At 67.4% G+C, this 57,671-nt stretch carries 48 protein-coding genes (1 of these 48 running past the window's edge); 28 read left to right on the top strand and 20 right to left on the bottom strand.

Going from position 1 to position 57,671, the window contains the following annotated elements:
• Nucleotides 1-852, top strand: partial view of a DUF5926 family protein gene (locus tag ACWCPQ_RS11935; RefSeq protein WP_449897473.1) — the 3' portion only. 69 nt of this gene lie to the left of the window's left edge; only the last 852 of its 921 coding nucleotides appear in the window; its start codon lies beyond the left edge, outside the window; its stop codon occupies nucleotides 850-852.
• 273 nt (nucleotides 853-1,125) lie between these two features.
• Here ACWCPQ_RS11935 and ACWCPQ_RS11930 read toward each other — a convergent pair whose 3' ends face one another.
• The 5 genes from ACWCPQ_RS11930 to ACWCPQ_RS11910 all read right to left on the bottom strand — a co-directional run bounded on the left by ACWCPQ_RS11930 (nucleotide 1,126) and on the right by ACWCPQ_RS11910 (nucleotide 6,733).
• Nucleotides 1,126-1,677 carry a ferritin gene (locus ACWCPQ_RS11930; protein ID WP_449897471.1) on the bottom strand — a complete coding sequence of 184 codons (552 nt, stop codon included), beginning with the start codon at nucleotides 1,675-1,677 and terminating at the stop codon, nucleotides 1,126-1,128.
• Between the two features lie 92 nt (nucleotides 1,678-1,769).
• Nucleotides 1,770-2,324: a ferritin gene (locus ACWCPQ_RS11925; RefSeq protein WP_449897469.1), complete on the bottom strand. Its 555-nt coding sequence runs from the start codon at nucleotides 2,322-2,324 to the stop codon at nucleotides 1,770-1,772.
• Nucleotides 2,325-2,932: 608 nt separating this feature from the next.
• Nucleotides 2,933-4,303, bottom strand: coding sequence for an LCP family glycopolymer transferase (locus ACWCPQ_RS11920; RefSeq protein ID WP_449897867.1), 1,371 nt, complete (start codon nucleotides 4,301-4,303; stop codon nucleotides 2,933-2,935).
• Between the two features lie 106 nt (nucleotides 4,304-4,409).
• The gene (locus tag ACWCPQ_RS11915) at nucleotides 4,410-5,186 is read right to left on the bottom strand and encodes a CPBP family intramembrane glutamic endopeptidase (protein ID WP_449897466.1); all 777 of its coding nucleotides are present in this window, start codon (nucleotides 5,184-5,186) and stop codon (nucleotides 4,410-4,412) included.
• A gap of 776 nt (nucleotides 5,187-5,962) precedes the next feature.
• Entirely contained in the window at nucleotides 5,963-6,733 is a 771-nt protein-coding gene (locus ACWCPQ_RS11910) for a DUF2470 domain-containing protein (RefSeq protein ID WP_449897463.1), read from the bottom strand.
• Between the two features lie 173 nt (nucleotides 6,734-6,906).
• Between ACWCPQ_RS11910 and ACWCPQ_RS11905 the strand changes: the two genes are divergently transcribed.
• The 3 genes from ACWCPQ_RS11905 to ACWCPQ_RS11895 all read left to right on the top strand — a co-directional run bounded on the left by ACWCPQ_RS11905 (nucleotide 6,907) and on the right by ACWCPQ_RS11895 (nucleotide 9,183).
• Nucleotides 6,907-7,320, top strand: a complete 414-nt coding sequence (locus tag ACWCPQ_RS11905) for a hypothetical protein (protein ID WP_449897460.1) — start codon at nucleotides 6,907-6,909, stop codon at nucleotides 7,318-7,320.
• Between the two features lie 143 nt (nucleotides 7,321-7,463).
• On the top strand, nucleotides 7,464-8,381 hold the full coding sequence (gene pheA, locus ACWCPQ_RS11900) for a prephenate dehydratase (protein ID WP_449897459.1): 918 nt from the start codon (nucleotides 7,464-7,466) through the stop codon (nucleotides 8,379-8,381).
• Between the two features lie 139 nt (nucleotides 8,382-8,520).
• Nucleotides 8,521-9,183 carry a histidine phosphatase family protein gene (locus tag ACWCPQ_RS11895; protein WP_449897457.1) on the top strand — a complete coding sequence of 221 codons (663 nt, stop codon included), beginning with the start codon at nucleotides 8,521-8,523 and terminating at the stop codon, nucleotides 9,181-9,183.
• A gap of 6 nt (nucleotides 9,184-9,189) precedes the next feature.
• Here the strand turns inward: ACWCPQ_RS11895 and ACWCPQ_RS11890 are convergent, their stop codons facing one another.
• The 5 genes from ACWCPQ_RS11890 to ACWCPQ_RS11870 all read right to left on the bottom strand — a co-directional run bounded on the left by ACWCPQ_RS11890 (nucleotide 9,190) and on the right by ACWCPQ_RS11870 (nucleotide 13,415).
• Nucleotides 9,190-10,020, bottom strand: a complete 831-nt coding sequence (locus ACWCPQ_RS11890; protein WP_449897454.1) for an ESX secretion-associated protein EspG — start codon at nucleotides 10,018-10,020, stop codon at nucleotides 9,190-9,192.
• The gene (locus ACWCPQ_RS11885; protein WP_449897451.1) at nucleotides 10,017-11,183 is read right to left on the bottom strand and encodes a PPE domain-containing protein; all 1,167 of its coding nucleotides are present in this window, start codon (nucleotides 11,181-11,183) and stop codon (nucleotides 10,017-10,019) included. The genes ACWCPQ_RS11890 and ACWCPQ_RS11885 overlap by 4 nt, the downstream gene beginning before the upstream one ends.
• A gap of 108 nt (nucleotides 11,184-11,291) precedes the next feature.
• Nucleotides 11,292-11,624, bottom strand: coding sequence for a PE family protein (locus ACWCPQ_RS11880; RefSeq protein ID WP_449897449.1), 333 nt, complete (start codon nucleotides 11,622-11,624; stop codon nucleotides 11,292-11,294).
• 169 nt (nucleotides 11,625-11,793) lie between these two features.
• A complete protein-coding gene (locus ACWCPQ_RS11875; RefSeq protein WP_449897447.1) occupies nucleotides 11,794-12,144 on the bottom strand; it encodes a metallopeptidase family protein in 351 nt (116 codons plus the stop codon).
• A gap of 14 nt (nucleotides 12,145-12,158) precedes the next feature.
• Nucleotides 12,159-13,415 (bottom strand): septum formation family protein, encoded by a 1,257-nt coding sequence (locus ACWCPQ_RS11870; RefSeq protein ID WP_449897445.1) that lies wholly within the window; start codon nucleotides 13,413-13,415, stop codon nucleotides 12,159-12,161.
• A 147-nt stretch (nucleotides 13,416-13,562) separates the two neighbouring features.
• Between ACWCPQ_RS11870 and serS the strand changes: the two genes are divergently transcribed.
• The 4 genes from serS (at nucleotide 13,563) to ACWCPQ_RS11850 (ending at nucleotide 19,279) form a co-directional block, all read left to right on the top strand.
• The gene (gene serS, locus ACWCPQ_RS11865) at nucleotides 13,563-14,825 is read left to right on the top strand and encodes a serine--tRNA ligase (protein ID WP_449897443.1); all 1,263 of its coding nucleotides are present in this window, start codon (nucleotides 13,563-13,565) and stop codon (nucleotides 14,823-14,825) included.
• Nucleotides 14,826-14,984: 159 nt separating this feature from the next.
• Nucleotides 14,985-16,760, top strand: coding sequence for a putative bifunctional diguanylate cyclase/phosphodiesterase (locus ACWCPQ_RS11860; protein WP_449897440.1), 1,776 nt, complete (start codon nucleotides 14,985-14,987; stop codon nucleotides 16,758-16,760).
• Nucleotides 16,761-16,920: 160 nt separating this feature from the next.
• The gene (locus ACWCPQ_RS11855; RefSeq protein ID WP_449897865.1) at nucleotides 16,921-18,240 is read left to right on the top strand and encodes an MFS transporter; all 1,320 of its coding nucleotides are present in this window, start codon (nucleotides 16,921-16,923) and stop codon (nucleotides 18,238-18,240) included.
• Between the two features lie 67 nt (nucleotides 18,241-18,307).
• A complete protein-coding gene (locus ACWCPQ_RS11850; RefSeq protein WP_449897438.1) occupies nucleotides 18,308-19,279 on the top strand; it encodes a DMT family transporter in 972 nt (323 codons plus the stop codon).
• Nucleotides 19,280-19,339: 60 nt separating this feature from the next.
• On the opposite strand, the gene ACWCPQ_RS11845 is transcribed toward ACWCPQ_RS11850, so the two are convergent.
• From ACWCPQ_RS11845 to ACWCPQ_RS11830, 4 genes are all read right to left on the bottom strand, one after another.
• Nucleotides 19,340-21,628: a heavy metal translocating P-type ATPase gene (locus ACWCPQ_RS11845; RefSeq protein ID WP_449897436.1), complete on the bottom strand. Its 2,289-nt coding sequence runs from the start codon at nucleotides 21,626-21,628 to the stop codon at nucleotides 19,340-19,342.
• Between the two features lie 22 nt (nucleotides 21,629-21,650).
• On the bottom strand, nucleotides 21,651-22,589 hold the full coding sequence (locus ACWCPQ_RS11840) for a hypothetical protein (RefSeq protein ID WP_449897434.1): 939 nt from the start codon (nucleotides 22,587-22,589) through the stop codon (nucleotides 21,651-21,653).
• Nucleotides 22,590-23,309: 720 nt separating this feature from the next.
• Entirely contained in the window at nucleotides 23,310-24,050 is a 741-nt protein-coding gene (locus tag ACWCPQ_RS11835) for a lysophospholipid acyltransferase family protein (RefSeq protein ID WP_449897432.1), read from the bottom strand.
• A gap of 135 nt (nucleotides 24,051-24,185) precedes the next feature.
• A complete protein-coding gene (locus ACWCPQ_RS11830; protein WP_449897430.1) occupies nucleotides 24,186-24,956 on the bottom strand; it encodes a lysophospholipid acyltransferase family protein in 771 nt (256 codons plus the stop codon).
• A gap of 140 nt (nucleotides 24,957-25,096) precedes the next feature.
• Here ACWCPQ_RS11830 and ACWCPQ_RS11825 point away from each other — a divergent pair, with 140 nt between their 5' ends.
• The 7 genes from ACWCPQ_RS11825 (at nucleotide 25,097) to ACWCPQ_RS11795 (ending at nucleotide 31,456) form a co-directional block, all read left to right on the top strand.
• Nucleotides 25,097-26,029 (top strand): hypothetical protein, encoded by a 933-nt coding sequence (locus tag ACWCPQ_RS11825; protein ID WP_449897428.1) that lies wholly within the window; start codon nucleotides 25,097-25,099, stop codon nucleotides 26,027-26,029.
• Nucleotides 26,030-26,073: 44 nt separating this feature from the next.
• Nucleotides 26,074-27,651, top strand: a complete 1,578-nt coding sequence (locus ACWCPQ_RS11820) for a Rieske 2Fe-2S domain-containing protein (RefSeq protein ID WP_449897427.1) — start codon at nucleotides 26,074-26,076, stop codon at nucleotides 27,649-27,651.
• 301 nt (nucleotides 27,652-27,952) lie between these two features.
• The gene (locus ACWCPQ_RS11815) at nucleotides 27,953-28,030 is read left to right on the top strand and encodes a hypothetical protein (protein ID WP_449897863.1); all 78 of its coding nucleotides are present in this window, start codon (nucleotides 27,953-27,955) and stop codon (nucleotides 28,028-28,030) included.
• Between the two features lie 361 nt (nucleotides 28,031-28,391).
• Nucleotides 28,392-29,273 (top strand): helix-turn-helix domain-containing protein, encoded by an 882-nt coding sequence (locus ACWCPQ_RS11810; protein WP_449897425.1) that lies wholly within the window; start codon nucleotides 28,392-28,394, stop codon nucleotides 29,271-29,273.
• Nucleotides 29,273-29,464, top strand: a complete 192-nt coding sequence (locus ACWCPQ_RS11805) for a DUF397 domain-containing protein (protein WP_449897423.1) — start codon at nucleotides 29,273-29,275, stop codon at nucleotides 29,462-29,464. The genes ACWCPQ_RS11810 and ACWCPQ_RS11805 overlap by 1 nt, the downstream gene beginning before the upstream one ends.
• Before the next feature lie 53 nt (nucleotides 29,465-29,517).
• The gene (gene hemC, locus ACWCPQ_RS11800; RefSeq protein WP_449897421.1) at nucleotides 29,518-30,444 is read left to right on the top strand and encodes a hydroxymethylbilane synthase; all 927 of its coding nucleotides are present in this window, start codon (nucleotides 29,518-29,520) and stop codon (nucleotides 30,442-30,444) included.
• Between the two features lie 184 nt (nucleotides 30,445-30,628).
• The gene (locus ACWCPQ_RS11795) at nucleotides 30,629-31,456 is read left to right on the top strand and encodes a hypothetical protein (RefSeq protein ID WP_449897419.1); all 828 of its coding nucleotides are present in this window, start codon (nucleotides 30,629-30,631) and stop codon (nucleotides 31,454-31,456) included.
• A gap of 24 nt (nucleotides 31,457-31,480) precedes the next feature.
• On the opposite strand, the gene ACWCPQ_RS11790 is transcribed toward ACWCPQ_RS11795, so the two are convergent.
• The 5 genes from ACWCPQ_RS11790 to ACWCPQ_RS11770 form a co-directional block, all read right to left on the bottom strand.
• Complete coding sequence (locus tag ACWCPQ_RS11790; protein ID WP_449897417.1) at nucleotides 31,481-32,182, bottom strand: hypothetical protein; 702 nt, start codon at nucleotides 32,180-32,182, stop codon at nucleotides 31,481-31,483.
• The gene (locus tag ACWCPQ_RS11785) at nucleotides 32,179-33,855 is read right to left on the bottom strand and encodes an ABC transporter family substrate-binding protein (RefSeq protein WP_449897415.1); all 1,677 of its coding nucleotides are present in this window, start codon (nucleotides 33,853-33,855) and stop codon (nucleotides 32,179-32,181) included. The genes ACWCPQ_RS11790 and ACWCPQ_RS11785 overlap by 4 nt, the downstream gene beginning before the upstream one ends.
• Nucleotides 33,856-33,898: 43 nt before the next feature.
• Nucleotides 33,899-35,806: an ABC transporter ATP-binding protein gene (locus ACWCPQ_RS11780; RefSeq protein ID WP_449897414.1), complete on the bottom strand. Its 1,908-nt coding sequence runs from the start codon at nucleotides 35,804-35,806 to the stop codon at nucleotides 33,899-33,901.
• Nucleotides 35,803-36,774, bottom strand: coding sequence for an ABC transporter permease (locus ACWCPQ_RS11775; RefSeq protein ID WP_449897861.1), 972 nt, complete (start codon nucleotides 36,772-36,774; stop codon nucleotides 35,803-35,805). Before ACWCPQ_RS11775 ends, ACWCPQ_RS11780 begins: the two co-directional genes overlap by 4 nt.
• Before the next feature lie 100 nt (nucleotides 36,775-36,874).
• On the bottom strand, nucleotides 36,875-37,852 hold the full coding sequence (locus ACWCPQ_RS11770; protein WP_449897412.1) for an ABC transporter permease: 978 nt from the start codon (nucleotides 37,850-37,852) through the stop codon (nucleotides 36,875-36,877).
• A gap of 131 nt (nucleotides 37,853-37,983) precedes the next feature.
• Between ACWCPQ_RS11770 and ACWCPQ_RS11765 the strand changes: the two genes are divergently transcribed.
• Nucleotides 37,984-38,829 (top strand): HAD family hydrolase, encoded by an 846-nt coding sequence (locus tag ACWCPQ_RS11765; RefSeq protein WP_449897410.1) that lies wholly within the window; start codon nucleotides 37,984-37,986, stop codon nucleotides 38,827-38,829.
• Between the two features lie 109 nt (nucleotides 38,830-38,938).
• Here the strand turns inward: ACWCPQ_RS11765 and ACWCPQ_RS11760 are convergent, their stop codons facing one another.
• Nucleotides 38,939-41,032 (bottom strand): N-acetylmuramoyl-L-alanine amidase, encoded by a 2,094-nt coding sequence (locus ACWCPQ_RS11760; RefSeq protein ID WP_449897408.1) that lies wholly within the window; start codon nucleotides 41,030-41,032, stop codon nucleotides 38,939-38,941.
• 409 nt (nucleotides 41,033-41,441) lie between these two features.
• Here ACWCPQ_RS11760 and ACWCPQ_RS11755 point away from each other — a divergent pair, with 409 nt between their 5' ends.
• From ACWCPQ_RS11755 to ACWCPQ_RS11700, 12 genes are all read left to right on the top strand, one after another.
• The gene (locus ACWCPQ_RS11755) at nucleotides 41,442-42,911 is read left to right on the top strand and encodes a SpoIID/LytB domain-containing protein (protein ID WP_449897406.1); all 1,470 of its coding nucleotides are present in this window, start codon (nucleotides 41,442-41,444) and stop codon (nucleotides 42,909-42,911) included.
• 94 nt (nucleotides 42,912-43,005) lie between these two features.
• Nucleotides 43,006-43,785 (top strand): MerR family transcriptional regulator, encoded by a 780-nt coding sequence (locus ACWCPQ_RS11750; RefSeq protein WP_449897404.1) that lies wholly within the window; start codon nucleotides 43,006-43,008, stop codon nucleotides 43,783-43,785.
• Between the two features lie 135 nt (nucleotides 43,786-43,920).
• Nucleotides 43,921-44,586, top strand: coding sequence for a hypothetical protein (locus tag ACWCPQ_RS11745; protein WP_449897402.1), 666 nt, complete (start codon nucleotides 43,921-43,923; stop codon nucleotides 44,584-44,586).
• Nucleotides 44,587-44,749: 163 nt separating this feature from the next.
• Entirely contained in the window at nucleotides 44,750-45,979 is a 1,230-nt protein-coding gene (glf, locus tag ACWCPQ_RS11740) for a UDP-galactopyranose mutase (protein ID WP_449897401.1), read from the top strand.
• Nucleotides 45,976-47,910: a glycosyltransferase gene (locus ACWCPQ_RS11735; protein ID WP_449897399.1), complete on the top strand. Its 1,935-nt coding sequence runs from the start codon at nucleotides 45,976-45,978 to the stop codon at nucleotides 47,908-47,910. Before glf ends, ACWCPQ_RS11735 begins: the two co-directional genes overlap by 4 nt.
• 5 nt (nucleotides 47,911-47,915) lie before the next feature.
• A complete protein-coding gene (locus ACWCPQ_RS11730; protein ID WP_449897859.1) occupies nucleotides 47,916-48,491 on the top strand; it encodes a phosphatase PAP2 family protein in 576 nt (191 codons plus the stop codon).
• A complete protein-coding gene (locus ACWCPQ_RS11725) occupies nucleotides 48,484-49,410 on the top strand; it encodes a decaprenyl-phosphate phosphoribosyltransferase (protein WP_449897398.1) in 927 nt (308 codons plus the stop codon). The genes ACWCPQ_RS11730 and ACWCPQ_RS11725 overlap by 8 nt, the downstream gene beginning before the upstream one ends.
• A complete protein-coding gene (zomB, locus tag ACWCPQ_RS11720) occupies nucleotides 49,388-51,346 on the top strand; it encodes a flagellar motor control protein ZomB (protein WP_449897396.1) in 1,959 nt (652 codons plus the stop codon). The genes ACWCPQ_RS11725 and zomB overlap by 23 nt, the downstream gene beginning before the upstream one ends.
• A 172-nt stretch (nucleotides 51,347-51,518) precedes the next feature.
• On the top strand, nucleotides 51,519-52,601 hold the full coding sequence (locus tag ACWCPQ_RS11715; RefSeq protein WP_449897394.1) for an alpha/beta hydrolase: 1,083 nt from the start codon (nucleotides 51,519-51,521) through the stop codon (nucleotides 52,599-52,601).
• A gap of 304 nt (nucleotides 52,602-52,905) precedes the next feature.
• Nucleotides 52,906-53,955 (top strand): alpha/beta hydrolase, encoded by a 1,050-nt coding sequence (locus tag ACWCPQ_RS11710; protein ID WP_449897392.1) that lies wholly within the window; start codon nucleotides 52,906-52,908, stop codon nucleotides 53,953-53,955.
• A 442-nt stretch (nucleotides 53,956-54,397) separates the two neighbouring features.
• Entirely contained in the window at nucleotides 54,398-55,420 is a 1,023-nt protein-coding gene (locus ACWCPQ_RS11705; protein WP_449897390.1) for an alpha/beta hydrolase, read from the top strand.
• Nucleotides 55,421-55,678: 258 nt separating this feature from the next.
• Nucleotides 55,679-57,529: an alpha/beta hydrolase-fold protein gene (locus ACWCPQ_RS11700; RefSeq protein ID WP_449897388.1), complete on the top strand. Its 1,851-nt coding sequence runs from the start codon at nucleotides 55,679-55,681 to the stop codon at nucleotides 57,527-57,529.
• Nucleotides 57,530-57,671: the final 142 nt, after the last annotated feature.

Genomic DNA, 57,671 nt, shown 5'->3' with positions numbered 1-57,671 from the left:
GCGGCGTTGCAGGAGGCCGAGCATGCCGTCGCCCGGCCCTTCCAGGGCCTGGCGGCCGAATGCGATCTGGTCGCGCTGCGCGAGTTCGTGCCGTCGGCGACCGTCGAACTGAAGCTGGCCGACGGCGTGGCCGCCGAGCGGACCGTGGTGCTGGCAACCGTTCTGCCCGGCGCCGTTTCCGCGTTGGTGCGGGCCGGGGATTCGCCCACCGGATACGTCGGTGTGCAGGTGCAGGCGCCGAGCGCGGATCCGGCCGCGGATATCGCCGCGTCCATCCTGTGGACCCAATCGGCCGAGCCGGGTGATTCGCTGGCCGTGGCGCACGCCGCGCCCGGCAGCCCCACGCTGACCGATGTCCTGGCGGCCGACGCACCGCTCGAGTTGACCGTGCACCAGGATTTCGATTGGTGGGTTCCCGAAGGGGTGCAGCCGGATCCGCAGATCGCGGCGACCATCGAACAGGCGAAGCAGGCGATCATGCCGTCGGATCGGCTGGACCTCGGACCGGACGCCATCGGGGCCGCGTGGTGGGTCGATGCCGGAGACAAGGCGCATCTGCGCTGGGTCCGCCCGGAGTCCGAAGACGATCTGATGCTGGCGCTGGCTCGGCTACACGCCGCCGGCGGGCTGAATCTCGGTGAGGGATCGCGTTTCGCGGGTTCCTTCCGCACGCACGGGTTGCTCGTCCCGGTGTTCGATCTCGACCCGGAACGGCATGTCAGCGAATGGCGTTCTCCGGCAGCGGAGTTCGGGACCAGGCTGGCCGAAGCGCTGGCGGTGGACACTCCGTTGACGCCGGAGCAGCGGCGCTCTCGGGACGGTCTCCGGTCACGGCAGGTCACGCTCCGCTGAATAAACCGGAATATTTTTAGAAAAACTCTTTTTTCCGACGGCGATCTCGGCTAGGTTTCAGAGGTCGCCGTTTCTGGAACCCCCCGGCGACACACACGTCAGCCGACACAACGACCCGGCGCCGGCTGACGTAACGGAGCATCGGCCGCCCGACCTCGGCGCAGTGGGCCGGGACGGCCGATGCTCCAATCAATCATCACCCGGGGCCGCCGTCGTCCCGCCCGGTTCCGTGCTCACGGAACTCATCGGCGGACAGACGCGGGCCGTTACCTCTCAGACACTGCCTCCGGCGGCCGACGGCGCACCCGAAACCTTCGTCGGGTCGGTGCTGATCTCCCGGGCGATGAACTCTTCGAGATCGAACAGGTTCGACCCCGCGCGGTCGGCGACGGTCAGCAGAGTCGTCATCTTCGCGACTTCCTCCACCTGCTCCTTGAGGAACCACTGCATGAACTGCTCGCCCAGATAGTCGCCCTCTTCGCGGGCGGTGCTGGCGAGCTGGACGATCTGATCGGTGACCGTCTTCTCCTGATCGAGAGCCATGGCGATCGGCTCCCGGGCATTCTCGAACTGCGACTTCGCCGCATCGATGCCGGAGATATCGACACTGATGTCCCGATCCAGGAAGTACTGGACGATCATCATCGCGTGGTTACGTTCCTCCACGGCCTGCGAGTAGAAGAGCTTCGCGAGACGCGGCAGATCCGCATTGTCGTACCACACCGCGATGGCGATGTACTGGTGCTCGGCATTGAACTCGTGCCGAATTTGATCGTGCAGCAATCCGTGGAATTTGCTGCGAGGGCTCTCCGGATGATTGGACATGCCTTGACATTAACGCCGAAAAGTGGCGCTGTCATGCAAGTGCATCCTTAATGAGGATAGTGTTGCCTTATCGAATAGAGGATAGTGTTGCCTTATCGATTGCGGCCCGTTCCAGCCATTTTCGGGACGGAGTGGTTCACTTCGGGTACCGCCGAACGCAGTTCCCGGGCCACGAACTCCTCGACGTCGAACAGGTTTCCGGCCGAACGATCCACCACCGCCAACAGGGTGGACATACCGGCCACATCCTGCTGCTGGCATTCGAGCAGCCAGCTCACGAATTGCTCCCCGAGCGGATCACTCCATTCCCGGGCCAACCGCGCGAGTTCGGTCACCTGATCGGTCAGCGTCTCCTCCCTGGCCAGCAGGAAAGCTATTGCCGTACGCGGTGATTCGAAAGTCTGCCGGACTTCCTCCAGGCCTCCGATGGTGATATCCAGATCCCGATCGATCAGATACTGCACAATTCGCAACGCATGCCCGCGATGCTGTTCCGACCGCAGATAACAATGACCGGCCAATTGCGGTAACCGTTGAATATCGAAGTACACCGCGGCGGCCAGATACTGCTGCGAGGCGGTGAGTCCGTGCCGGACCTGCGCGCGCAGCTGGGCGATGAAGGGCTGAGCCAGATCGCTGTCGTGCATGTGATCGACGTTACTGTATTTTCTGCGTCGCCTCCGGCGCCGCGGGGTCGGGGCCCTCGTGACCCCGGTTCTTCACTCCTACGCTCAGTCGCATCGCTCCTTCGCTTCGTCGCTCCAGAACCGGGGCGGGCCCCGACGGCGGTGTGGACCATCAGTAGGAGTCGGGAGTCGGGAGTCGGGAGACGTGGACAAGGGTGACTCGTCGAGCCGACGCGGATCGAGCGACCTCGCTGGCTCGTGTGTTGCCCACCTGTGGAATAAATCCGCTCGTGCCCGGCCGCAGGGTTCCCTCGCCATATCGCTCCGGAGGCCAAAGGTGGGGCGCATCCATGGGGCAGGCCCTTAGATTCGTACTCCGGCCCCTCGGAATCAGCACGATTGCGATGTAGCCCGTACGCCGGCGCACTGTCTTACGACGGGTCAGGACACCAGCGCTGCGGGGCCACACCCATCCTCACTGTCTTACGAGACACCTCGAAGGGTTGAGGCCCGTCTCGCCGTTCAGCCCTCGAAAGCGCATGAGCCGAAGGCTCGAGTCTCGAGGGCTGAACGACGGGACCGAGGGGGCCTCGACCCGCGCCGCCGCAGGCGGCGCCAAAAGACACAGCTCATTCCCCGGTGAGGTCTGCCGGGATCGGATCACCGTTGGCCAGGGCCTCGAAGAAACGGTCGGCATCGGGGTCGGCCCACAGCAGGACGTTTCCGCTGTCGGTATCGGTGAAACCACCCACCGGAACCGTGGTGGCGAGGGTGTCGCCGCGTAGCGCCCAGGCCAGGCGGGCCAGATCCCAGATATGGTCGCCCTTGTCGACGGTCAGCGAACCAGCGGTATCGCTGAGCATCGGCCACAGGGCGAACGGGTTGGCGAGCGTGCCGGCACTGGTCGCTTTTTCGAGCAGGGCCGAGAGGAACAGGCGCTGGTTGTTCATCCGGTCGATATCGGCCAGGGCGGTGGCGCGGCTTCGTACGAAACCGAGGGCCTGCGGGCCGTTCAGCTCCTGACAGCCGGCCGGGAGGTTGATACCGGCCAGGGGGTCGTCGATGGCCTGCGGTACGCATACATCGATTCCGCCCAGCGCGTCGACGACGCCGGCGAAACCGGCGAAACCGATCTCGCCGTAATGGTCGATGCGCAGGCCGGTCGCGGTCTCCACCGTCTGGATGAGCAGTGGGGCGCCGCCGAACGCGAAGGCGGCGTTCAATTTGTCCTGGCCGTAGCCCGGGATATCGACATAGGAATCCCGCGGCAGACTCACCAGGGTGGTACGCCCCGACGGTGGGATGTGCACCAGGATGATCGTGTCGGTCCGCGGGTCACCCACTTCACCGCCGGTGGCCAGACCGCTTGTCTGCTCGTCGGAGAGCCCGGCCCGGCTGTCCGATCCGACCAGCAGCCAGTTTGTGCCGGCGGTATTACCGACCCTGTCCTCGTAGTCGGCGAGCGCATCGATCCGGGTGAGTGAGCCGTCGAGCTTCACGACCGCATACACCAGCAGGATCACCAAGGCCAGCAGGATCACGAGAAGCCATCGGCCGATATGACGTTTGCGGCGGGGGCGCCGGGGCGGGGGAGCCGCGGGACGGCGCCCCGGCGGGTTCCCCGTGGGCGGCGGTCGGCGGCGGCCGCCACCGTCGAACGGGACAGGACGCTGGGTGGGGGCGTACTCGCCTTCGCGTAGCGGCGCCGGACGCCGGGTCGGGGCCTGGGTGGGCGGAAGCGGTTTCCCGCCGCGACCGGGCGGGCGGACGGGCGGAGCGTTCCGGCCCTGCGGCGGCTGCGACCAGGCGCGCGGCGGTTCGTACCGCTCGGTGGGCCGCCCGGGCTGCCCCGGGCCGGGGTTACGGCGCATGACCTGCGGAGGTTCGACCGGTGGACGGCCGCCCTGCTGCGGCGGAGGTGGGGGACGGCGTGCGCCGGATCGTCCGGGCCCCCCGCTGTGCGGCGGCACCCGGCGCATACGTGGGTCGTCGCCGTTCATCATCATCAGACTCTACTTATCGATCGGGGCCTGCTCTGTTATCACCGAGTTGCGGCCGCTCGACCGCAGGTGAGCAGGCTCGCACCGGTATAGGGTGCTTACCCCGCTAGGGCAGCCAGGACACCCGGCCGTGTAGTAGCCCATATCCGAGATAGGCCACGATATCGATCACAGCGTGCGCGACGATCAGCGGCCACAGCCGCCCGGTGCGCTGCCAATACCGGCCGAACACCAACCCCATCACCACATTGCCGAGCCCGCCGCCCAAGCCCTGATACAGGTGATAGCTTCCCCGCAACAGAGCCGACGCGGCCAGCGCGGAATTGTCCGACCAACCCAGTGCGCGCAACCGTGTCAGCAGAAATGCCACCACCACGATCTCCTCGGCCGCCGAATTCGCACAGGCCGACAGCACGAGGGCGGGAATGCGCCACCAGTGGTCACTGAGTGCATCGGGCACGATTGTCACATTCACGCCGAGTGCCTGGGCGATGAGATACAACCCGAGCCCCGGCAACCCGATCACCGCGGCCAGCGCCAGACCGTGCAGCCCGTCGGGTCGGAACCGGGCCCGGGCCAGGCCGATCGCGCGCGGACCGATACCGCTGCGCCACAGCAGATAGAGCGCCAGCCCCGCCCACGCGGCGAGCCGCAGCACACCGAGCAGCTGGAACAGTAGATCGATGAGGGACTGGGCGGCACGCGAAGAGTTGAGCGCGACTGTCTGCTCGCCGACCCCGCCGGGCGCCAGCGCACTCTCCAATAGCGACAGGGCCGCATTCATACCGCTCAGACCGAAGGTCACACCGAGGACGACCAGGATTTCCAACCGGATCCACCGCTGCTCCCGGGTCCGATCGTCGACCGAGCTGCTCTCACGCATGCTGTGTATATTGCCCCGCCTTCGGCGGCCCCTCGTGACCCCGGCTGTGTTTATCTGCCCCGCCTGCGGCGGGGCTGGCGGGGCCCTCGTGACCCCGGTTCTTCACTCCTGCGCTCCTCCGCTTCGCTCCCCCGCTCCGTCGCTCCAGAACCGGGGCGGGCCCCGCCTTTGTGGTGGGCCTCGCGTTCGGCGTCGTGGCGGGTCCGGCTCGGGTGGCTCGGGTGCTCGATTCCGGTTGCTGTGTTCCTTCGTTCTGTTGCTCCAGGACTGGGGTAGGCGCTGCCTTTGTGGTTGGCTCAGCCTCGGTGAGGCGGTCGGGGTCTTCATGGCCTCGGGTCACCGCTTCGTTGTTCCGGCTCCGGGCGGGCCCGACGATGGATGTGGACCATCGGAGTGGAGGACCGAAGGCGATCGTGTGCAGGCCGAGGAGGTGGTCCCGGGTGTGCTGTGGCCGGTCCGGTGGGTTTCCGACATCGCTTCTGCTCGCTGGTCGCTGAGTACGAGCGGGTACTGCGCGAGGTCGGTCGGTGTGCTCCTTCGCTCTGTTGCCCGGAATCGGAGCGGATATCGATTTCCGGGTTCGACTGTCGGAGCGCGTAGCGGACGGGTCGGGCGAACGTGCCCGGGTCGATCGGCAGGTTCACGGCCCGCCGCCGGTCGCCGACATTCGGGCGATGGTCGCGTGCGCTCGCCGGCGTGCATCGATGTTCCGGAACCGGGTGCATCTGCCGCGGTGTGGACCTGCCCGCCGGGACGGAGCGATCCCGGGTAGCTCGCTATCCGCGACGCAGGCCGTTGAGGAACGGGCAGCCGGCCAGGGTGCGGACCGCGCGTCCCAGAGCTTCGACGTTTTCTGCGGGGGTCGCGAACGGGAGCCGGAAGTCGTGGTCGCCGTCGATGCCCTCGATCCGCAGGGTCAGTCCGTAGCGGTCGATGGCGAGGGGGTGGATGCGGCCGTGGCGCAGTTTCGCCGGCAGATGCCGGGCGAGTTGGGCCACCACATCGGCGTGATCGGCGTCGAGGTGTTGCAGCCACGCCGACTCCATATCGCAGAACGGGTCGGGCGCGGCCGAGCGCAACTCGTCCACGCAGACCGATTCGGCGCCGGCGGAGTCGGCCACCACGGCCGAGTTCAGGACCAGGCGCAGCAGGGTGGTGGTGTGGCCGATATCGAGGAGGCCGGGGTGCGGATGTTCCTCGGCGACCGCGGTGACCAGGGTGCGCTGGGCGCGTGCGGGGACGCCGCGGATCCAGCCACGTAACCAGACCAGTGAACGGACTGGTTCGCGTAGGGGCAGCGGCGCGTGATCGGTGAGTTCGAGGACGGCAGGTGCGCCCGCGATGGCGGTGCCGGCGGCGTACACGGCCGCGCTGTCGTTGGGTACCGCTAGCACCACGTCCCCGCACTGGCGCAGGAAGTGCACCGACACCGGGGTGGGATCCGCGCCGGGTAGGGCGAGCACGGCCTGCTCGGCGTGTGCGCAGGCGCTGCGGACTCGTTCGGCGGTGGACGGGGCGGTGGACGGGGCGGGGGCGGTCGGCGCCATCGGTACCTCCATTGCGGGCGAGCCCGACTTCACAAGCGATAATTAGGTTAACCTAAGCTAAGTTATAGTCGGTGGCGGCGCAAGAGCATCGACGCCACCGGCTGCCGTACTCGTCCCGGCGCGAGGTCGTGGGTGGGCGTCGGCCGGAACGGACCTGCGCTTACGATCGAGAAGTGGTAGCTGGTGAAACTCGGCCGGTGCTCGTCGAACTGACCGTCCCGAAGCGGGTGACCGAACGCGGACTGGTCGACGGGCTGGTGGTGCAGACCGGGACGTTCAACGGCAAGCGCATGGTCGCGCCGACCCTGCCCGACGAGCAGGTCGCCGATCTGCTGGCAGAGGTCGCACACAGTCCGGACGGTTTCGCCGCATGCAGCGACAGCGGCGCCCACGCGCTCGCGATCCTCGCGGGTACCGCCGCGGCGCTCTGCGGCGAGGATATTCGCAGTGCCCTGAGCAGCCCCGATACCGCTTTTCTGAACGGTCTCTCCAGTGGCGCGATCGAGGCGGTCCGCGAGATGCTGCTCGGTATCGAAAGCGATGAGCCCGCCGAGCTGGAGCGGGACCTGCGCGCGGCGTTGGGCTGATCCGGGCGGCGGGCCGCCCGGCCCGTCCGCAACGGCCGGAAATCCGCACGGCGGCACGGTCCCGGGCTGCCCGGGTACTTGCTCCGGATCGCCGGGATCCGGTGATCGGCGGGACCGGCCTGCGCACCAGTAGTCTCGTAGACGTGCCGCGTATCGCCTATTTCGGTCCGTCCGGAACTTTCACCGAGATGGCCCTCGCCGAATTCGAGAACTCGGGGTCCTTCGACGCACCGGTCGAGCGGATCGCCGCGCCCAGCCAATCCGCCGCCCTGGACCTGGTCCGGTCCGGCGAGGTGGTAGCGGCAGTGGTGCCGATCGAGAGTTCGGTGGAGGGCTCGATCTCGGCGACCCTGGATTCGCTGGCGATCGGCCCGCGGTTGCAGATCATCGCGGAGGTCGAACTGGAGGTGAGTTTCACCATCGTCGCGCGGCCGGGTACCGCGATCGACGCGGTGCGAACCCTCGCGGCCTACCCGGTAGCGCTCGCGCAGGTCCGGCAGTGGGTGCGGGGCACCTGGGGGGAGGTGGCCCTGCACACCTCGAATTCCAATGCCGCCGCCGCCGAGGACGTAGCGGCCGGGCTGGCCGACGCCGGCGTCTCCACCACGCTCGCCGGGGAGCGGCTCGGACTGATCTCGCTCGCCACCGGCGTCGCCGACCACGATCAGGCGGTCACCCGGTTCGTGCTGGTCACCAACCCCCGGGTGGCACCGGCCCCCACCGGCACCGACCGCACCTCGATAGTGCTCGAGGAACTGCCGAACCTGCCCGGTTCGCTGATGCGCGCCTTCGCCGAATTCGCTACTCGCGGTATCGATCTGACCCGGATCGAATCCCGGCCGACCCGGACGGGCATGGGCACCTACCGCTTCTACCTGGACTGTGTCGGCCATATCGAGGACGCCGCGGTGGCGGAGGCGCTGAAGGCACTGCATCGCACCGCCCGGATCCGGTTCCTCGGATCCTGGCCGGCCACCTCGGCGACCGGCACCCCGCCGCCGTCGGACGAAGATGCCGCCCTCTGGTTGACGCAGCTACGCAAAGGGGTGGCCGACCTGTGATGCGATACAGCGACACCGCACTACCTCCGCCGTCGCCGCGGGCCGCGGGCAACAGCTGTGCAGTAGGCGTCGCGAAGGGATACCCGCGCCCTCGTCGCGGTCTCCGCGGGGCGCATGAACCAGCTCTGAAGGAGGCGCCGTGAGTGCGAGACTGATCCTGGTGCGACACGGGGAGACCGAAGGCAACGTCGCCAAGATCCTGGATACGAAGCTCCCCGGGCTTCCCCTGACCGAACGCGGTGCGGCCCAGGCGAAGGCATTCGGTTCGGCCCTGCTCGCTCCGCCGCGTGCGCTGTTCCATTCGCAGGCACTGCGTGCCCGGCAGACAGCCGGTTATATCGAGGCCGCCACCGGCGTGCCCGCCTCGGCACGCGACGGCGTGCACGAGGTGCAACTCGGTGATCTGGACGGGCGCAGTAGCCAAGAGGCCCATGACCGGTTCCAGGCGGTCTATCGGTCATGGCACGAGGGCAGGCTCGACGAGCGTGTCGACGGCGGGGAATCGGCACGTGAGGTGCTGGACCGTTTCGTTCCGGTCGTCACCGATCTACGGACCGAGTTCCTCGACGGTGGCGGCAGCGGAGATGTTCTGGTCGTCACCCACGGTGCCGCCATGCGGTTGATCGGTAGGTTCCTGGCCGGGGTGGCGCCACCGTTCAGCACCAACAACCATCTGGACAACACCGAGACGATCGAGCTCGTCCCACTGCCCGGCGGCGGCTGGGAATGTGCCCGCTGGGGCCGCTTCGTCCCGCCGTTCGGCGTGCAGGCCGAGCCCGGTGCCGACGATCCGATGGGCTGACTGCGGTCAGGCGAGTTTCGGGTTCCGGGGGAATGCGGCGCGTTCGGGCAGCGATCGGATCAGGTCCTGCAGTGCGAGCCGGAGTCGGGCCTCGGTCCCGCTGCTGAACGAAGTCCATTTGGTGCCGTCGTCGGCCCGGCTGGCCGTCGCGATGAAACGGCCCGCACGGGTATCGAATACGGCGATATGGTTTTCCGCGATATCGCGGCTGGCATCGCCGTAGACGACTCCCGCGATTTCCGCGTGTGAATCGCAGTGTGCCATGGCCGTAGCGATCGCCTGCGCGTCCCGTGGCGGGTTGCCGACTTCGCCGAGCCGGGCCGCGGTGGCCGCCGGGTCGCCGGCATCGTCGAAGATCGGGACCAGTTGTTCGGTGGGCGCGTTCATTCCGGTGAGTTCCAGGGCCTCGGCCCGGCCGAGTGCCATGATGACCGGACCCGGCAGATCATCGCCTGCTTCGTCGATCACATAGGACTCCGGCCCCCGGAGGGCGACGGTGACGAGATCGTCGCCCTTCGCCAGACACATGCGGCTCACCTGCCCCGCGACGATCAGCCGCAGCGCGACCACCCAGTGCGGCCGGTACAGGCCGCGCAGGCGATCCTCGAGTTCGGGATGAATTCGCTCGCCCTCCAGCAGATCCCGGTCGGTGAGCGACCGGGCCGCAGCCTCCATCGCGGCGTCGTGGTCGACCTGATTGTCGTAGCGACCCCGCGCGTCGAGCACCACGGGCACCTCATCGATTTCCAGCGCCTCCAAGAGGTACTGCATTTCGTCGAGGGACAGCGTGACCGCCGCGAGTGTCGACGGTCCGCGCCCTGCACCGAGCACCGTCACTTGTCCGCTCGTGGCGGTTCGCCACCGATCACGCCGTCGGCGATGAAGCGACCGTCGGCGAAATGGTCACCGCGCAGGTATTCGGCACCGTCGTGGTCCTGGTCGTCTTCGCCGGCCGCGCGTGAGTTACCCAGCAGCGGACTGGAGGACGAGCCGGTACCGGCCGGGCGAACCGGGGCGGTCTCGCCGCGGGTGACCGCGACGCTCTCGGTGGCCGGGGCTGCGGCGTTCGCGGCCGGGGCACCCCAGCCCTCGGGCACCTTCAGGCCGCCGTTGTTCAGGCCGAGTGCCGAACCGCTGGGCATTCCGCCCGCGCGGGTCGCCGCCGCAGTGGTGGCAGCTACGGCTCCGGTCACCATCGAAGGGGCCAAGGGTGCTACGGCTCCGGTCACCGGCGCGGCGGGACCGGTGGCCGCGACGAGGGCGTTGGCGCCCAGGTTGCCGACGGTGGTGACACCGGTACCCGCCACCGACCCGGCCACATTCGCCGCCTGCGTCGCGGCGCTGGCCAATCCCGGATTCTGGGCCAGCGCGGTACCGGCCGCGGCCAGCATCTTCACCGGATCGCCGTTGGCTTCCTTCATGGCATCCTCCGCGGAGGACGAATCCACCCGGCCGGCGCCGTTGGCTATCGGTGGCGGCGTGAAGAATTCACCGGGGGTGAGCACCGTGGCGGTGACGGCAGCCTCGTAGGTCTCCATGGTGAGCGCGGCCCGCAGATCCAGTGCGGCCTTGGCGGCCTCGGCCACCTCGGAGGTGCCGTTCAGCACACCGCCGGTGGAATGTGCCGCCGCCCGAGCGGCATTCACCGCCACGATCTCCGGAATACTCGGCATGGCGATCGAGGCGACGGTATACGCGGTGGCCTGCGAGGCGGCCTTGGTGCCGAGGGCGGCGGCCATGGTGCTCTGCTGCTCGGCCCACCCGGTGAACCCGACCAGCCGGGCCAGGGCACCGATACCGTTGATGCTCTGCATACCCACGCCGAGCTCCGCCATCACCCGGACCACGGTCGCGGTGGCGTCCACCCACGCGCCGGTGAGCCCACCCCACGCGCCGGCGGCCGCGCTCATCGGAATGGCGTGCGAGCCCGCGTTCAGTGCGATCGAATTCCCCTCGGCGAGTCTGGGCAGCCAGAACACCCCGGTGATACCTGCGGTCATGCTTGTTTCTCCCCTTGTGAACTATCGATGGTGAATCGGCGGTATCGCCGCAGCTGCGTGGTCACCGTGTTCTGCTCCTCGGCGCCGGTATGCGTCGCGACCGGATGGCTAGGCGGCGATCGACCCGAACGCCGCGCCGGTGAGCGTGAGAACACCCGCCGAGGCCGCATCCTGGACCAGGTACTGGGCCAGCTGGGTGCGCAGGATGGCGGCGGTGTGGTGCAGCTCGAGGACGGCCTGGCCGAGCGAGGTCTGATGGGTGGCGGCGGCCTTGTTCATATGCATCGCGCCGTGGATCGAGGCCTCGTCGGCGCCGGACGGCGCGACATAGGTGGCCGGTACCGTGGCCGCGGCCACTCCCGAAAGCCTGTCGGCGAGCAGATCCAGCTCGACCGCGGCGGCGAGGATGAGCTCCGGTGTGACGTCTACGTTGCCGATCATGTCCTCGACTCCTTCTTGTGGCGGCTCTTGGGCGGAACCACGAGAATTCCCCCTACGAGTTAGGACGCGATACCCCCGCTGACGGTTCCATCGAATCCAGAACTTCTTCCGGTCGGCCCAGCCCCCGCCCTTGCATCCCCTGCCGGCTTGTTGCTGGACAGGTCTGAGCTTAACCCCATCCCAGCTGATGGAGACGCTCTTCGTCAATCCCGAAATAGTGTGCGATTTCGTGGATCACGGTGATCCGCACTTCGTCGACCACCTCGGCCTCGTCGGCGCACACTTCGAGCAGGGCGTCCCGGTACACGGTGATGGTGTCGGGCAGCGACCCGCCGTAGTGGCTGTCGCGTTCGGTCAGCGCGATCCCGTGATAGAGCCCCAGCAGGTGGGGTTCGTCGGGATTACGCGGTTCGATCAGGATCACCACATTGTCGATGGCGCGGGTCAATTCGGCCGGGATCTGGTCCAGCGCATCACCGACCAGCTCCTCGAATCGGGTCTCGGACATGTGGACCGGCATCGACGGGCTCCGGCCTAACGGGGCGCGGGCCGCGGTTCCGGCTGCGGGGGCAGCGGGGCGGCACCGGGCAGCGGTTTGGGGGTCGACCGCCCGGAATTGGGCGGCGGCACCGGCTCCTGGCCGTTGATGAGCAATTTGCCCCGGGCCGGACCCACGATCGGTGCGAAACCCTCCTGGTCGGCACCTTTTCCGACCATGCAATCGAGTTTGCGGCTTCCGGCCAGCCAACTGCGTACATCGATGAAATCGAAGAACACCGTGAGTGTCTTGTCCCGCAGGACATGCGGGCCGCCGAGATAGTCGTTGGTGAGTCGGCCGCACTCCTCCTCCAGGAACCGGTCCTGGTCCTCCTTGGCGGGCGGACCACCGGGGAAGCGCTGCGACAGATCCACGGTGGCCGCGATCTCGACCGCGTGCTCCTGGCCGCAGTCGATCGGGTCGGTCGGCAGGTTCTGGCTGATACCGAGGCAGACTCCCGGTTCGTAGACCTTGGACTGGTCGCCGTCGGTGACCCGGCCCGTGGTGGCGACCGGATTACCGCTGAGCCCGGGAACCTGCAGTCCGCAGCGCAGCATCCGGTCACCGGAATTGAGCCAGCCGTCGTTGCTCGGGTACATGAGCCCCACCGCGTAGCGGCCGCGTGGGTCGAGCCTGCCGTTCAGATACCGCTGGGCGGCGGGTTCGCAGTGCTCCTCGCGGAGTTCGGTGAGCCGCAGCGAATCGGGCCACGGCGCGTCGGGGCCGAATTCGGAACCGGGGTACTGGCTCAGATCGATGGTGTCGGTGACCTCGAAGAGATGTTCACTACCGCAATCGAGTTCGACCAGATCGGAATGATCGGGCCTGGTCCAGGTGAGACAGTCGCCGGTGCCCACCGAGGCGAAGACCTTGTCGGCCTTGGCCACCGCGCCGCCCGGGCTGCGGGCCTGCAGATTCGAATCGTTGTCGAAGCCGCTCACCAGCATGGTGCCCAGGGCCGCGACCACCGCGCCCACGGCCACCGCGAGCAGCCCCCAGCGCAACCTGGGCGCCGGGATCCGTCGCGGTTGGCCACCGGGGCGACGGGAGCTGCCCGGGGTTCGGGAACGGGTTCGGTTGCGGCGCTGCTCGGCCGCCGAACCCCGGCCCGGGGTATCGGGCGATGCCGGACCGTCGGACCGCGGGCGCGCGGAATCGGTCCTGCGACCGCGACCCGGCCGGCCGGTACGCGAGCGCAACGATTGGGCGCCGCGAGGGACGCGCCGGTTGGTGGGCTCAGTTTCGGAGGACATCGCGGTCCATCATGGCAGCGCAGTACCCGAACGTGCCACGAACCCGGCCGATCGGTATGGCGGGTGTGTTGCGGAAGTCGGGTCCGTGGGCCCCGGGGGCGATACTCGGTTGAGGCGGGAATTCCGGGACCATTACGCTGGTCAGCCATGATCGACCTCCGCCTCCTGCGCGATGATCCCGAGCTGGTCCGCGCCTCGCAGCGAGCCCGGGGCGAGAACCCGGCCCTCGTCGACGCGCTGCTCACAGCCGACAGCGCGCGCCGATCCGCGATCGCGACCGCCGACAAATTGCGCGCCGAGCACAAGGCCATGGGTAAGCAGGTCGGTAAGGCGAGCAAAGAGGAACGCCCCGCGCTGCTGGCGCAGGCGCAGGAGATGTCGGTCCGGGTCAAGGAGGCCGAGACCGCGCAGAACACCGCCGAGGCCGAGATGCAGGACGCCCATCGGGCGATCTCGAACGTCGTCCAGGAGGGTGCCCCCGCGGGCGGGGAGGACGATTTCGTCCTGCTGGAGACCGTCGGCGAGATTCCCCAGTTCGATTTCACCCCCCGCGATCACCTGGAGCTGGGTGAGGCGCTCGGGTTGATGGATATGGAGCGCGGCGCGAAGGTCTCCGGTTCACGGTTCTATTTCCTCACCGGTTACGGCGCGCTGTTGCAGCTCGGACTGCTGCAGCTGGCGGCGCAGCGGGCGGTGGCCAACGGATTCACGATGATGATCCCGCCGGTACTGGTCCGGCCCGAGATCATGGCGGGTACCGGTTTCCTGGGCCGGCATTCGGCCGAGGTGTACCACCTGGAGGAGGACGACCTGTATCTGGTCGGCACCTCGGAGGTGCCGCTGGCCGGTTACCACGCCGACGAGATCCTCGACCTCGGTGCGGGTGCGAAGCGCTACGCGGGCTGGTCGTCGTGTTTCCGGCGCGAGGCCGGCAGCTACGGCAAGGACACCCGCGGGATCATCCGCGTGCACCAGTTCGACAAGGTCGAAATGTTCGTTTACACCCGTCCCGAGGATGCCGACGCCGAGCACCGGCGGTTGCTGGCGTGGGAGCGGGAGATGCTCGCCGCCCTGGATGTGCCCTATCGGGTGATCGATGTGGCGGCCGGGGATCTGGGCAGTTCGGCGGCCCGGAAATTCGACTGCGAGGCGTGGGTCCCCAGCCAGGGCACCTACCGCGAGCTCAGCTCGACCTCGAACTGCACGACCTTCCAGGCGCGCCGGCTGTCGGTCCGCTATCGCGACGAGAACGGCAAACCACAGATCGCCGCCACGCTCAACGGCACGCTCGCCACCACTCGATGGCTGGTCGCGCTGTTGGAGAACCATCAGCAGGCCGACGGTTCGGTTCGGGTTCCCGCAGCTCTGGTGCCGTTTGTCGGCACCGAGCTACTGACTCCGCCCAGCTGATGGGGTTCATCGGCGAGAAATCGGGGTACTCGATATCCCCGGTTGGGTCGCCGGTGAGCTGATCAGTTGTTTAGGCTGTTCATCGTGCGAGCAAGCGGGTCTCGCGGCGATACCCGAACGCGGGTACGGGCCGCGTCTGGTGTGGCGACTGCCATGGTCATGTCCCGGACCACCGGGGCCTTCTACGTCATGGGCGGTGTGCTCGGTCTGCTGGTGACCGCGGTCGCGCCCACCCAGGTGCTGCATCCGGGTGACGAGGGCAATCGGACGCTGGTCGGTTCGGCCGCGGCGGTCGCCCTGTTGCTGGGGATAAGCCTGCTCGGGTGGGGTCCGCGGATGCCGCACTGGCTGCACCACGTCTATGTGGTGCTGGCGACGGTTCTGGTGACCATCGCCGTGCATTCCTTCCCGAATACCGTCGCGGCGATAACTCTCGCCTCGTTCTATGTCTTCGTGGCCTGCGACGCGGCGTTGTTCTTCGCCTGGACACAGGCGGTGGCCCATATCGCGCTGTGTATGGCGCTGTGCCTGTGGGTGCTGCCGACCCGTGCCGGGTTGCCGTGGTGGGCCGGCATCATTCCGGCCGGTATCACCTTCGGTGTGGGGGTGGTGGTGGGCATCCTGACCCGAATGGCGTCGGAGGCCGATATCGACACCCTCACCGGATTGCTGAACCGCCGTGGTTTCGATCGCGCGCTCAACAACGCGCTCGAACAGGCCGACCGATCCGGACAGGCACTGGCACTGGTACTGGTCGACCTGGACCGCTTCCAGAAGGTCAACGATCATCTCGGCCATCGGGCGGGCGACGCGGTACTGCAGAAGGTCGCCGATACCTGGGCCGCCCTGCTGGGGCCCGACCAGCGCCTGGCCCGCTACGGCGGCGATGTGTTCGCGGCGCTGTTGCCCAACACCACCGAGCAGGCCGCGATCCTGCTCACCGAGGAACTGCGCGCCGCGGTCAGCACCGGGTGTTCGGCGGGTGTCACCTCCTGGCAGCCGGGCGAATCGGCGTCGCTGCTGGTCAGCCGGGCCGATGTGGGTCTGTACCGGGCCAAGCAGGCAGGGCGTAACCGGACGGTGCTGGAGTCGGGACACCGTACGCCGCTGGCCGAGGAACTGCGTGAAGCCATCGACACCGGCAGCCTGGATGTGCACTACCAGCCGATCGTCAGCCTCGGTGACGGTGGCGAGAAGGCTGTCGGCGTGGAGGCGCTACTGCGCTGGTCGTCGAGTGCACAGCCCGATGTCACCACCGAAGGCCTGATCCGGGTCGCCGAGGAGTACGACCTCATCGCCGACCTCGACGAGCTCGTATTGCGCCGGGCCTGTGCGGACGCCGCGCAGTTGCAGGACACCTTCGCCGCACTCGAACTGACCCTGAACGTGAACGTCAGTGGTCTGGAGCTGGCGGAATCCGGTTACGCGGACAAGGTGGCCGGGATCCTGGAGAGCACCGGCTGGCCCGCGGACCAGCTGGTGCTGGAGGTGACCGAGACCGAACTGGCCGCGGAATCCGATACGGCCATCGCGAACCTGCACACGCTGCGCGACCGCGGTGTCCGGATCGCCATCGACGATTTCGGTACCGGATACTCCTCGCTCAGCCGGTTGGCCACCCTGCCCAGCGATATCATCAAGGTCGACCAGTCGTTCGTGGCCGCCATCCGTTCCGATTCGCCCGCACCGCCGCTGCTCGGCGTGATCGCCGCGCTCAGTAAGTCGCTGGACCTGCAGGTGATCGCCGAAGGTGTGGAAACCGAACACCAGGCCGCGGTGCTCACCGAACTGGGGTTCGCGCTGGCCCAGGGTTATCACTACAGCGATTCGCATCCGGTGGCCGATCTGATCGGCGATATGAACAGCCTCGGTTCGCTGCAGTCGCGGGCGCTGGGCGCCGCCCCGGCCGAAGAGAACGGCTGGGTACCGTTGTGAGCCCGCGAACCGGCGGCCGGCGCCGCCTGCGGTCCGCACGGAAATTCGCTTGACCTGTCGTCGCGGCGCGCGGATGCTGATCGCTATGCGATTGGTCTTCTACCACCGTTGAGCCGGGTCCACGGATTCCGGCCGGGAGACAGGACTACGCGCGCTCGCCCTGCGAGCGACCCTGTTCGCTGCCACCGGTGACCTGGTTCCCTACTACGCGCTGTACGCGCTCCTCTTCGCCGACCACGGCTTCGGGCCCGGACAGATCTCGTTACTGCTCGCGTTCTGGTCGGTGACCGCCTTCCTGTTCGAGGTGCCCTCGGGGGCGTGGGCCGATACCGTGTCCCGCCGCGGCCTGCTGATCCTGAACGGCCTGTTGATGGCATCCGGGTTCGTGGTGTGGACCGTGGCGCCGTCGTACGTGGGCTTCGCACTCGGGTTCGTTCTGTGGGGTGTGGCGAGTTCTCTGCGGTCCGGGACCTTCGAGGCCCTGGTCTACGACGAACTCGCTGCCCGCGGTGCGGCCCGGAGCTACGCCCGGGTGATCGGGTTCACCCGTTCGGCGAGCGAGTCGAGCGCGGTGATCGCGATCCTGGCTGCCACCCCGTTGTATCTGTGGGGCGGTTACCAGCTGGTGGGCTGGGTGAGTGTGGGGTGCGCCGTGGCGCACACCCTGCTGGCGGCGAGCCTGCCCGCTGCGCCGAAATCCGTATCGGCCGCCGAAGTGGGTGAGTTCGAGGATGCCGATGCCGTCGCCCCGGCTGCCGCGGCCCCGGTGGTCATCACACCGAGCCCGCGCCCGGCGATTGTCGGGCCGGGCGCTGATGAGCAGGCCGCCGGCGAACAGGGAACATTGCGACGCTATCTGCGGATGCTGCGCACCGGTGTCGCCGAGGCTGTGCGGGTCCGGCGGGTCCGGCACGGCGTGGTGCTCGGTGCGCTGCTCTACGGGATCACCGCGTTCGACGAGTACTTCGGCCTGGTCGCCGGGGAAGCCGGTGCCGCCACCTCGTTCGTACCCGTTCTGGTGGGTGTGACCGTTCTCGGTTCGCTGACCGGTTCACTGCTTGCCGGTCGGACCGAGGCGGTTCCGGCACGTGCCCTCGCCCGGGCCCTGGGGGCGGCCGGTGTGCTGTTCGGTGCGGGCGCGGTCGTCGCGGGTCTCGCGGTGCGCTGGCCGGGCGCGGTCTATGTGTGCACCGGGCTCGGGTTCGCGGCGATCGCCGCCGCCTACGGGGTGGTGTACAACGCGGCGATCGTGGCCGAGGCTCGGCTCCAGGACGCCATCAGCGGACCCGCGCGCGCCACGGTGATGTCGGTATCGGGGTTGTTGGAGGAACTGGTGTCCCTGGCCGTTTTCGGATTCGTCGCGCTGGCCACGTTGTGGCTGTCGGTTTCCACCACGATCGCACTGCTCGGGATCGCCATCGTGGCGCTGGCCGGATTGACCCCGTTCTGGCTACCGCCGCGGCCGGCGCCGCAGCAGTGACCGCCGGGTGCGGAACTCGACATTCCGGCCGGCCGGAGCGGAGCGTCTCCGTCGGTAGGGTTCGGTCATGGTTGCGCGGCGTTCGGGTCTGGGTTTCGGGCTGTTGATCGGAGCCGGAGTCGCCGTACAGGGCCGGATCAACGGGGAACTGGGGGTACGTCTCCAGGACGGTGTCGCCGCGGCGGTGGTGAGTTTCGGCAGCGGTTTCCTGGTACTGCTCGTGGCGGTACTGCTCAGTTCCCGGCTCCGCGCGGGCCTGCGGGCGATCCGTGGATCACTCGCGGCGGGCGAACTGCGGCCTTGGCAGCTGCTCGGCGGGCTTTTCGGCGCGCTGTTCGTGGCGAGCCAATCGCTGACCGTGGCCGCGCTCGGGGTCACCGCGTTCACCGTCGCAGCGGTTTCCGGCCAGTTGCTGAGCAGTCTGCTCGTGGATCGGCTGGGTGTCGGGCCGGCCGGTCGCGCTCCGGTCACCACCGCCCGGCTCGGCGGGGCCGTGCTCGCCGTCGCCGCGGTACTGCTGGCCGGGTCCGGTGGTGCCGCGACGGTATCGCTGCGGACTTCGTCCTGGCTCGCGGGTGTACCCGGGCCGGTGCTGCTCGCCCTGCCCGCGGCGGCCGGGATCGGACTCGCCTGGCAGCAGGCCTGGAACGGCCGGATCGGCGCGACCGGGAGCCCGTTCGCGGCGACGGTGATCAACTTCGCTGTCGGGCTGGTGGGTCTGCTGATCGTGGAAGTACTGGTGGTGGCCCGGGTGGGGCTGCCTGCGGAATTCCCGCGTGAACCATGGCTGTATCTGGGCGGCGTGATCGGTGTGCTGTTCATCGCCGCGGGCGTGCTGGTGGTGCGGTGGGTGGGGGTGCTGCTGATGGGGCTGAGCACGGTAGCGGGTCAACTGATGTCCTCGCTCGTCCTGGACTGGGCCCTACCCACGGGTGCGGAACTGTCGGCGGTGAAACTGCTCGGTTGTGTGCTGACCTTGATCGCGGTGGTCGTCGCGGCTCGGGCCCCGGCCCCGGGCGACCGGGAACCGGTGAACTGAACGGACGTGCCGGGCCCCGGAATATCCGGAGCCCGGCACGATCGGACCGGCGATCAGTGATCAGTGCGTCGGACGGAAGTTCCGCAGCCGCAGACTGTTGCTGACCACGAACACCGAGGAGAACGCCATGGCGGCACCGGCCAGCATCGGGTTGAGCAGACCGGCCATCGCCAGGGGGATCATCGCGACGTTGTAGCCGAAGGCCCAGAACAGGTTGCCCTTGATCGTGCCGAGGGTACGGCGGGCCAGCCGGATGGCGTCGGGCGCGGCCGTGAGATCGCCCCGGACCAGGGTGAGATCGGCGGCCTCGATGGCGATATCGGTCCCGGTGCCGATGGCCAGGCCCAGATCGGCGCGAGCGAGCGCGGCGGCATCGTTGACGCCGTCACCGACCATCGCGACCCGTTTGCCCTCCCGCTGCAGGCGTTCGATCACCGCGACCTTGTCCTGCGGCAGTACCTCCGCGATCACCTCGTCGATCCCGACCTGTTCGGCGATGGCGGCCGCCGCGGTGGCGTTGTCGCCGGTGAGCATGATCGGGGTCAGGCCCAGGGCGCGCAGCCGGGAGATCGCCTCGGCGGAGGTCGGTTTCACCGTATCGGCGACGACCAGCACGCCGCGGGCGCGACCGTCCCAGCCCACCGCGACCGCGGTGCGGCCCAGGCTCTCGGCCGCCCGCATGGCCTCCTGCAGCGGTTCGTCGAGGTGCAGTGCGTAGTCGGCGAGCAACGCCGGGCGGCCGACGATCACCGCGTGACCCTCCACGACGCCTTCCACGCCGAGTCCGGCGCTGTTGCGGAAGCTCTCGACCGGGGACAGCCCGGTGCTCCGTTCCCGGGTGCCGTCGGCGATGGCCCGGGCGATCGGATGCTCCGAGGAGTCCTCCAGCGATCCGGCCAGCCGCAGCACTTCGTCGGTGTCTTCGCCTGCCGCGGCCACCACGTCGAGCAGGGTCATCCGGCCGGTGGTGACGGTGCCGGTCTTGTCCAGCACGACGGTATCCACCTGCCGGGTGGATTCCAGCACTTCCGGTCCCTTGATGAGGATGCCGAGCTGGGCGCCGCGTCCGGTACCGACCATCAGCGCTGTCGGTGTGGCCAGGCCCAGGGCGCACGGGCACGCGATGATGAGAACGGCCACCGCGGCGGTGAACGCGGCCGCCACCGAACCGCCGGTGCCGAGCCAGAATCCGAGGGTCGCGACCGCGAGCGCGATGACGATCGGCACGAAGACCCCGGAGATCCGGTCGGCCAGTCGTTGGGCCTGCGCCTTTCCGGTCTGCGCGTCCTCGACCAGTTTCGCCATCTGCGCGAGCTGGGTGTCCGAGCCGACCCGGGTGGCGCGCACGGTGATCCGGCCGCCGACGTTCACCGTGGCACCGGTGACCGTATCGTCGGGCCCGACCTCCATCGGCACCGATTCGCCGGTGAGCATCGACACATCGACCGCCGACGCACCGTCCACGATCACGCCGTCCGTCGCGATCTTCTCGCCGGGCCGTACCACGAACCGATCACCGACGGCCAGCTCGTCGACCGGTATCCGCTCTTCGGTCCACTCGTCCTGCCCGGACTTGCGCAGCACCGAGACCTCTTTGGCGCCGAGCTCCAGCAGCGCCCGCAGCGCCGCACCCGCCCGCCGCTTGGATCGCGCCTCGAAATACCGTCCGGCCAGGATGAAGGTGGTGACCCCGGCCGCGGCCTCCAGATAAATGCTGCCGGTGCCGTCCATCCGGCTGATCGTGAACTCGAACGGATGCGTCATTCCCGGGGTCCCCGCGGTGCCCCAGAACAGTGCGTAGATCGACCAGCCGAACGCGGCCAGGGTGCCGAGCGAGACCAGTGTGTCCATGGTCGCGGTGGCGTGGCGCAGGTTCGTCCAGGCCGCCCGGTGGAACGGCAGCGCACCCCACACCACGACCGGCGCCGCGAGGGTCAGCGACAGCCACTGCCAGTTGGTGAACTGCAGCGCCGGGATCATCGCCATGGCGATGACCGGCACGGTCAGTACCAGCGAGACCAGCAGCCTGGTGCGCAGCCCGTCGGCCGGATCGGCCGGTTCGGTGGTTTCGGGAGTCGCGGCGGGCGGCTTCGGCAGGCTCGCGGTGTAGCCCGCCTGCTCGACCACCGCGACCAGCTCGTCCGGGGCGAGGGTGTCCGGATAGTGCACCCGGGCCTTCTCGGTGGCGTAGTTGACCGTGGCGCTCACACCGTCGAGCCGGTTCAGTTTCTTCTCGATCCGATTGGCGCAGGACGCGCAGGTCATTCCACCGATCGACAGCTCGACCTGTGCGGTCTGCGCGGTCGGGGTAGCGGTCTGTGCGGCGTCGGCCGGCGTCTGTGTGCTCATCATTGGCTCCGTTGGCCGGGAATCAGTGCCCATGGCCGTGTCCGGTGGGTTCGGGGGCGGTTTGCGTGCCGGTCGGGGGATGGCCGGCCGGGTCGCCGGCGGGGTCCGTGACGGGCACGGTGAATTCGGCTCGATGCACGGTCCCGTTGTGGCGGAACTCGAAGAAGAGCCGGTAGTCGCCCGCGCTCGGCGCTGTTACCGCGAAGGTTACGCCCGGTCCGGCCGCGGTGGCCCCGTCACCCGGGTGACCGGCCGGATGGACGTGTAGATAGCCGAGGTCGGCGGCACGCAGCGCCACGAGATGACCGTACGCCCCCAGGTAGGGCTGGAGATCGGTGACCGGCTTCCCGCCCCGGGCCACCGAGAACGTGACATGGGTGGTGGCGCCGGGGGCGACAGCGCCGTCCATGGTCACGGTGTAGCCGTCCACCGTGGCAGTGGTGGTCGCGGCCGGTAGCGGGCCCGGTGTGTACTGCCCCGCGACCCGAAGGTCGGCGCCGAGGGTGAACGGCTGCCCCGCCGCCGTGACGAAATCGGCGAAGACCCGGTGGTCACCGGCCCGGGAGAGATCGACCGGCGCACTCCAGGTGCCGTCCGGCCCGAGCTCCGGATGTAGATGCTGGTATCCGGCCGTATCGCGGCGCACCAGGATCAGGTGCAGGTCCTTCTCGTGATTCGGGGTGTAGCGCGTCACCGCCCGCCCCGCACTGTCCACGATCCGGAACCGCAGGGTCTGCTGGCGGGCCGCGGTGGTGATCGGGTCGGCCAGAACCAGCGTGTAGCCACCAGCGCTGCTGGTCAGCCCGCCGGGACCGGTATCCGCGGCAGGCTCACGCGCCGTGGCGTCATGGGTTTCCGGTTCGCTGTCGATGGTCCCGACGAGCGCCCCGACGCCCAGCGCGACCCCGAACAACGCGACGAGTCCGAGCGCGAACCCCGCGAACTTGGTCGGCGTATTCATTCGATGCTCCGTTTCCGTGGATCCGACGGCCTTCTCCATCCCGCCGCTCCTGTGCAGTTACGGTACCCCCCTAGGGTATTTTGTCAACCATGCAGGTAACGCCCACATCCACAGATCCCCCGCCAAACCAGCAACCCAGGCCCCACCCCCACCCGTCCAACCGGGACACCCCCCGAACCGCCCTCCACGATCGAGTCCGCATCCAGCCCGAATGCCGAATGCCACCGCAACCGAGCGCGTCGAGTTTTACGAGACACCTCAAAGGGTTGAGGCCCGTCTCGCCGTTCAGGCCTCGAAGCGCATGCGCCGCAGGCGCGAGTCTCGAGGCCTGAACGGCGAGACTTCAGGGGGCCTCAACCCCGCGCGCGCCAGCGCGCCGAAAACACAGCACCTTCACAAGCAAGCGCACCTGCCGCCACTTCACCAAGGTGTGACGCATCTGGTCTGGACGGATGGGGGCGCGTGTCCGGCTGGACGAGAGGAGGCACGTATCCGGCTCGGCTGGGGCTCGCGTCCAGCTCGGCCGAGAGGCCCGCGCCGCCCGCTCTCACCGGGGGCCCCGGATCCGATGAAAGGCGCGGACCCGGGACCAACGGACACCACACAAGCCCCGGGCCCACCCCAGGTAACGACCGGCGGGACACACCTCGGAGCACTCCCGCACCCAACCTCACCGACCGGCGTCCGGATGCCGCCGCCCACCCCCGCCGAGTCGTTTCTTCAGGGCCGCTGAACCCGCCGACGCGCGTATTCCTCGGCTTCCAGCACCGCAGCCTGTTCCGGTGTCGGCGCACCACCGCCCAGCCGAGCCGGTACCCACGGCCGGCCGGCCGGCATCGGGTAACCCTCTTGCGCCGCTGTCAGTAGTTCGCTCATCCGCCCACGCAGCGCCGTGGTCACTTCGTCGGCCGAGCCGGCAGCCCGCAGCGGTTCTCCGATGCGGATGTGGACCGGGAAATTGTGGCGGCCCAGCTGTTTCGGGAAGCCCTTGGTCCAGATGCGGTGGGCGCCCCAGATGGCGAGCGGCACGATCGGGGCTTCCGACTCCAGCGCCATCCGGGCCGCGCCCGATTTGAATTCTTTCAGTTCGAAGCTGCGGCTGATGGTGGCTTCCGGGTAGACCACGACAAGTTCGCCGTCGCGTAGGGCTTCGACCGCCCGGCCGAACGATTCCGCGCCCGCGGTGCGGTCGACGCCGATCGCCTTACAGTGCCTCATCAGGAAGCCCACGATGCCGTGTTCGAGTTCGGCTTTCATCATGTATCGCACATTGCGGCCGGATCGGCGTCCCACGACGCCGACTTCCATGAAGTCCAGGTAGGAAGTGTGGTTCACCGCCAGGACGGCGCCGCCCGTGCGCGGCACGTGCTCTTGGCCAACGATGTCGATGCGCACGCCCTGGGCGAAGAAAACCGTGTGCACCAGCCCGGCCAGAATATCGAAAACCGGCTCCCGCGCCATCGCAACTCCTGCTCACTACCTGCGGTTTTCCCGCCTCCTCGGCTGACCTACCGGCGGGTTTGCCTTGCGCGCATCGTGCGCTGTTTCCGTGCCTCCGCGTTCGCTCCGGGCTTGCGCGGCTGTTGCCGGGTTCGGTCAGGCGTCGGAGTCGTCTCGGTCGGCGAGCTCGGCTCGTTTGCGGGCGGCTCGTTCCGCGGTCTCGGCGGCGTCCATCGCGTCGGCTTCTTCCAGGGTAGGCGCACTACCCCCGAGCCGGGCCGGAACCCAGTAGGCGCCGGGTTCGTGTGGGTAGTTCTCCTGCAGTCCGCGGAGCAGTTCCTGCATGGTCGTCTTCAATTCGGCGGTGAGGTCCGCTGCGGGTTCGTAGGGCTGAATCGGTTTGCCGACCGCGATGGAGATGGGGGTGTTGGTGCGGCCCAGTCGTTTCGGGTGACCCTTCGTCCACACCCGCTGTGCGCCCCAGATGACGATCGGGATGATCGGCACATCTGCTTCGAGCGCCATCCGCGCCGCGCCCGATTTCAGGTCCTTGATCTCGAAGCTGCGGCTGATGGTGGCTTCGGGGTATACGCCGACCAGTTCGCCGCGCCGCAGATATTCCAGGGCGGACCGGTAGGAATCGGCGCCCGCGGCCCGGTCCACCGGAATGTGTTTGAGGGCTCGCATGATCGGCCCGGAGATCTTGTTGTCGAAGACCTCGCTCTTGGCCATGAACCGGATATACCGCTTGGGGGTGCGCACCGGCAGTCCCGCGTAGGTGAAGTCCATGTATCCGGTGTGGTTGACCGCCAGTACCGCGCCCCCGGAGGCGGGAATGTTCTCGTCGCCGGTAACGGTGAACTTCAGGCCCTCGAGGAAGAAGACGGTCCGGGCCAGCCCGATGATCGTCCGGTAGACGGGTTCCACAAGTCCGCTAGCGTAGTCGCTGCCATGATGACCGGCAGCGTCCGGCCCGCCGCGCGTGCCTCCGGCCCGCCGGATCCCGGGCCGTCGCGGCTCGGTGATACCCCGGTGTCTCGGCCGAACTCGTATGTACCGCAGGAAAGGTGATCGTCGAAGTGGAACGCGCCCGCCCCGTACCGTTGTGCCGAACCGGCCGTGACACCGGGCGACGCGCCCGGGTTCGGGCTCTTGCCGTGGGGCTCGCCGTATCCGGGATGCTGCTGGGGACCGGATGTGATTCCGTTTCCGGGATCCCGGGCGACGATCCGGGCAGTGCACCGGCGCAGGCAGCCGAGGGCGAGGTGACCAGCACGGAGCAGGCCGCGCCCGGGGGAGTGCCGTCGGACGTTCCCGCATTGCCGCCGGTCCCGGCCGACGCGCCGGTTGTCGGCGCGGTCCCCGGAGTTCCCGGAGCCGCTCCCGCGCTGCAGCGGTTCGCCGCGGATCTGCGCTCCGGCGATATCGCGACGTTGCAGGAATCCTGCTGGACCATCCCGCCGCTCACCGTGCAGACCATGTACGCCGACCCCGACGCGGTGTTGAGTGCGCTCGCCCAGCCGGGTTCGGCGGTGGACGGCACGCTCACCTGGACCGACGGCGTGACCACGGTCACCGCCGACGAACTCGGGGTGGCCGACGGGTATGCCTGCGGCCGGGTTTCGGCCGCGGGGGTGGAACCGGCCTACGACGCCGCCGACGCCCGGCACACCGTGCGCCGCTATCTGGCCCGCACCATCGGTCAGCCGTTGGATGTGGCCGACCGGGAGGACCGGCATCCGCTGGTCTGCGCGGCGAGCCCGGCGACCTGGGATCCGGAGGCCGGCGGCGCGCCGGTGCCCGCGCCGCTGGCACAGAATCCCGGTACCCTCGACGGGATCACCGGGTTCACCGATCAACAGATCAGTTCTCAGCCGTTGACGACCGGATATATGGCTGTCGCGGTGCCGGTGACGAATGCGTCGGGAGTCACTGCGAACCGGACATTTCTACTCGAACAGGGTGATGACGGATACTGCATCGGGGATATCTCGTCCTGACGCACTACCCTGGAAGGCCGTAAACGGTCAGGAGGAGCGAGCTCGTGCAGATCACCAGCGTCGGACATGCGGGATTCCATATCGGGACGGCGGCCGGTTCGATCCTATGCGATCCGTGGATGAACCCCGCGTACTTCGGGTCCTGGTTCCCTTTCCCGGACAACACCCAGCTCGACTGGGAGGAACTGGGCAACTGCGATTTCCTGTATGTCTCGCATCTGCACCGCGATCATTTCGACGCCAAGCATCTGGCCGAGTACGTGAACAAGGACGCCACCGTTCTGCTGCCCGACTATCCGGTGCCGGATCTGCGCCGTGAGCTGGAGAAACTCGGTTTCCATAAATTCATCGAGACCGAGGATTCGGTCAAACACAAGATCAACGGTTCGATGGGGAACGGCGGTGGTGATCCGGACGCCGAACTCGAGATCATGATCGTCGCGCTGCGTGCTCCCGCGGACGGGCCGATCGGTGATTCCGGGTTGATCGTTTCCGACGGTGAAACCACCTGTTTCAATATGAACGACGCGCGGCCGGTCGATATGGACGTGCTGCACGACGCGTTCGGCAGGATCGATATCCATCTGCTCCAGTACTCGGGTGCGATCTGGTATCCGATGGTCTACGACATCCCGGCCCGCACAAAATCGAATTTCGGCAAGCAGAAGCGGCAGCGCGGAATGGATCGGGCCCGCAGCTATATCGAGCAGGTCGGCGCCACCTGGGTGGTTCCGTCCGCCGGACCGCCGGTTTTCCTCGACGACGAACTGCGCTATCTCAACGACGATCACGGTGACGAGGGCAATATCTTCCCCGACCAGATGGTCTTCCTGGAGCAGATGCGGGAGCACGGTCACGATCGCGGGCTGCTGATGGTGCCGGGTTCCACCGCCGTCGTGCACGGTGGCGGGCTCGACCTTTCCCACCCCTACGATCCGGCGACCGTCTGGAGCGATAAGGCCGCCTATATCGAGAAGATGGCGCAGCGGCTCGCGCCGGTGCTGGTCGCCGAGAAGAAGACCTGGGCGTCGGCCGAAGGCGAACCGCTGCTCGAACCGCTGCGGGCCCTGTTCGAACCGATCATGGCGCAGAGCGACCTGATCTGCGACGGGATCGGGTACCCGGTGGGCCTGGTCGTCGGTGCGGAGACCGTGGTCCTGGACTTCCCGAAGCGGACGGTGCGGGCGCCCCTCGAGGGCGAGGGCCGGTACCGCTACGGGTTCCGGATCGCGCCGGAGCTGGTGCGAACAGTGCTGCGCGATCAGGAACCGGACTGGGTGAACACGATCTTCCTGTCCACCCGCTTCGAGGCGTGGCGGATCGGCGGCTACAACGAGTACCTGTACACCTTCTTCAAATGCCTCACCGACGAACGGATCGCCTACGCCGACGGCTGGTTCTCCGAGGCCCACGACGATTCGGCGTCGGTGGAGGTCGCCGGCTGGGAGATCCAGCGCCGCTGCCCGCACCTGAAGGCCGATCTGTCGAAATTCGGTGTGGTGGAAGGCAACACGCTGACCTGCAATCTGCACGGCTGGCAGTGGGATCTGGAATCGGGCCGTTGCAAGACCTCCAAGGGGCATGAACTCCGCTCCCGGAAGATCACCGAAGCAGCGGGGTAGCGCGGCGGTGTAGTGAGTCGGCCCCTTGCCCGGGGACTGTCGGGAACACCGAGCTGCGTGGCGGCCGCAGGTCGACGATGACGCCATCGCTGTTCATATCACCAGCCGCAGGGGCAACGCTGTATTGATACCCGAAGACGAGTACAACTCTCTTCGCGAAACTCTCTACCTGGTGGTTCCCCCGCCAACGCCGCACGCCTCGCGCAGGGCATCGCCCAGCTCGAAGTCGGCGATTCCGTCGAGGTGAACATGGAACAGCTCGCCGCGGACGGTCGATAAATCCGGGTACTGGTCACGCCGGATCGACGACGAGCACCGACCGGTCTACGCGGTCGCCGCAGACGTCATCGGCATTGTGCAGGCTTGCTACAACTACTGAACCGCGCACTGCCGTAACCGGTGCCGGAATCCGGATAGTTCCCCTGTCGCGAAAAGGGGATCGGCATCCGCGTTGTCGGCCGATCTGTACGAGATAGTCTGTATCGCAACACCTCTGACCAGGCCGGGCTATTGTGGGTGCGCCCGGTACCGGTGGATTGCAAGGGGCACCGGATGGGGAAGCGGGGGCCGGCGGCGGCAGCTTCCCTGCACCGGGCGCGTTTCCAGCACAGCACCGAGGGTTGGTGCTGTGCCAGGCGCGATCGAGAAATCATCCGAATCACCACGGTGTTTTTCATCCCCGGCTCTCCATCTGTTCGAGGATGAGAATGCCCTGGTCCCCTGCGAACGGAGATCGGCGAATGACCGAGGGCGCTGGATCGACCCTTCCCCGGCGGCAGCTTGGTAAGCATCTGCGCAACGGGCGGGAGGCGGTGGGCTTGACGCTGGCCGATGTGGGCGCGTTGATGGAGTGGAGCATAAGTACGGTCCAGCGGCTGGAGGTCGGCAAGACCGAAAGAATCCGGTTGGCGGATGTGGAGGCGCTGTGCCGGATCTACGAATTCAGTGCGGAATTCACAGAAGTGTTGAAGGGTCTGGCACGCCAGGCCACCGGAAAGAGCTGGTGGCACGAATATGGTGACCTGATACCCGAACACTTCGACGTGTTCGTGGATCTGGAGTCGAGCGCACAGCGGCTCCGGACATACGAGCCGGAGATCATCCCTGGCCTCGTCCAGACCCCCGGGTACACACATTCCTTGATGCGGGTCGCCTATCCGGATGTCGGTCCGGCCGAGCTCGAGCGCCGGGTCGCATTGCGACATGGGCGTCAGAAGCGGATCACTCGGAAGGCCCGGCCTGTCGTTGTCGACATCGTGCTCCGTGAGGCGGCGCTGCGTACGGTTGTGGGCAGCAAGCGAGTAATGGCTGCGCAGCTCCGCCACCTGGCCGACTTGAGCACTCGCGAGAACGTGAGTATTCGTGTCCTGCCGTTCTCGGCCGGTTTTCCGCTCGGTGTGGCGATCGGTCCCTTCGTCATCCTCGAACCGGGAGAGACCGGCAGGCGGGGCAGCCCGGAGCCTACGGTTGTGTACGTCGAAAGTTTCACCGGCGACCTCTATCTGGAGAAGGAGTCGGCGGTGCGTCGGTATGCTGATGCCAATCGGACTCTCCTCAACGCGGCGCTGGATGTGGTGCAGAGCAGGGATATGTTGAGGCGCTTGGCAAAGGAGTACCTCTGATGACGAACGATTTGTCTCATACCGCTTGGTTCAAGAGTAGTTTCAGTGGTGCTGACAAGAACTGTGTAGAGGTCGCTTTCCTGATCGACGGTGCGGTGGGTATTCGTGATTCCAAGAACCCCGCCGGCCCGGCCCTGGTGGTCGACCCGGTGGCCTGGGATTCCTTTCTCGATTCCGTCACCCGTCGTTGACCGGTCGACCACCGCGTCCGCGGGGCGATATCCGGCGGCGGTAGAGTCTGCGCATGGCTTCGCGCATCATCCGGATCGCCACCCGCTCCAGTCCGATGGCGGTGGCTCAAGCCGAGCAGGTAGCCGCCGGTATCGCCGCTTTCGGAATGGAAACCGAGCTGGTGAAGGTGACCTCTGCCGGGGATCGCTGGATGGGGGATCTGGCAAAGCTCGGGGGTAAAGGGGCGTTCGTCAAGGAGATCGATGATGCGCTGCTGGCCGATCAGGCCGATCTGGCGGTGCACTGCCTGAAGGACATCCCGGGCGATATCCCGATTCCCGAGGGCGTGGCGTTCGCGGGTTTCCCGGCTCGTGACGATGTGCGTGACGCGATCATCACCAAGGACGGCCGCCCGCTGTCGGAGCAGCCGGCCGGGACCGTGGTGGGGACCAGTTCGGTGCGGCGGGCCGCGCAGTTGCGCCTGCACTATCCCGGACTGGTGATGAAACCGCTGCGGGGGAATATGAACACCCGGCTGCAACGCCTCGAGGACGGGTACTGCGATGTGTTGATCGCCGCGGTCGCGGGGATGTACCGGATCGGGCGCGAGGACCGGATCACCGAGATCCTGCCGGTCGAGGTGATGTGCCCGCCGATCGGCGCCGGGGTGCTCACGCTCGCCTGCCGGGCCGAGGACGACGAGGTCCGCGAGCTCGCGGGCCGCCTGGACCATGCCGAAACCCGTCGGGTCGCCGATGCCGAACGCGCCATGCTGCACGCGCTGCAGGGGCACTGCAACTCACCGATCGCCGGTGTCTGCGTGATCGAACCCACCGGGCGGCTCTCGTTGCGCGGCAAGGTGTTCGATCTGGACGGCACCCAATGGCTGGACGCACACCACTGGGGCGTACCCGAGGATCCGCAGGCGCTCGGTTTCTTCGTGGGCGCCGATCTGCTGCGCCAGGGTGCCCGCGCGATCATCGATTCCATCCCGCACTGAGTTCGCCCGCGGGCGCCGCGCACCGGAGGCTGGTCCTCGTCGAGAGTACCGAACTCGCGATCATTCAAAACTGCTCTCGCCGAATTACTCTCGCCTCGCGGCCTCGGATTCTCCCCCGGCCACCTCGCCCCGAGTGTCTCGCTAGATCGCCCACGCCCGAAAATGGGTGGCGCGGAGGTGTGAGATGGGCAAGTCGGATGGGCTGCCGCGGTTGCTGCGGAAGCTCGCCGGGCGGGTCGCGAAAGCGGCGGCCGACGGGGCCTCGGCGTCGGTGAAGCGCGAAAAGGACATTCTCGAAGTAACGACCGGTTTTCATGTACCGGCCGCGGATGCCGCACACGGTGTCACCTGGCAGCAGATCTCCCGCGAACCTCCCTCCCGTCACCGCGGCGGGTCGACTCGTGTGGTGACCGGGCTGGGCGACGATATCGACGATATCGTCGCGTTCTCGCCCACGCTGACCGCCATGATCACCAGACTCCGTGCCGAAGGGTGGCACGTCGGCCGGGCCGATACCGTGAGAGAGGATGGCCGGCCCATGGTGGTGCTGGAACCCGACAGCGAAAGACCACAGGTACTCGTGGCCCCCGTAATCAATCCCGGGCAGACGGTGGAGGCACTGTCGAGAACCGTCGGACAGGCGCATCACCTGCTGGATCATCCGCAGCAGCACGTTCGTCGACCGGAGCCCGGCGAGCGCTGGGAGGACTGGCGTGATGCAGCCCTCGCAAAGCACTTCGATCCCGACGCCGAAGGCTATCTCGCTGCCGCCCGCATTGCCCGAGAGATGGAGCAGGCCCACGGCCCGAGTATTACTGGGCCCCTCGGGCAGGCCGCGCGTCAACTCGACGATGCCATCGAAGCCGGTGACGTGGACCGCGACTGGGCCGTGGCGGTGCTCGCCGAGGAGATCGGAGGCCATCCCAGTGTGATTACGCCGGGTATTACCCGGCGCGAAGAGACCGAAGCCGCCTTGCGCACACTCTGGGACCTCGGCCCGGACGACCATTGATCGGCCGTATCCCGTGCACGGCATTCAGCTCGGGTCCGACCCGCGGACGGCGCTGAGCCAGGTCCCGGTGGCGGCCGCCACGCACATGGCGGCGACGAACGCGCCGGTCCCGCCACCCATCACATACAGCCACAACAGTGCGACGAACGGGGCGGCGACCGCCGGCTGGGCGTCCAGCAGCACGCGGCGGGTGATCTTCGTGGCGGTCGCTGCCCGAGCCTCCTTTTCCGGGTCCACGCGCGTCGGATTGTCGACCAGGCGACCGGGCGGTTCGGCCTCCCGGACCCGGCCGGCCGGGAGTACCCGGAACTCGCGTTGCGGTCCACCGTGCGGCTCGGTGCCGTCGGGATCGGGCCGCAGCACGATCTGCCGTTCGCTCAACAGGGCGGTGCCGCCGGTGAAACCGATCAGCTCCGGCGTGAAGTACACCGGGAGCCAGCTGTCGTCGCCATTATCGCGCAACTCGAGCCAGGAGCGGCTGACCAGCTGGTGTTCCTGCCTGACCCGCCGCACCGCCACTGTCCCGGACTTCTCCGCCCCGACGCCCGCCGTGCCCAGCGCCACCGCGAACCGGTATCCGCTGTATCCGATGATTCCGATCCCGACCACCGCCAGTGCGCTGAGCTGGTCCGGATCGGCGAACGGCGCCCACGCGGTGAGTACCGCGAGGGCGCCGATGGTCACGCACAGCGGATAGGCCAGCGGGTGGCCTATCCGGGATCTCACTTCAGGAAACCGATTTTCGTGTAGTCCAGCGAGGCCAGCCCCGCGGCACCGTAGTTGGCGAGGTTGTCCCGGACACCGACATTGCCGGCCGACTGGACCAGCGGGATCGAATGGCCTTCGGCCCAGATCGCCTGGTCGACCTGGTTGGCCAGTTCGATGGCCTTCTGGGGGTCGAGTTCGGTGAGCGTCTTCTCGATGAGATCGTTCAGTTCCGGCGATCCGATGCGGCCGTAATTGCCCTGCAGGTTATCGGGGTAGTAGCCCCAGATCTGCGGGATGCTGCTCAGCGGGAACGCGTCACCCATCCACACCCACTGGCCGACATCGAAGTTGCCGGGCTGGATATTGTCGGTGAAGAAGCCGGCGCCGGGCTTGGTCTCGATGACGAGTTCGATCCCGACCTGCCGCAGGTTCTGCTGGATGATCTGCGCGACCTGCACCCAGGTCTTGTCGTTGTACATGACATCGCGGATCACCAGTTTGCGGCCGTCCTTTTCGCGGGTGTCCCCGTTCAGTGTCCAGCCCAGTGCGTCGAGTTCCTGTTTCGCGGCCTCGGGATCGAAGGCCAGGCTGTTGTCCTGGTAGCCCTTCTGGCCCTGGATGAAGATGTGGTTGTTCAACGGCTGGGGGTCGGCCACCAGGCCGTTCTGCATCGCTTTGGCGATACCGGCGCGATCGATCGCCTTGATGATGGCGACGCGCAGTTTCGGATCTTCCAGCAGGGAGCCCGGGGCGCCGTTGAAGGTCAGATGCGACCAGCTGTTACCGGGAGCGCGCCGGATCGCCACCCCGGGAGTGTTCCGGGCGGTCTGCATATCGTCGCGGGTCGCCAGGCCGATGGCGTCGATCTCATTGTTGGCCAGCGCCGGGACCATGGCTTCGCTCGACAGCACGCTGAACGTGATGGTGTCGAGTTTGGGCGTCGCACCCCACCATTTCGGATTGCGGCCCAGCACGATCCGGCCCTGGCCGCGGTCGGTGGACTGGATCACGAACGGCCCCGAGGTCTTGCCGGGGCCGTTGCGCCAGGCCTCGTTGAACGCCTCCGGCGTCGCGGTGACCTCCTTGGGCAGCAGCATGGAGTTTCCGGCGAACTGCCCGGCCCAGTCCGCGTAATGGCTCTTGAAGGTGATGATCGCCTGGCGGTCGTCGGTACCGCGCTCGACCTTCTCGATCCGGTCGAACCCGTTGGTGTTCCCGATCAGGAACTTCGGGTCCTTTCCGCTCAGGGCGTCGGCCTGCGACGAGATGTCCTCCCAGGTGATGGGGGAGCCGTCGGACCAGACCGCCTTGGGGTTGATCGTGTAGGTGACCTGCTGCGGTTCGGTGTTCGTGAGCTCGACCGAGGTGAAGAAGTCGGTGTTGACCGAGATGTTCCCGGCCGCGTCGGTGGCGAACGAGCGCGGCAACATCGGGCGCATGATGCCCGCGGCTTCGCCGTCGCTGTCGATCTGCATCGGGTTCCAGGTCTCCGGGAAGGAGGTGGCGGCCAGGCGTAGATTGCCGCCGTCGCGCAGTTCGCTCACATCGTGCGGGTTGATATCGTTGACCGTGCCGAGCTCGGCGACCGCGCCCTCGGGTGCCCCCGAGTCGTTCGCACCACAGCCGGCCGCGAGCAGCGCGACGGCGCACAGTGGCACCGCCAGCCGCGCCCCCAGTGATCGAATCCTCATGGCCGATACATCCTTCCTGCCGGTGGAACCCCGAACACGTCTGTCAACCCTCTACCACGGGTACGGGCACGGCATCGATCAGTGATCGTGTGTATTCGTGTCCCGGATCGCCGAAGATCTGTTCCGCCGGCCCCGCTTCGACGATCTTGCCCCGGTACATCACCGCGATATCGTGGGCGAGATTTCGCACCACGGAAAGGTCGTGGGAGACGAAGAGGTAGGACAGTCCGCGTTCGGCCTGCAGGTCGCGCAGCAGATTCAGCACACCCGCCTGGATGGAGACATCCAGCGACGACACCGGTTCGTCGAGCACCAGCAGTTCCGGGTCCAGGGCCAGGGCCCGGGCGATACAGATGCGCTGTTTCTGACCGCCGGAGAAATCACCCGGATAGCGGTCGGCGTGTTCCGGGCGCAATCCCACCTGCCGCAGCAGTTCCGGGACCCGCTGGGCGATCTCGGATTTCGGCCGCTTCGCGATGCGCATCGGCTGCGAGACGATATCGGATACCGGCAGTCGCGGGTCGAGCGAGGCCGTGGGGTCCTGGAAGACGATCTGGAGTTTGCGGCGCAGGTCGCGCCGCTGCGCCGCGTCGAGTGTGGCGGTGTCGCGGCCCATGATCTCGATGGTTCCGGACTGTGGTTTCACCATGTCCATGATCTGGGTGAGCGTGGTGGATTTACCGGACCCGGATTCGCCGACCAGCGCCAGAGTACGCCCGGCCCGGACCTCGAAACTGATCCCGTCCACCGCGCGTACCTCACCCTTGCGGCGGCGCAGAATCACCCCGGAGGTGATGGCGAAGGTTTTGACCAGGTCGGTCACCTTCAGTACCGGCGGTGCGTCGGCCACCGGCGCCGCCTCCGGCTCCCCGATCTCCTGCCGGTAGGCATCGAAGAGCTCGGCCGAACCGATCTCGGCGGTGCGCAGGCAGGCGGCGTCGTGACCGGCGACCGTTTCGGCCAGCGGCGGTTCCGTGGACCGGCAGTCCTCGATCGCGACCGGGCAGCGCGGGGCGAACGAGCATCCCGGCGGCAGTGCGTGCATCGCCGGGGGAGCGCCGACGATGGGAATGAGCGGGGCCCGTGCCGGGCCGTCCATCCGGGGGATCGAACCCAGCAGGCCCACGGTGTAGGGCATCCGCGGGCTCCGGAAAACCTGTGCGGTACTCGCTGTTTCCACGATCTTGCCCGCGTACATGACCGCGACACGGTCGGCGAGGGTGGCCGCGATACCCATATCGTGGGTGATCATCACGACGCCCGCGCCGGTGATATCGCGTGCCTTGCGCAGCAGATCGAGGATCTGCTTCTGCACCGTCACATCGAGTGCGGTAGTGGGTTCGTCGCAGATGATGAGCGCCGGATCGTTGGCAATGGCCATGGCGATCACCACGCGCTGGCGCATTCCGCCGGAGAATTCGTGCGGAAATGCCCTGGCGCGCAGTTCCGGATCGGGAATCCCCACCAGATCCAGCAGTTCGACCGCGCGTTTCGCTGCCTCGGCTTTGGTCAGATTCCCGTGTGCGAGCAGCGCTTCGGCGACCTGTTCGCCCACCCGGTACACCGGGGTGAGCGCCGAGAGCGGATCCTGGAACACCATGCTCACCGCGCTACCGCGCAGTTTCGACAGTTCCTTGTCGCCGAGGCCCAGCAGTTCACGGCCGCGCAGCCGGATCGATCCGGTGACCCGCGCCTGTTCCGGTAGTAGTCCCATCACCGCCAGCGAGGAAACCGACTTCCCGGAACCGGATTCGCCGACGATCGCCAGTACCTCGCCATCGGCGACGGTGTAGTTCACCCCGCGGACCGCGTCGACGCGACCCTCTTCACTGGGGAAGGAGACGTGCAGATCCGATACCTCCAGCAAGGGCGCGCGGCCCTGGCCGGGGATGGTTTCGCCGGGTTCGGCCCGGTCCGCTGCCGCTTGCACGGTGGTGGTCTCTCCGGTCATGTGAGCGCTTCCTCCGCCTGCCGGGTCTGCGCGGTCCGGGCGGCCTTGCGGGCCCGGCGCGACGGCCGGGACCGGGCGCGTTTCGCACCCGGATCGAACGCGTCGCGCAGGCCGTCGCCGACCAGGTTCGCGCAGAGCACGGTGATGATCAGCAGACCGCCCGCGAAGAGGAACAGCCACGGATAGGTCATGGCGGAACTGGTCCCGCCGGCGATCAGCGATCCCAGCGAGACATCCGGCGGCTGCACCCCGAAACCGAGGAAGCTGAGCCCGGTTTCGGCCATGATCGAGGCGCCGACGGTGAGCGTGGTATCGATGATCAGGATCGACGCGATATTCGGCACGATATGGGTGAGGATGATCGTATGGGTCGGGGCGCCCATGTAGCGGGCGGCCCGGACGAATTCGCGTTCCCGCAGGCTCATGGTCAGCCCGCGGACGATCCGCGCGCTGATCATCCAGCCGAACACACTGAGCAGAATGATCAGCAGCACGATCGAACCGCTGCCCTTGGTACGCGGCGCGAACAGGGCCACGATGATGAAACTCGGGACCACCAGCAGCAGATCGACCACCCACATGATGGTCCGGTCGGTCCAGCCGCCGAGTAGTCCGGCCACCGCGCCCGTGAGCGCTGCGATGGTCGTCGAGAACAGCGCCACGCACAACCCGATGACCAGCGATTTCTGCAGGCCGCGCAGCGTCTGCGCCAGTACGTCCTGGCCGATCTCGGTGGTGCCGAAAGGATGCTGGGGGCTGGGCGGTTGGAGTAGTGCCGTGTAATCGAGTTCCTGGTAGTCGTAGGGCAGGAAGGACGGCAGTACGAAACTGGCCAGGAACATCAGGATCAGCACAGTCGTCCCGGCCAGCGCGGGTTTGTTGCGCAGGAAGCGGCGCAGGATCAGTTTGCGCCGCCCGGACGCGGCCGGTTCGGGTGCGCCCTGGACGAGGATCTCGGTTTCGTTGATACTCACGCTGTTTCCTCCGACCCGCTCATGCTGTGTTCTCGGGCATGAGCGGGGGGTCCTGCGTGGTTATGCTTCGCTGCCGCCTTCGGACCCGACCCGCTCACGCCACACGCACCCGGGGATCGAGAATCGCGTAGACGATATCGGAGAGCAGGCCCGATACCAGGACCACCAGCCCGGCGAACGCGGTGACCGTCGCGACCACGTAGATGTCCTGGGCGTTGATCGAATCGACCAGCCATTCGCCGACCCCGTGCCAGCCGAAGATCTTCTCGGTGAAGGTGGCGCCGGTGATCAGCCCGCCCAGGCTGTAGGCGAACAGGGTGGCCATCGGGATGAGCGCGGTCCGCAGTCCGTGTTTGTACAGTGCCCGGTTGCGGGTGAGGCCTTTGGCCCGCGCCGTCCGGATGAAATCGCTCTGCAGCACATCGAGCATCGCATTGCGCTGGTAGCGGCTGTATCCGGCCATACCGCCCAGCGCGAGGGTCAGCGTGGGCAGGACCAGATGTTGCAGGCGGTCGACCAGCTGGGCGCCGAATCCTTCGACACTGGTCGCCGAGGTCTCGCCGGTATAGAGGAAGATCTGCTGCCCGGTCGCCGAGTTGATCTCCAGTGCACCGAATTTCAGCAGTGTTGCCAGCAGGAACACCGGGGTGGACAGGACCAGCAACGAGATCACGGTCGTGAAATAGTCGCTGAATCTGTACTGGCGGATCGCCCCGGCCGCACCGATCAGCACACCCAGTACCGTGCCGATGATCGAACCGAGGATCAGCAGCCGCAAACTGACCCCGACCCGTCTGCCCAATTCCTCGCTCACCGGCTGCCCGCCGAGAGTTTCCCCGAAATCGCCGTGCACCACACCCGTCATCCAGGTGACGTAGCGCTGTGGAATCGGTTCGTCGAGATGCAGTTGTTCGGCCTTGGCGTCGATCACCGACTGCGGCGGTCGCGGATTGCGCTGCTCCAGGCTGTCCAGCGGCCGGAAGGTCAGCGAAGCGAGGCTGAAGGTGAGAAAGGACGCCAAGAGCAGCAGCACGACGTAATTGAGCGTTCGTCGTAGCAGAAAGCCGGCCATCATTCCCCTCGATATCAGGTGTAGCCCCTGATCATAGGGAGCGATCCGACCTGATGCGCGACGGACGGTCGGCTGCGTGTTCGCCCCCGAACGGGTACGCCCGCCGGGGCCGCGCGAAGCGAACCAGCAGAATGGACCGGGTGAGCGTAACGCGGCAGACCCGACCGGCCCTGGTGGCCTCCGATGTGGACGGCACCTTGATCGATCCCGAGGAGCGGGTCTCGCCGCGAACCCGGACCGTGGTGCGGGCACTGGTCGCCGACGGTGTGCCGTTCGTGCTGGCCACGGGGCGGCCGCCGCGCTGGATCGCACCGGTCGTGGCCGACCTCGGCTTCGCGCCGCTGTGCGTCTGCGGGAACGGCGCCGTGCTCTACGACGCCGAGCAGGACGAGGTGCTGGGAACTTCCACGCTGGATGTCGAAACGCTGGCCTGGGTCGCCGATATCGCGGAGAAGGTGCTACCCGGATGCGGGCTGGCCGCCGAGCGGATCGGCGCCAGCGCGCACGACGCGGCGACTCCGCAGTTCGTCAGTTCACCGCAGTACAAGCACGCCTGGCTGAACCCCGACGACACCGCGGTGGCCCGCGACGAGGTCATCGACAGTCCGGCGATCAAGATGCTCATCCGGCTGCCGGGTGCGCGCAGTGGCGATATGGCGACGACGCTGGCCACACATATCGGTGATCGCGCGGATATCACCTACTCCACCGAGCACGGCCTCATCGAGATTTCCGCGCCCGGCGTCACCAAGGCCTCGGGGCTGCAGATTCTCGGGGCGCGACTCGGTGTCGACGCCGTGGATATGGTCGCGTTCGGCGATATGCCCAACGATATTCCCATGTTGCGCATGGCCGGACTGGGTGTCGCGATGGGCCATGCCCATCCGGACGCGCTCGCGGCCGCCGACGAGATCACCGGGACGAACAGCGAGGACGGCGTCGCGCAGGTGTTGGAACGTTGGTGGCGCGGAGCCTAGTGCCCGACCGGGCCGCTTGCACGGATCGCGGCCCGGCGACCGGGTGTACCGACGAACGCGCCGGACCGGCCGCGGGGCACGGTCCGGCGCGTTCGGCCGGGCTTTCGGGTCAGGCTGCCGGAACCGGTGGTGCCGCGGGCTCGGGCGGGGCTGGTGGTGCTGTCGGTTCGGCCGGGGCCGGTGGTGTCGCCGGTTCGACCTCCGGCGCCGGGGCCGGCTCGGCGGCCGGCGCGTACGTCGGTACCGGCGACTGCCCGTCGGCCGGACCCGCGGGTGCGGGCTGTGCCGCGGCCTGTGGTGCCGGACCGGTGCCCGGTATCGCCTGCGGAGCGGTGCCCGGGTGGGCACCCTCGCTCTGCCACTGCTGCTGGTAGGTGTCGTTGTAGGTCTTCCAGAGGGTGTTCACGATATCGGCGGCCTGATTCAGGATCAGTGAACCGTTCTGGAAATCGGTACGCAGGCCCTCGGGCACGGGGTAGGCGTCGGTGAGCGGCAGGCCGAGCGCGCCGCTGTCGGCACCCAGCTCCAGGAACCGGTCCAGGACCTTGCCGGCCACCTCGTGCACCTGCCCGTCGGGCGTGGTGTAGACGTACCCGTTCACGAATTTCGCGTACTGCTGTCCCTGGGCCGCGGGCAGCGGTTCGGAGGCCGCCTGTCCGAGCGGGCCGTCCGGACCGCCCTTGGAGACCCAGTATCGGGCGATCACATTGTCGTTCACCATGGTCAGCAGCTTGGCGGTGAGGTCGGCCAGTGCGGCCAGATCCGACCGCGAGGCCTGGCTGCGTGGTGTCGACGAACGGGTCGCGCCCACCTCGCCGGCGGCGATGGTGCGGATCCGGTCCATCTGCGCGTAGGCGGCGTCACCTGGGCAGCTGGTGTTGCCGACGTCGCGGTGCGCGAAGACCACCGGCAGATGTACTTGTTCACCTTGCGCGTACGGGGTGAACTCGGTGCCCTCCGAATACATGGTGGTCTGGCCCTTGGGGTCGAGCCCGGCGATCCGGGCGCGCCAGCCGATGAATTTGCCGACCGCCTCGATCGAGGCGTCCGTCGGCTGTTCGACCTGGTAGTCACCCATGATCGCGACACCGGAGGTGTTCTCGTTGAACCCGCCCGCGTGCGCGCCCTGCACCGTTTTGTCGAGCCCGCCGTAGCGGCCCTCGAATATCTGCCCGTACTTGTCGACCAGGGCGTTGTATCCCATATCGCACCAGCCGAGCGTCTGTGAGTGATAGGCGTAGATGGCGCGGACGATCCCGGCCGATTCGGATTTGCTGTAGTCGTTGCGGCCGGCGGTGTGGTGCACCGTGATTCCGCCCAGCCCGTCGTCGTAGGTGGGCTCCTGGCAGCGGATCGATTCGTCGGCGCCCCACTGGTTGCGGGTGATGACCGGCGGCCCGCCGCCGGGCAGGGCGGCGGCGATGTCCTGGAGCTGATCGTCGACCGCGCCGCGACCGGGATCGATGAGGACGGCGGTGAGTTCGGGCGGCTGCTGCGCGCCCGCGGCCGCGGGGGTCGGTTCGAGAGAGCTGCCCTGCTGATGCTGCGGTTTGCGGGTGACCAGCACCTGGACCGCGGTGGTGTTGCCGACGTAGATCGGATCGGTGCCGGTGGGTCCGCCGGCCGCTGCGCCGTCGGCGCCGTCGATCGGATTGGCCTCGTACCACTGGCCCCAGCCGCCGTCGGGCTGCCGGGCCCGGAGCATCACGGTGGTGTTCGCCAGATCGGGCGCGGTCAGTGCGACCATGCTGAAGGGCTGGTCCCGGGTCAGCTCTTTGACCTGGGCGCCGACCGCGTCCATGAATTCGGGTGGGATGACACCGGGGGTGAGTGCGGGGGTATCCGCGGGCGGGTTTCCGCCCTCGGTCACGAAGCCCAGACCGGGCTGCCGTCCGGGCAGGCGACGGCCCGGATCGGTGGGTGTGGTCGTACCGCTCGGGGTGAGGCCGGGCAGGCCGAGCGCGTGCAGATCGGCCAGGCGCAGGTCCGGCAGGTCGAGGCCGGTGAGTTCGCCCAGCGGCAGCACGATATCGGGTGCGGCCTTCAGCGCGAGTTCGGTGAGCTGGGGTGGGACGGCCGTGAGCTGGATCTGATCGGCAGGTTTGCCCAGGTCGGAGATGGTGGGCATGAGGATCGGGCCCGCTACCGCTACAAGTGCGACAACCGGCAGTACACAGGAACGCTTCGGTTTGCGGTAGGGCACGAGCGTCTCCAATCAGGGTTGCAACCAGTGATCGGTGAGCAAGTCATGCTTGCGAACTTCAGTCCCACGGACCACACTAGCCACATTCGTCACAAATCTAAACCTGAGGTTGAGGCTTTCCTGTTCGCTCGAATGTAGCTCCCGGAGCGTGACCGGTCGCAACGACATGCCGACGTCGTGCCGAGTCGAAAACGTCCGGGCTGACGATGGGAGTGCTCGTATGTCATACCGAAACAGCATGACTCGCCCGAAAGCCTCAGGGCGTCTGCGGAACCCGATGGTCATTGCGGTCATGCCGCAGTCGATGAGAGGTCGGCGGATCCGTCCAGGCCCATTACTCGCCTGCGGCGCGACCGCGTTGGCCATCGGTGGAGCGATGCTCGTACCCAGCGCGGGCGAGGTATACCGGATGATTGCCGAAGCCGGTCCTGGACACGGCCGGGGCCTGAGCCAGCACGGCGCGCTGCACAACGCCGACAGCGGGCAGAACAGCGAACAGATCCTCGCCTACTACTACCCGGGCGCCGAACTCGGCACCATCGGACCGGCCACGGTATCGGTCCGCCTGCAAGAGCAGGACAACGCCGACCTGGTGGTCACCTCCGACGCCGGGATGCGACTCGCCGGAGAGGAATTGCGGGCCGGTGAGGCCGTCCGGCTCACCCCGCTGCCCGACGGCGGGGCGCAGGCAGTGATCACCCAGGGCTGTGACGGGCCGGTGCTCCGGGAGAACCCGATCCAGGACCCGTGGGTGTACCCGATCGACCCGGCCCCCGGCCGCCCGGCGGCAGAACATCTGACGCTGTGCGGGGGCGGCGCCTACCGCGGATCGTTGGGCGTGGCCGCCGAGAACGGCGAGACCCGCACGATCAACCGGGTGGATGTCCAGGACTATCTGCTCGGAGTGGTCCCGGCGGAGATGCCGCCCGACTGGGCGCCCGCCGCGCTGGAAGCGCAGGCCGTCGCTGCTCGCTCCTACGCGCTGGCCGAAGCGCGCTGGCCGTTCGCGCAAACCTGCGATACCACCGACTGCCAGGTCTACAGCGGAACCGCGCAGGAAGATCCGCGCACCACCGCCGCGGTGGAGTCCACCGCGGGCCGGGTGCTGCTGCGCGACGGGCGGATCCTGCGCGCCGAGTACTCCGCCGCGCCCGACGGCGGTTCGCCCGCCGATATCCAGACTTTCGAGGTGGGGCCGACACCCGCCGAACTCACCGTGACCACCCCGATGCCGCTGCCGCCGGTGAACCCCGATGTGGCCACCGGACTTCCGGAAGGTGCTGGTCCGGGCACTCCCGATCCTGCCGAACTGTCGCCGGAGGGTACGAAATCGGGCGCGCCGGCACCGCGTACGCCGGAGGGATCGCTCCCGGTCTCCCCGGGCGGAACGCCGCCCATCCCCGGCGTCGCGCCGGGTGCCACCCCGACGCCGATCGAAACGGCCTATGCCGGGATGGGCGGCGCGCACGGGGCGCTCGGGCTGCCCGTCACCCCGGAGCTCCCGCTGCCCGAGAACGCGGGTGAGTACCGGCTGTTCGAGAACGGCGTCATCATCTACACCGCGGAGCTCGGCGCCCAGGTCGTGGACTTCAACACGCTGATGCAGCTGGTGCCGAATCTGACCGACGGAGCGGGTAGCGCGCAGGCCGAGGGCGCGACGCCGGGGGAAACCGAATCGGGCAGCTCCGGGCTCGGTACGGGTGATTCCGGGGCGAGCACCTCGCCGGGCCGCATGCCCGCCGGTCGCGCTGTACCCGGTGATGCGCCGGACCCCGGAACTCGACCGGCCGGTTCGAACCCGCTCGACGGTGACCGGCCCGCGCCCGTACCCGGCGCTGCGCGGATTCCGACCAGGATGGAGACGACCGAGGTGTTCTAGCGCCGCCGCCGTCCCGGGTCGCGACGGCTTGACCTTTACGTTGCGTCAACTTGCACGCTGGTGACACCGACGCGGAACGGAAGAGGTGAAGGTCGTGGGCTCGGGATCCCGAAACGACGAGTGGTCCATCCAGGATCTGGCGAAGGCGGCCGGAACCACCAGTCGCACGCTGCGCCACTACGGGCAGTTGGGTCTGTTGCCGCCCAGCCGGATCGGGGCGAACGGTTATCGCTACTACGACGAGCGCTCGCTGGTCCGGTTACAGCGGATCCTGCTGTTGCGCGAGCTCGGTGTGGGTCTGCCGGTGATCGGGGAGATCCTGGCCGGCGAGCGCGATGCGATCACCGCCCTGCGTGCCCAACTGGACCTGCTGCAGCAGGAACAGGATCGGATCCGCCGCCGGATCGTGTCGGTACACACCACATTGGACAAGCTGGAAAGAGGTGAGCGACTCGTGGCGGCGGAAGTCTTCGAGGAATTCGACCACACGCAGTACAAGGACGAAGTGACCGAACGCTGGGGCAAGGAGGCCTACGAGAACGGTGACCGCTGGTGGCGATCGCTGAGTGCCGCGGAAAAACAGGCATTCCAGCAGACCCAGCTCGATATCGCCGCTGCTTTCGGTCGGGCCCGCAAAGCGGGTCTCACACCGGACAGCCCGGAGGTCCAGGAGATCACCGCGCGGCACTACGAATGGGTGACCGGTGGTTGGCAGGGGCGCCGGCCCTGTGCCGAGGAGTTCACGAATCTCGGTGAAATGTATGTCGCCGACGAACGTTTCGGAGCCAACTACGACGTGCACGCCGCGGGTACGGCGGAACTGATCCGGGACGCGATGCGCATCTACGCCGGGAACAATCTCGAACAGAGGTGACCGGTTTTCCGGACGCCCGCACACGAATATGTGTGCGGGCGTCTTTGTTTCACAATTACGGGGAATTCGGCATGACGGCGACCGCCGGGGGGTGCGCGGTAGAGTGCCCGGAAACCGTGACGAGGGGGAGGTCCCGTGAGTTATCCATATGGTCAGCAACCGCAACAACCGGGGTACCCGGCGCAGTATCCGCCACCCGCTCCGGGCTATCCGGCGCCCGCTTACGGCTATCCGCCCGCGGCGGGCGGATACGGATATCAGCCCGCCCCCAGCGGCGGCACCGGTATCACCGCCGGCATTCTCGCGCTGCTCGGCGGTGTCGCGAGTTCGTTGTCCGCGATCGGCATGTTCGTCCTCGCCGCCGCCACCTCGGAGAGTTCACTGACCAACGGTGCCGCGCTGGCAACGGGGGCCCGCCGCCGCACCAGCTCCAGTTCGAGCTCCAGCGGCGGTGACACCGATATCGATTTCGATTTCGATCTCGCCGGCACCGGTGTGGTGCTGGGGATCGCGTACAGCATCCTCGCCCTGGTGCTGTTGATCGGCGGCATCATGCTGTTGCGGCGCAGTAACACCGGCCGGGTGATGGTCATTCTCGGTTGTGTGCTGTCGATCGTGCTGACGGTCGTGGTCGTGGGTGTCGTCACCGTCGGTGGCGGTATCACCGCTTTCAGCGCTCCGCTCTTCGCGGTCATCACCCTGGTGCTGGCCGCAGTCGGCCCCACGAAGCGGTGGATCGAGGCCGCGCGCGTACCGGTGCCCGCCGGGGGCTACGGCGTCGCGCCGTACGGTTACCGCTGATCGCGACCTCGACGATCGCATTTCAGGACCCCCGGGGCCGGAGTTCACCGGTCCCGGGGGTCCTTTTTCGTCGCGGCCGCCGACGAAGGCGCTCACCAGGTGATACCTCCTACTTCCCGACTCCGGCTGGCGCCGGGAAACGCTTCCGATACGCTGGGCTCCCGTGACCGCCGCATCGTCTCCGGGTAACTCAGATAACACCGAACAGTTCGACTTGATCGTCGTCGGCTCCGGCTTCTTCGGGCTGACCGTCGCTGAGCGCAGCGCGAACTTACTGGGCAAGAGAGTCCTCGTGCTGGATCGCCGCCCACATATCGGCGGTAATGCCTATTCCGAACCCGAACCGGAAACCGGTATCGAGATCCACAAATATGGCGCACATCTGTTCCACACCTCGAACAAGAGGGTCTGGGACTATGTCACGCAGTTCACCGAGTTCACCGGCTATCAGCATCGTGTTTTCGCCCTGCACAAAGGCCAGGCGTATCAGTTCCCGATGGGGCTGGGTCTGGTGTCGCAATTCTTCGGCCGGTATTTCACCCCGGACGAGGCACGTGCGCTGATCGCCGAGCAGGCCGCGGAGATCGAGACCTCCGACGCGCAGAACCTCGAGGAAAAGGCCATCTCGCTGATCGGCCGTCCGCTGTACGAGGCGTTCGTGCGCGACTACACCGCCAAGCAGTGGCAGACCGACCCCAAGGAACTGCCGGCCGGCAACATCACCCGGCTGCCGGTCCGCTACACCTTCGACAACCGCTACTTCAACGACACCTACGAGGGCCTGCCCAAGGAGGGGTACACGAAGTGGCTGGAGAACATGGCCGCCAGTGACCTGATCGAGGTCCGGGTGGACACCGACTGGTTCGACGTCCGCGACGAGTTGCGCGCGCAGAACCCGGATGCCCCGGTCGTGTACACCGGCCCGCTGGACCGCTACTTCGACTACGCCGAGGGAGAGCTGGGCTGGCGCACCATCGACTTCGAGACCGAGGTGCTGCCCACCGGCGATTTCCAGGGGACCTCGGTGGTGAACTACAACGACGCCGATCCGGCCTACACCCGGATCATCGAGCCGCGTCATTTCCATCCGGAACGGGACTACCCGACGGACAAGACGGTGATCATGCGCGAATACTCGCGTTTCGCCAAGACCGGTGACGAACCGTACTATCCGATCAACACCCCTGAGGACCGCGCCAAACTGACCGCGTATCGCGAGCTGGCCAAGCAGGAGACCGCCGCGTCCAAGGTCCTGTTCGGCGGCCGCCTCGGGACATACCAGTACCTGGACATGCACATGGCCATCGCGAGCGCGCTGAACATGTTCGACAATGTGCTGCGCCCGCACCTGGAGACAGGCGCGACGCTGGCCGAGGAGAACAACGACGTATGACCTCTGCATCACTGGCGCCCAGCGCGTCGGCCACCCGCGCGAAATCGCTGCTGCAACGGGTGATCCTGCCCCGGCCGGGTGAGCCGCTCGACGTGCGCACCCTCTATCTGGAGGAGTCGCCGACCAACGCGCGGCGCGCCCACGCCGGTACCCGGACCTCGCTGTCGGTCGGGGCGGAGTCCGAGGTGTCGTTCTGCACCTACTTCAACGCGCTGCCGGCCAGCTACTGGCGACGCTGGAGCATTCTCGACTCGGTGGTGCTGCGGCTGGAACTGGCCGGGCACGGCCGGGTCGATCTGTACCGCTCCAAGGCCGACGGTTCCCGTATCCACATCCGGGGCGGTGAGTTCTCCGTCGCTTCCGGCGACGAGACGGCATCGGTCGAGCTGGAAGCCGATCTCGGCCCGTTCGAGGACGGTGGCTGGCTCTGGTTCGACATCACCACCGATACCGCGGTGACGCTGGTGTCCGGTGGCTGGTACGCGCCGGTCGAGGCGCCCGGTGCGGGCCGGATCGCGGTCGGGATGCCGACCTTCAACCGCCCCACCGACGCGGTCACCACGCTGAAGGCCCTCGGTGCCGATCCGCTGGTGCTGGCACAGATCGACGCGGTGATCATTCCCGACCAGGGCACTCGTAAAGTCGTCGACGAACCCGGATTCGACGAGGCCGCCGCCGTTCTGGGCGATCGGCTCGCCATCCACGACCAGCCGAATCTCGGCGGGTCGGGCGGCTACAGCCGGGTTATGTACGAGGCGCTGAAAACGACCAGTGCCGAATTCATCGTGTACATGGACGACGATATCGAGATCGAACCGGATTCGATCCTGCGTGCGCTGGCATTCGCCCGCTTCGCGAAATCGCCGGTGCTGGTGGGCGGCCAGATGCTCAACCTGCAGGAGCGTTCGCATCTGCACGTGATGGGTGAGGTCGTCGACCGCAATATTTTCATGTGGTCGGCCGCGCCGAATGTCGAATACGACCATGATTTCGCCAGTTACCCGCTGCGCGATCGCGACAATTCGAAACTGTTGCACCGGCGGATCGATGTCGATTTCAACGGCTGGTGGACCTGCGTGATTCCGCGGCAGGTGGCCGAACAACTCGGTCAGCCGCTGCCGCTGTTCCTGAAATGGGACGACGTCGAATACGGGTTGCGCGCCCGGGAGGCCGGATATCCGACGGTCACCCTGCCCGGCGCCGCGGTGTGGCATATGGCGTGGAGCGACAAGGACGACGCGATCGACTGGCAGGCGTATTTCCACCTGCGCAACCGCCTGGTCGTCGCCGCCCTGCACCAGCCGGGTACCGGCCGGGCCATGGTCGTGAACACGGTCAAGGCGACCCTCAAACATCTGCTCTGCCTCGAATACTCGACCGTCGCGATCCAGAACCTGGCGATCCGGGATTTCCTCGCCGGTCCGCAGCGCCTGTTCGAACTGCTGCCGAGCGCGCTCGGCGCGGTGCACGAGCTGCGCAAGCAGTATCCGGACGCGGTTATCCTGCCCTCGTCCACCGAACTTCCGCTGGCCAGCGGGATGGGAGTCGGCGCGGTGGGCGAACCCGCCAACCCGATCGCCAAGATCGTGCGGCTCGGCAAGGGCCTGCTGCACAATCTGCGCCCGGCCCACGAGGAACACCACGACCGGCCGCAGCTGAACGTCCCCACCCTCGACGCGCGCTGGTACCTGCTCTCGCAGGTCGACGGGGTCACCGTCACCACCGCCGACGGTCGCGGCGTGGTGTACCGCAAACGCGATCCGCGGCAGGCCTACGGCCTGCTCCGCGAGGCACTGCGGTTGCGCAAGGAACTCGCGGCGCGGCTACCGGAGATGCGGCAGCGCTACCGGAGCGCGCACGCGGAACTCACCGGCACCGCCGCGTGGGAGAAGGTTTTCGGGATCGACAGCGGCGAGGAGACCCAGCGGTGAACGCGATGAACCCGAGCCTGCAGGATTCGGGGTCCGATCGGACGCCGGTGGAGGTCAAGATCCTCGAAGCGGTCCAGGGCAGCATCGCTACCCCGCCGGTGATCTCGGCCGCGCGCGGAATGTCGCATTTCGGCGAGCACGCGCTCGGCTGGGTCGGGATCGCCGCGGTCGGGGCACTGGTCGACAAACCCCGGCGCCGGCAGTGGGCCGGGGTCGCCGTCGGCGCCGTGGGTGCGCACGCGGCGTCCATCGTGATCAAGCGGATCGTTCGCCGGCCCCGACCGAACGCGCCATCGGTGCAGGTCAACGTATCGACACCGAGCAAACTGAGCTTCCCGTCCTCGCACGCGACCTCGACAACCGCAGCGGCGGTGCTACTCGGAAAACTGACCGGGCTACCCTTGCCTGCGGTGCTCGTACCGCCGATGTTGCTGTCCAGACTCGTGCTCGGGGTGCATTACCCCTCCGATGTGCTCGCCGGTTCCGCGCTCGGTGCCGCGTCCGCCGCCGCCCTGCTCGCCGCCGAAAAGAGACTCGACAGTGACCGCACAAGACGAAAAGGCGCTGCCTGCCATGAGTGAAGAGCCCACCGGCGCCGATCTGGCCGATGCCGAAGTGAAAGGGCCTCCCAAAACACTGGTCGGTGGCCTGATCAAGGCGGCCCGGCCGCGCCAGTGGGTGAAGAACGTCCTGGTCCTGGCGGCGCCCATGGCCGCCGGCTCGGTCACCGATCTCGATGTGCTCGGCAATGTCGCCATCGCCTTCGTCGTTTTCTGCATGGCGGCATCCGGTATCTACCTGACCAACGACGCGATGGATGTCGAGGCGGACCGGGCCCACCCGACCAAGCGGTTCCGCCCCATCGCCGCCGGTGTGGTTCCGGTGAACCTGGCCTTCGTACTCTCGGCGGTACTGCTGCTCGCTTCGCTGGGACTGTCGTTCCTGGCGTCCTGGCAGCTGGCCGTCACGATGGCGGTGTACATCGGGATCCAGCTGGCCTACTGCTTCGGACTCAAACACCAGGTGGTCCTGGACATCTGCATCGTGTCCTCGGGCTTCCTGCTGCGCGCGATCGCCGGTGGCGTGGCCGCCGGTATCCCGCTGTCGCAGTGGTTCCTGCTGATCATGGCCTTCGGATCGCTGTTCATGGCGGCCGGTAAGCGATATGCCGAGCTACAACTAGCGGTGTCGACCGGCGCGAAGATCCGTAAATCGCTGGAGTACTACACCCCCACCTACCTACGGTTCATCTGGAGCCTGGCCGCGACCGCGGTGGTGGTCTTCTACGGTCTGTGGGCCTTCGAACAGGGTGCGGCCAAGGACACCGAATGGTTCGCCCTGTCGATGATCCCGTTCACCATCGCGATCCTGCGCTACGCCGTGGATGTCGACGGTGGTGAGGCCGGGGAACCCGAAGAGATCGCGTTCGGCGATCGCGTCCTGCAGTTGCTCGCCATCGCCTGGATCGGAGCGGTAGGTGTCGCTGTCTATCTCTTCTGACGAGATTGCGGTAGCGGAAACTGAACAGTCCGACGAGCGCGCTGCCACCGAGCAGCCGCGCTCGTCGGGTCGTTCCACCAGGATTTCGCGGGGGATCTTCGCCGGCGGGATCGTGGTGACGGTCGCCCTGTTCGCCTTCGGCGGCTGGGAGCGGCGCTGGATCGCCGACGACGGACTCATCGTCTTGCGTACGGTCCGGAATCTGCTGGCCGGAAACGGTCCGGTCTTCAACCCGGGGGAACGGGTGGAGACCAACACCAGTACGGCATGGACCTATGTCGTCTGGTTCTTCAGCTGGCTCACCCAGGGCCGGCTGGAGTACGTGGTGCTGGGCGTCGCGCTCACACTGTCGCTGCTGGCCGTGGTGTTCGCCATGCTCGGCACCGGCAAACTCTGGGGCCCGGCCTCGTCCACCTTGCTGTTCCCGGCCGGTGCACTGGCATATATCTCGGTGCCTCCGGCCCGCGACTACGTGACCTCGGGTCTGGAGAACTGCCTGGTCATCTGCTGGATCGCTCTGCTGTGGCTGCTGCTGGTGCGCTGGAGCAAGACCGAGGAGCCGAAGGTGCCCGGTTTGCTGGGCCTGGCCTTCCTGGCCGGTCTGGCGCCGTTGATCCGGCCCGAGATGGCAGTGGTGGGCGGTCTCGCGCTGCTGCTGATCTTCTTCGCGCCGATGCCACGCTCCCGGCTGCGGCCGTGGCTGCTGCGGGCTCTGGTGGTGGCGGTCGCCGGTGCGGTCCCGCTGCTGTACCAGATCTGGCGGATGGGCTACTACGGCCTGCCCTACCCGAACACGGCGGTCGCCAAGGACGCGGGCGGGGCGAAATGGGGCCAGGGTTTCACCTACCTCTGGGATCTGGCCGGCCCCTATTACCTGTACGTGCCGCTGGTGGTACTGCTGATCGCCGGTCTGGTGGCCGCGCGATCGCATCACGCGCGCCCCGATGTGGGCACTGCTGCCGATCCCGAGGCCGGACGTTTCCGCCGGTTCCAGGACCGGCTGCATTCCCCGTGGGCAGTGGTCGCGCTGGTGCTCGGCGCCGCCGTGATCCTGACCGTCTACGCGCTGCGGGTCGGTGGCGATTTCATGCACGGGCGCATGCTGCTGCCGCAGCTGTTCCTGTTCCTGCTGCCGGTCTCGGTGATACCGCTGCGGTTGCCGGAGGGCGGGCTGCGGTCGCTGCCCCGCCGTGACGCCCCGGCGTTCGCGATCGTGGTCGTCGCGCTGGTCGCAACGGTGGCCTGGGCGCTGCTGGCCTCGGGTACCACGGCCATCAAAACCGGGACCACGATCAACAAGTCCGGCATCGTGGACGAACGGATCTACTACGTCCTGAACACCGGTCACGACCACCCCATCCGCGCCGAGGACTACCTCGACTACGCCCGGATGCGTCCCATGGTGGAGGCGATCGACAACACCCCCGACGGTGGCCTGCTGCTCAATTCGCCCTCGTTCATGATGTGGTACATCGCCCCGCCGCCGCTGCCCATCCCACCGGGTGGAGCCGGGCATACGGTCTACTTCCTCAACCTGGGTATGACCAGCATGAACGTGCCGCTGGATGTCCGGGTCATCGACCCCATGGGGCTCGCGTTCCCGCTGGCCGCGCATACCGAACGGCTCACCGACGGGCGGATCGGACACGACAAGAGCCTGTATCCGGACTGGGTGATCGTGGAGACCGGCATGGTGGACATCAAGCCCTGGCTGCCCTGGTACATGGACGAGGACTGGGTCAAACAGGCCCGGGTCGCGATGTCGTGCCCGGATACCTACGCGTTGACGCTGTCCTACAAGGGGCCCCTCACGCTGGAGCGGTTCAAACACAATCTGCTGCACGCCTTCGATTTCGCGTCGTACCGTATCGACCGGGTCCCCGAATATGAGATTCAACGCTGTGGTCTTGTCGATCCCATTCCGCCGGTGCGCTGAACTGCGCTTTCCGTCGGCGGTGGGCCGGTTGGGTGCCACGCGTTCGCATTCCTGGTAGGCGGGCGATCTGCGGTCGGGTTAAAGTGCTGGCGTCCGGCCCCGGCTCGTCCGGGGCGGGTGGACCGGTAGTCGTACTGCGCGACCGTGGGTCGCACGACGGAGGGCGGGAACAATGCGAGGGGTTGTCGGTGGTGTCCGGACCGAGCGTCCGCGGCGGCTTGGCAATCGTCTGAAGCGAACGGTATTGCTGTCCTTGGCGGCGCTGCTACCGGTCGGTGCCTCGGTGGCCGGGCCGGCCGCGCCCGCCTCGGCGCAGTTCGATCCCAGCGGTATCGATTTCTGGGTCGATTCGGAGATGGGTCCCATCAAGTCCCGGGTGTTCCGCGCCGCGGACGGCAATACCGGCCGGGTCGTATACGCACTGGACGGGATGCGCGCCCGCGACGACCTCAGCGGCTGGGAGATCGATACCGATATCGCTCGCGAACTGACCAAATGGAATATCAACGTGGTCATGCCGGTCGGCGGCCGCTCCAGTTTCTACGCGGACTGGAACGCTCCCAGCGATTTCTTCGGACTGGGTAGTTCCGGTAGCGCGGGCGGTGCCACCGGATCCGCGGCGGATTCGGGATCGGGTCTGGCGTCCGGTTCCGCTGCCGGGGTCGGCCGCACCACTACCTACAAGTGGGAATCCTTCCTCTCCCGCGATCTGCGCTGGGCGCTGCGCGATCGGCTCGGCTTCAACCCGAACGGCAACGGCGTGTTCGGGCTGTCGATGGGCGGCAGTGCCGCATTGGCGCTGGCGGCGTACCACCCCGACCAGTTCCGTTACGCCGGCTCCTATTCCGGATATCTGAATGTGTCCGCACCCGGTATGCGGGAGGCGCTGCGGGTGGCGATGCTCGACGCCGGCGGCTTCAATATCGACGCCATGGCACCGCCGTGGAGCCCGCAGTGGCTGCGGATGGACCCGTTCGTTTTCGCGCCGATGCTGCGCGCCAACAACACCCGCTTGTGGGTTTCGGCGGGTAGCGGCCTGCCGGCCGCCACCGACGGCCTGGATTTCAACACGATCAACGCCATGGGTCTGGAAGCGCTCGCGCTGGCCAACACCCGGGCGTTCCAGGTGCGGATGATGTCACTGGGGGCGACCAACGCGACCTACGACTTCCCGGCTGTCGGCGTACACAACTGGCGCTACTGGGCGACCGAGGTGTACCGGATGATCCCCGATATGTCGGCGAATATCGGCTGATCCGTCCGGAGCCGCTGGTCGTCGGCCCGGCAGAACAAACCGGTCGGTCTCGTTGCGGAATCGTTGCCGGAGCGGGCTGTGGCCCGCTTCGGCGACATTCGCGTATACAGCCCACCGATGCGGGTGTGACCTGCGACACTATCGGGCAACATGAACGCGCGGTTGACCGATTGATCCACCAGGAACATGTATCCAGATAACGGCTTCCGGTTTCTCCGGGCGCCGTGATCTATGTATCCGAGATGGGGCCGGTAAAGTAGCTCGTAATTTGCTATCCGGCTGTCCAGGCGAAAGGTCTAGTCGAATGCGAAGTGCGCGCAGGCCCGGATCGGTGCGAACCCACCGCTGGGCGCAGCGGTGGGCGATGGGGGTGGCCGTGGCGCTGCTGGCCCCCCTCGCGGTGGCGTTGTCCGATGTGGCCCCCCGGGTCGAAGCGGCCCCGAACCCGGCGGGTTTCGACTTCTGGGTCGATTCACCGGAGATGGGCCCGATCAGGTCACGGGTCTTCCGGGCCAAGGACGGCAACACCAATCGGGTGGTGTACGCCCTCGACGGTATGCGCGCTCCCGAAAGCCACAGTGGGTGGGAGAACGACACCAATATCGCCAACGCGCTGACCGACTGGAATATCAACGTCGTGATGCCGATAGGCGGTATGTCCAGCTTCTACGCGGACTGGAACGCCGCCAGCTCGTTCTTCGGCCTTCCCCCGACCGGTTCCTCCTCCGGATCCGGCGCCCTCAACACCATTTCCGAGGGCCCCGGCAAGAGCTACCGGTACGCCTGGGAGACGTTCATCAACCAGCATCTGCGCTGGGCCCTGAACAGCCGGCTCGGTTTCAATCCGAACCGCAACGGTATCTTCGGCCTGTCGATGGGCGGCAGCGGCGCGCTCACCCTGGCCGCCTACCATCCCGACCAGTTCAGCTTCGCGGGGTCGTACTCCGGCTACCTGAACATCTCCGCGCCCGGTATGCGTGAGGCCATCCGGGCCGCCATGGTCGACGCCGGCGGCTACAACGTGGACTCCATGGCGCCACCGTGGGGCCCGCAGTGGCTGCGGATGGATCCGTTCGTCTTCGCGCCGCTGCTCCGCGACAACAACACCAGGTTGTGGATATCCGCCGGAAGCGGCCTGCCCGGTCCCGCCGACGGGTTCAACGGCAATACGGTCAACGGTATGGGCCTCGAAGCGCTCGCGCTGGCCAACACCCGTTCTTTCCAGGTTCGGATGATGACGCTGGGCGCGAACAATGTCACCTACTCGTTCCCGGCAACCGGTATTCACTCCTGGACGTACTGGGAAGCCGAGGTGTATCGGATGCTCCCGGATTTGTCGGCGAATATCGGATAACGGCAGTTCGGGGTCCTCTTACCGGGGCCCCGAACCCAGCACAGTGTGCCCGCCCCGGAGGACTCCTCCGGGGCGGGCACACTGCTGTCGATAGGAATTCGTCTCCCGGTTCTTAATCCGTTACACAACCCAGGTCGGAGCGCGATTTCGATAACGGCCGAATATCCCGGCCCGCCGAGACATCAACGCTTCGGCAAGGTATCGTCACGGGGCGATCACAGCGGTTCTCGCGGCGGATTTCGGCCATCCGATCAGCACGGCCTTGCTTAGGCTCGATGAGGTCGAATAAGGTCCAGCGAGCACATCTGTGACCAGATCGTTGTAGCGCTGGCGGCCCCGTGGTTGGTCGGGACCCGGCCGCCGGCGCCGCCGAGCAGAAACGGGGTGTTGTCCGCACAGCGGTAGCGAACAACACCACAACAGCAGAAAGAGAGCAGAATTCATGCGTTTCGGCAGGGCAGCCGGCCCGAAGAGAAGTACCGGGCCCTCGCGGGCACCCCGCGGTTGGCGTAACCGGATTCTGGCTATCGGTGCGGCAGTGCTCGCGCTACCGGTCGCGGCAGGTATCGCGGCCCCGACTGCCGCGCTGGCGTCGCCCGCGGCACCGGTGAAGCGTGGCGCTTTCGAAGAACTGCTGGTTCCCTCGAGCATGGGGCCGATCAAGGTCCAGGTGCAGTGGGCGGCCCGCGGCGGCAACGCCGGGCTCTACCTGCTCGACGGTCTGCGTGCCCGTGACGACCGCAATGCCTGGTCGTTCGAGACCAATGCGCTGCAGCAGTTCGGCAACGACAACATCTCCCTGATCATGCCGGTCGGTGGCCAGGCGAGCTTCTACGCCGACTGGTATTCGCCCAGCAACACCAACGGTCAGAAGTTCACCTACAAATGGGAGACCTTCCTGACCCAGGAGCTGCCGGCCTTCCTCGAGGGCCACGGCGTCTCGCGCACCAACAACGCGATCGCGGGCCTGTCCATGGGTGGTAGCGCCGCCCTGGCCCTGGCCGCCTACCACCGCGACCAGTTCCGTTCGGCCGCCGCATACTCCGGGTACCTGAACATCTCGGCGCCGGGTATGCGTGAGGCCATCCGGGTCGCCATGCTGGACGCGGGTCGCTTCAACGTCGACTCGATGGCCGCCCCGTGGAGCCCGGCGTGGCTGCGGATGGACCCGTTCGTCTTCGCCCCGCAGCTGCGTGGCCTGCCCATGTACATCTCGGCGGCCAGCGGCCTGCCCGGGCCGTACGACAAGCCGGCCGGTGCGGTCGGTGCGTTCAACACCGGTAACGCCATGGCGCTGGAAGCTCTGTCGCTGGTGAACACCCGGGCCTTCCAGGCGCGGCTGAAGACCCTCGGCATCAATGCCTACTTCGACTTCCCGAGCGTGGGTACCCACTCCTGGAAGTACTGGGAAAGCCAGCTCTTCGCCTCGCGCAAGATGTTCCTGGATTCCACCAACGGCTGGTGATCGACGGTATGCATGTATCCATGCAGCATGGGCGAGGGTCCTACGTGGTTACGCTCCGCTACCGCCTCCGGGCCTGACTCGCCCATGCTGATCGGTTGCCGCTGAACCGATAGCTCTGCCCGACGGCGCCACCTGCTTCGTATCGAAGCAGGTGGCGCCGTTGTCGTATGCGGACCCGGTAGGCGTGAACTGATTCGCTGCCCGCGCGTCTTACCGCATATCCGCATGCCACGGCGGTACAAACAGTGGGTGGCAGCGATGACACGCGTTACCGGGGGGACACCAGGCCGGTTCCGTGGACGGGCCCGGCGGCAGCTGACGGCCTGGGCGGCCGCGCTCGTGTTCCCCTTCGCCGCCGTCCAGGTCCCCGCGCTCGCCCAGCCGACCGCCGCCGCCGCGCCCGCGACGATCCGCAATGTGGTCTGGCATACCGACCGCGACGTGGCCGTCTGGGTGAATTCACCGGCCATGGGCACCCCGATCCAGGTCCGGCTGCTGCTCGCCCGCGACTGGAACACCCAACCGGACGCGAAGTTCCCGGTGCTGTACATGCTCGACGGACTGCGCGCCACCGACGACGAAAACGGCTGGATCAAGGAAGCCGGCGCGGTGGATTTCTATGCCGACAAGAACACCACCGTCGTCCTGCCGGTCGGCGGCCGATCGAGTTTCTACTCCGACTGGCTGCGACCGGACAACGGCAAGAACTACAAATGGGAGACTTTTCTCACCAAGGAACTCCCGCCGCTGCTGGAGAGCCAGTGGCGCGCCACCTCCACCAGGGGAATCGCCGGACTGTCCATGGGCGGAACGGCCGCGATGTTCCTGGCCGCGCGCAATCCCGAGTTCGTGAAATACGCCGCCTCCTTTTCGGGCTTTCTCACCACCACCAGTCTGGGTATGCCGCAGGCTATTCGGCTGGCAATGGTGGACGCCGGTGGCTTCGACTCCGCGGCGATGTGGGGACCGCCGGGGAGCCCGCAGTGGGAAGAACACGACCCCCTGCTGATCGCCGATCGGCTGAAAGGAAAATCGCTCTACATCTCCAGTGGCACCGGCGCCTCCGGCAAACACGACGAGGGCTCCGAAATACCGGGTGTGAGCACGAATATGTTCGGGATGGGCCTGGAGACATTGGCCCTGCTGACCTCACAGAACTTCGTGGAGAAAATCGGCGAACTGGGAATCCCCGCGACTGTGAACTATCGGGCGGCCGGCACGCACACCTGGCCGTACTGGGATTTCGAAATGCGCCAGTCCTGGTCGCAGGCCGCCGGTGCGCTCGGCGTACCCGCCGCGAAACCGGAATGCGCGGTCGGCGGCGCCATCGCCGCGGTCACCGCGGGCAACGCCTGGCTGGGCGACTGTCTCACCGGCGAGTACCAGGTGCCCGGCGGCCTCGCCCAGGACTTCCGGCACGGCCGCATCTTCTACTCCCCGGACGGCGGCGCGCACCCGGTGGCCGGCCGGATCGGCGGCGGCTACCAGGCCGTGGACGGTCCCCGCAGCGCCCTGGGCCTGCCGGTCGGCGGGGAACAGCCACTTCCGGACGGACGAGGACGCTTCCAGGCGTTCCAGCACGGCTCGCTGTACTGGACTCCGGAAACCGGTGCGCAGATGGTGCGCGGGGCGATACTCGACGAATGGGGACGGCAGGGTTTCGAAGGCGGCCCCGCCCGCTATCCGGTCGGCCCGGAGGTGAAAACCCCGAACCGAGACGGTGCGGTCCAGTCCTTCGAGGGCGGACCTTTCTACTTCAGCCCCGCCACCGGCGCACACCGGGTCGAAGGCATGATCCTGGGCAAATACGCCGAACTCGGTTTCGAGAACAGCTGGCTGGGTTTTCCGGCCGCACCCCAGCTGCCACTGAAGGACCTTGGACAGTTCTCCCGGTTCGAAGGCGGCTCCATCTACTGGAGTCCGCTTTCCGGAGCCTGGGGAGTGCGCAACGGTCCGATCATGGACGCCTGGCGAGATGCGGGATACGAAGGCGGCCGCATCGGATTCCCGATCAGCGACGAATTCGCGATCCCCGGTGGAGTCCAGCAGAACTTCCAACGAGGCTTCATCACTGTCCGGGACAACCGCGCCGAAGTGCACGGAGGCTGAGTTTATTCAGCGGCGCCTGCGGCGCCGCGGGTCGAGGCCCCCTGGAGTCCCGTCGCGCCCACGATTTCGCCGAAGCGGCATCGTGAAACCCGCCCGTACAGGGCGGGCGACCGGACCGTTTGACCAGGCGATCATCGCCGGC

This window comes from Nocardia sp. NPDC001965, from assembly GCF_053594175.1.
Note: the sequence above shows the minus strand (reverse complement) of the source record. Positions and strands in the feature narration are given on the sequence as shown.

Excerpts from the sequence above, each read along its gene's own strand:
- ACWCPQ_RS11930 (WP_449897471.1), bottom strand. The coding sequence starts at position 1,677 with ATGTCCAATCATCCGGAGAGCCCTCGCAGCAAATTCCACGGATTGCTG.
- ACWCPQ_RS11925 (WP_449897469.1), bottom strand. The coding sequence starts at position 2,324 with ATGCACGACAGCGATCTGGCTCAGCCCTTCATCGCCCAGCTGCGCGCG.
- ACWCPQ_RS11920 (WP_449897867.1), bottom strand. The coding sequence starts at position 4,303 with ATGAACGGCGACGACCCACGTATGCGCCGGGTGCCGCCGCACAGCGGG.
- ACWCPQ_RS11915 (WP_449897466.1), bottom strand. The coding sequence starts at position 5,186 with ATGCGTGAGAGCAGCTCGGTCGACGATCGGACCCGGGAGCAGCGGTGG.
- ACWCPQ_RS11910 (WP_449897463.1), bottom strand. The coding sequence starts at position 6,733 with ATGGCGCCGACCGCCCCCGCCCCGTCCACCGCCCCGTCCACCGCCGAA.
- ACWCPQ_RS11885 (WP_449897451.1), bottom strand. The coding sequence starts at position 11,183 with ATGACCGCAGGTATCACCGGGGTGTTCTGGCTGCCCAGACTCGCCGAG.
- ACWCPQ_RS11880 (WP_449897449.1), bottom strand. The coding sequence starts at position 11,624 with ATGATCGGCAACGTAGACGTCACACCGGAGCTCATCCTCGCCGCCGCG.
- ACWCPQ_RS11875 (WP_449897447.1), bottom strand. The coding sequence starts at position 12,144 with ATGCCGGTCCACATGTCCGAGACCCGATTCGAGGAGCTGGTCGGTGAT.
- ACWCPQ_RS11870 (WP_449897445.1), bottom strand. The coding sequence starts at position 13,415 with ATGTCCTCCGAAACTGAGCCCACCAACCGGCGCGTCCCTCGCGGCGCC.
- serS (WP_449897443.1), top strand. The coding sequence starts at position 13,563 with ATGATCGACCTCCGCCTCCTGCGCGATGATCCCGAGCTGGTCCGCGCC.
- ACWCPQ_RS11860 (WP_449897440.1), top strand. The coding sequence starts at position 14,985 with ATGTCCCGGACCACCGGGGCCTTCTACGTCATGGGCGGTGTGCTCGGT.
- ACWCPQ_RS11850 (WP_449897438.1), top strand. The coding sequence starts at position 18,308 with ATGGTTGCGCGGCGTTCGGGTCTGGGTTTCGGGCTGTTGATCGGAGCC.
- ACWCPQ_RS11845 (WP_449897436.1), bottom strand. The coding sequence starts at position 21,628 with ATGAGCACACAGACGCCGGCCGACGCCGCACAGACCGCTACCCCGACC.
- ACWCPQ_RS11840 (WP_449897434.1), bottom strand. The coding sequence starts at position 22,589 with ATGAATACGCCGACCAAGTTCGCGGGGTTCGCGCTCGGACTCGTCGCG.
- ACWCPQ_RS11835 (WP_449897432.1), bottom strand. The coding sequence starts at position 24,050 with ATGGCGCGGGAGCCGGTTTTCGATATTCTGGCCGGGCTGGTGCACACG.
- ACWCPQ_RS11810 (WP_449897425.1), top strand. The coding sequence starts at position 28,392 with ATGACCGAGGGCGCTGGATCGACCCTTCCCCGGCGGCAGCTTGGTAAG.
- ACWCPQ_RS11805 (WP_449897423.1), top strand. The coding sequence starts at position 29,273 with ATGACGAACGATTTGTCTCATACCGCTTGGTTCAAGAGTAGTTTCAGT.
- hemC (WP_449897421.1), top strand. The coding sequence starts at position 29,518 with ATGGCTTCGCGCATCATCCGGATCGCCACCCGCTCCAGTCCGATGGCG.
- ACWCPQ_RS11795 (WP_449897419.1), top strand. The coding sequence starts at position 30,629 with ATGGGCAAGTCGGATGGGCTGCCGCGGTTGCTGCGGAAGCTCGCCGGG.
- ACWCPQ_RS11785 (WP_449897415.1), bottom strand. The coding sequence starts at position 33,855 with ATGAGGATTCGATCACTGGGGGCGCGGCTGGCGGTGCCACTGTGCGCC.
- ACWCPQ_RS11780 (WP_449897414.1), bottom strand. The coding sequence starts at position 35,806 with ATGACCGGAGAGACCACCACCGTGCAAGCGGCAGCGGACCGGGCCGAA.
- ACWCPQ_RS11770 (WP_449897412.1), bottom strand. The coding sequence starts at position 37,852 with ATGGCCGGCTTTCTGCTACGACGAACGCTCAATTACGTCGTGCTGCTG.
- ACWCPQ_RS11765 (WP_449897410.1), top strand. The coding sequence starts at position 37,984 with ATGGACCGGGTGAGCGTAACGCGGCAGACCCGACCGGCCCTGGTGGCC.
- ACWCPQ_RS11755 (WP_449897406.1), top strand. The coding sequence starts at position 41,442 with ATGATTGCCGAAGCCGGTCCTGGACACGGCCGGGGCCTGAGCCAGCAC.
- ACWCPQ_RS11735 (WP_449897399.1), top strand. The coding sequence starts at position 45,976 with ATGACCTCTGCATCACTGGCGCCCAGCGCGTCGGCCACCCGCGCGAAA.
- ACWCPQ_RS11730 (WP_449897859.1), top strand. The coding sequence starts at position 47,916 with ATGAACCCGAGCCTGCAGGATTCGGGGTCCGATCGGACGCCGGTGGAG.
- ACWCPQ_RS11725 (WP_449897398.1), top strand. The coding sequence starts at position 48,484 with ATGAGTGAAGAGCCCACCGGCGCCGATCTGGCCGATGCCGAAGTGAAA.
- ACWCPQ_RS11715 (WP_449897394.1), top strand. The coding sequence starts at position 51,519 with ATGCGAGGGGTTGTCGGTGGTGTCCGGACCGAGCGTCCGCGGCGGCTT.
- ACWCPQ_RS11710 (WP_449897392.1), top strand. The coding sequence starts at position 52,906 with ATGCGAAGTGCGCGCAGGCCCGGATCGGTGCGAACCCACCGCTGGGCG.
- ACWCPQ_RS11705 (WP_449897390.1), top strand. The coding sequence starts at position 54,398 with ATGCGTTTCGGCAGGGCAGCCGGCCCGAAGAGAAGTACCGGGCCCTCG.
- ACWCPQ_RS11700 (WP_449897388.1), top strand. The coding sequence starts at position 55,679 with ATGACACGCGTTACCGGGGGGACACCAGGCCGGTTCCGTGGACGGGCC.